Source organism: Pseudomonas sp. (assembly GCF_035277045.1).
In the GTDB taxonomy this organism is placed as follows: Bacteria; Pseudomonadota; Gammaproteobacteria; order Pseudomonadales; family Pseudomonadaceae; genus Aquipseudomonas.
Map to the genome: position 1 here is coordinate 1 of NZ_DATELE010000325.1, position 56,021 is coordinate 56,021.

The 56,021-nt window shown below is 63.5% G+C and carries 52 protein-coding genes and 5 tRNA genes (1 of these 57 running past the window's edge); 36 read left to right on the forward strand and 21 right to left on the reverse strand.

Annotation, left to right across the window (positions count from 1 at the left end; all coding sequences use genetic code 11):
• On the reverse strand, positions 1-178 hold a 178-nt coding region (locus VJS90_RS21285; RefSeq protein ID WP_324123658.1), incomplete at its 3' end, for a YbaN family protein.
• Between the two features lie 9 nt (positions 179-187).
• Entirely contained in the window at positions 188-775 is a 588-nt protein-coding gene (locus tag VJS90_RS21290; protein ID WP_324123604.1) for a YecA family protein, read from the reverse strand.
• Positions 776-1,020: 245 nt separating this feature from the next.
• Here VJS90_RS21290 and recQ point away from each other — a divergent pair, with 245 nt between their 5' ends.
• Positions 1,021-3,156 (forward strand): DNA helicase RecQ, encoded by a 2,136-nt coding sequence (gene recQ, locus VJS90_RS21295; protein ID WP_324123605.1) that lies wholly within the window; start codon positions 1,021-1,023, stop codon positions 3,154-3,156.
• A gap of 72 nt (positions 3,157-3,228) precedes the next feature.
• On the forward strand, positions 3,229-3,666 hold the full coding sequence (locus VJS90_RS21300; protein WP_324123606.1) for a MarR family transcriptional regulator: 438 nt from the start codon (positions 3,229-3,231) through the stop codon (positions 3,664-3,666).
• A gap of 16 nt (positions 3,667-3,682) precedes the next feature.
• Here the strand turns inward: VJS90_RS21300 and VJS90_RS21305 are convergent, their stop codons facing one another.
• Positions 3,683-5,869 carry a patatin-like phospholipase family protein gene (locus tag VJS90_RS21305; protein ID WP_324123607.1) on the reverse strand — a complete coding sequence of 729 codons (2,187 nt, stop codon included), beginning with the start codon at positions 5,867-5,869 and terminating at the stop codon, positions 3,683-3,685.
• 68 nt (positions 5,870-5,937) lie between these two features.
• Here VJS90_RS21305 and VJS90_RS21310 point away from each other — a divergent pair, with 68 nt between their 5' ends.
• A complete protein-coding gene (locus tag VJS90_RS21310) occupies positions 5,938-6,219 on the forward strand; it encodes a SelT/SelW/SelH family protein (RefSeq protein WP_324123608.1) in 282 nt (93 codons plus the stop codon).
• Here VJS90_RS21310 and VJS90_RS21315 read toward each other — a convergent pair.
• The 3 genes from VJS90_RS21315 to VJS90_RS21325 form a co-directional block, all read right to left on the reverse strand.
• Positions 6,216-7,103, reverse strand: a complete 888-nt coding sequence (locus tag VJS90_RS21315; RefSeq protein WP_324123609.1) for a DMT family transporter — start codon at positions 7,101-7,103, stop codon at positions 6,216-6,218. The genes VJS90_RS21310 and VJS90_RS21315 overlap by 4 nt on opposite strands.
• Positions 7,104-7,181: 78 nt before the next feature.
• Positions 7,182-7,943 carry an AraC family transcriptional regulator gene (locus VJS90_RS21320; RefSeq protein ID WP_324123610.1) on the reverse strand — a complete coding sequence of 254 codons (762 nt, stop codon included), beginning with the start codon at positions 7,941-7,943 and terminating at the stop codon, positions 7,182-7,184.
• Positions 7,944-8,017: 74 nt separating this feature from the next.
• Entirely contained in the window at positions 8,018-8,329 is a 312-nt protein-coding gene (locus VJS90_RS21325) for a DUF962 domain-containing protein (RefSeq protein ID WP_324123611.1), read from the reverse strand.
• Between the two features lie 149 nt (positions 8,330-8,478).
• Between VJS90_RS21325 and VJS90_RS21330 the strand changes: the two genes are divergently transcribed.
• The gene (locus VJS90_RS21330) at positions 8,479-9,552 is read left to right on the forward strand and encodes an AraC family transcriptional regulator (RefSeq protein ID WP_324123612.1); all 1,074 of its coding nucleotides are present in this window, start codon (positions 8,479-8,481) and stop codon (positions 9,550-9,552) included.
• On the opposite strand, the gene VJS90_RS21335 is transcribed toward VJS90_RS21330, so the two are convergent.
• Positions 9,509-10,963, reverse strand: coding sequence for a TrkH family potassium uptake protein (locus VJS90_RS21335; RefSeq protein WP_324123613.1), 1,455 nt, complete (start codon positions 10,961-10,963; stop codon positions 9,509-9,511). The genes VJS90_RS21330 and VJS90_RS21335 overlap by 44 nt on opposite strands.
• A gap of 172 nt (positions 10,964-11,135) precedes the next feature.
• On the opposite strand from VJS90_RS21335, the gene VJS90_RS21340 reads away from it, so the two are divergent.
• A complete protein-coding gene (locus tag VJS90_RS21340; RefSeq protein ID WP_324123614.1) occupies positions 11,136-11,699 on the forward strand; it encodes an NAD(P)H nitroreductase in 564 nt (187 codons plus the stop codon).
• 183 nt (positions 11,700-11,882) lie between these two features.
• Here the strand turns inward: VJS90_RS21340 and VJS90_RS21345 are convergent, their stop codons facing one another.
• From VJS90_RS21345 to VJS90_RS21365, 5 genes are all read right to left on the reverse strand, one after another.
• Positions 11,883-13,211, reverse strand: coding sequence for a HAMP domain-containing sensor histidine kinase (locus VJS90_RS21345; RefSeq protein WP_324123615.1), 1,329 nt, complete (start codon positions 13,209-13,211; stop codon positions 11,883-11,885).
• 69 nt (positions 13,212-13,280) lie between these two features.
• Positions 13,281-13,697, reverse strand: a complete 417-nt coding sequence (locus VJS90_RS21350; RefSeq protein ID WP_324123616.1) for a Spy/CpxP family protein refolding chaperone — start codon at positions 13,695-13,697, stop codon at positions 13,281-13,283.
• Positions 13,698-13,863: 166 nt separating this feature from the next.
• Positions 13,864-14,541, reverse strand: coding sequence for a response regulator transcription factor (locus tag VJS90_RS21355; RefSeq protein ID WP_324123617.1), 678 nt, complete (start codon positions 14,539-14,541; stop codon positions 13,864-13,866).
• 61 nt (positions 14,542-14,602) lie between these two features.
• Positions 14,603-14,902, reverse strand: a complete 300-nt coding sequence (locus tag VJS90_RS21360) for a YciI family protein (protein WP_324123618.1) — start codon at positions 14,900-14,902, stop codon at positions 14,603-14,605.
• 1 nt (position 14,903) lies between these two features.
• Complete coding sequence (locus VJS90_RS21365; protein WP_324123619.1) at positions 14,904-15,512, reverse strand: septation protein A; 609 nt, start codon at positions 15,510-15,512, stop codon at positions 14,904-14,906.
• Positions 15,513-15,579: 67 nt separating this feature from the next.
• Between VJS90_RS21365 and VJS90_RS21370 the strand changes: the two genes are divergently transcribed.
• The 6 genes from VJS90_RS21370 (at position 15,580) to VJS90_RS21395 (ending at position 21,976) form a co-directional block, all read left to right on the forward strand.
• Positions 15,580-16,440 (forward strand): PHP domain-containing protein, encoded by an 861-nt coding sequence (locus tag VJS90_RS21370; RefSeq protein WP_324123620.1) that lies wholly within the window; start codon positions 15,580-15,582, stop codon positions 16,438-16,440.
• 13 nt (positions 16,441-16,453) lie between these two features.
• Positions 16,454-17,083, forward strand: coding sequence for an L-threonylcarbamoyladenylate synthase (locus tag VJS90_RS21375; protein ID WP_324123621.1), 630 nt, complete (start codon positions 16,454-16,456; stop codon positions 17,081-17,083).
• Positions 17,084-17,202: 119 nt separating this feature from the next.
• On the forward strand, positions 17,203-17,901 hold the full coding sequence (locus VJS90_RS21380) for a ScpA family protein (protein WP_324123659.1): 699 nt from the start codon (positions 17,203-17,205) through the stop codon (positions 17,899-17,901).
• Positions 17,902-17,924: 23 nt separating this feature from the next.
• A complete protein-coding gene (gene scpB, locus VJS90_RS21385) occupies positions 17,925-18,695 on the forward strand; it encodes an SMC-Scp complex subunit ScpB (RefSeq protein WP_324123622.1) in 771 nt (256 codons plus the stop codon).
• A 188-nt stretch (positions 18,696-18,883) separates the two neighbouring features.
• On the forward strand, positions 18,884-19,972 hold the full coding sequence (gene rluB, locus VJS90_RS21390) for a 23S rRNA pseudouridine(2605) synthase RluB (protein WP_324123623.1): 1,089 nt from the start codon (positions 18,884-18,886) through the stop codon (positions 19,970-19,972).
• Positions 19,973-20,557: 585 nt separating this feature from the next.
• Positions 20,558-21,976 (forward strand): amino acid permease, encoded by a 1,419-nt coding sequence (locus VJS90_RS21395; protein ID WP_324123624.1) that lies wholly within the window; start codon positions 20,558-20,560, stop codon positions 21,974-21,976.
• A gap of 6 nt (positions 21,977-21,982) precedes the next feature.
• Here VJS90_RS21395 and VJS90_RS21400 read toward each other — a convergent pair whose 3' ends face one another.
• Positions 21,983-22,867 (reverse strand): LysR substrate-binding domain-containing protein, encoded by an 885-nt coding sequence (locus VJS90_RS21400; protein WP_324123625.1) that lies wholly within the window; start codon positions 22,865-22,867, stop codon positions 21,983-21,985.
• A 149-nt stretch (positions 22,868-23,016) separates the two neighbouring features.
• On the opposite strand from VJS90_RS21400, the gene ydiJ reads away from it, so the two are divergent.
• Positions 23,017-26,037, forward strand: coding sequence for a D-2-hydroxyglutarate dehydrogenase YdiJ (gene ydiJ / locus VJS90_RS21405; RefSeq protein WP_324123626.1), 3,021 nt, complete (start codon positions 23,017-23,019; stop codon positions 26,035-26,037).
• A gap of 108 nt (positions 26,038-26,145) precedes the next feature.
• Here ydiJ and VJS90_RS21410 read toward each other — a convergent pair whose 3' ends face one another.
• The 3 genes from VJS90_RS21410 to phhA form a co-directional block, all read right to left on the reverse strand.
• Entirely contained in the window at positions 26,146-26,277 is a 132-nt protein-coding gene (locus VJS90_RS21410) for a hypothetical protein (RefSeq protein ID WP_324123627.1), read from the reverse strand.
• Positions 26,278-26,417: 140 nt separating this feature from the next.
• Positions 26,418-26,774, reverse strand: a complete 357-nt coding sequence (locus VJS90_RS21415; RefSeq protein WP_324123628.1) for a 4a-hydroxytetrahydrobiopterin dehydratase — start codon at positions 26,772-26,774, stop codon at positions 26,418-26,420.
• A 40-nt stretch (positions 26,775-26,814) separates the two neighbouring features.
• Complete coding sequence (phhA, locus tag VJS90_RS21420) at positions 26,815-27,603, reverse strand: phenylalanine 4-monooxygenase (protein ID WP_324123629.1); 789 nt, start codon at positions 27,601-27,603, stop codon at positions 26,815-26,817.
• Between the two features lie 259 nt (positions 27,604-27,862).
• On the opposite strand from phhA, the gene VJS90_RS21425 reads away from it, so the two are divergent.
• The gene (locus VJS90_RS21425) at positions 27,863-29,422 is read left to right on the forward strand and encodes a sigma-54-dependent transcriptional regulator (protein WP_324123630.1); all 1,560 of its coding nucleotides are present in this window, start codon (positions 27,863-27,865) and stop codon (positions 29,420-29,422) included.
• Between the two features lie 79 nt (positions 29,423-29,501).
• Here VJS90_RS21425 and VJS90_RS21430 read toward each other — a convergent pair whose 3' ends face one another.
• The gene (locus tag VJS90_RS21430; protein ID WP_324123631.1) at positions 29,502-29,759 is read right to left on the reverse strand and encodes a DUF2790 domain-containing protein; all 258 of its coding nucleotides are present in this window, start codon (positions 29,757-29,759) and stop codon (positions 29,502-29,504) included.
• 415 nt (positions 29,760-30,174) lie between these two features.
• Here VJS90_RS21430 and acs point away from each other — a divergent pair, with 415 nt between their 5' ends.
• From acs to mgtE, 21 genes are all read left to right on the forward strand, one after another.
• Entirely contained in the window at positions 30,175-32,136 is a 1,962-nt protein-coding gene (gene acs, locus VJS90_RS21435; RefSeq protein WP_324123632.1) for an acetate--CoA ligase, read from the forward strand.
• 548 nt (positions 32,137-32,684) lie between these two features.
• Positions 32,685-33,470: an ABC transporter substrate-binding protein gene (locus VJS90_RS21440; protein ID WP_324123633.1), complete on the forward strand. Its 786-nt coding sequence runs from the start codon at positions 32,685-32,687 to the stop codon at positions 33,468-33,470.
• A gap of 90 nt (positions 33,471-33,560) precedes the next feature.
• Positions 33,561-34,250 carry an ABC transporter permease gene (locus tag VJS90_RS21445; RefSeq protein WP_324123634.1) on the forward strand — a complete coding sequence of 230 codons (690 nt, stop codon included), beginning with the start codon at positions 33,561-33,563 and terminating at the stop codon, positions 34,248-34,250.
• On the forward strand, positions 34,247-34,945 hold the full coding sequence (locus VJS90_RS21450; RefSeq protein ID WP_324123635.1) for an ABC transporter permease: 699 nt from the start codon (positions 34,247-34,249) through the stop codon (positions 34,943-34,945). Before VJS90_RS21445 ends, VJS90_RS21450 begins: the two co-directional genes overlap by 4 nt.
• 66 nt (positions 34,946-35,011) lie before the next feature.
• Positions 35,012-35,776, forward strand: coding sequence for an ABC transporter ATP-binding protein (locus VJS90_RS21455; RefSeq protein ID WP_324123636.1), 765 nt, complete (start codon positions 35,012-35,014; stop codon positions 35,774-35,776).
• 120 nt (positions 35,777-35,896) lie between these two features.
• Complete coding sequence (gene argR, locus VJS90_RS21460) at positions 35,897-36,877, forward strand: transcriptional regulator ArgR (protein WP_324123637.1); 981 nt, start codon at positions 35,897-35,899, stop codon at positions 36,875-36,877.
• Between the two features lie 247 nt (positions 36,878-37,124).
• The gene (locus tag VJS90_RS21465) at positions 37,125-38,345 is read left to right on the forward strand and encodes an aspartate aminotransferase family protein (RefSeq protein WP_324123638.1); all 1,221 of its coding nucleotides are present in this window, start codon (positions 37,125-37,127) and stop codon (positions 38,343-38,345) included.
• A gap of 127 nt (positions 38,346-38,472) precedes the next feature.
• Positions 38,473-39,492, forward strand: coding sequence for an arginine/ornithine succinyltransferase subunit alpha (aruF, locus tag VJS90_RS21470; RefSeq protein WP_324123639.1), 1,020 nt, complete (start codon positions 38,473-38,475; stop codon positions 39,490-39,492).
• An 83-nt stretch (positions 39,493-39,575) separates the two neighbouring features.
• Positions 39,576-40,607, forward strand: a complete 1,032-nt coding sequence (gene astA, locus VJS90_RS21475) for an arginine N-succinyltransferase (protein ID WP_324123640.1) — start codon at positions 39,576-39,578, stop codon at positions 40,605-40,607.
• Complete coding sequence (gene astD, locus VJS90_RS21480) at positions 40,604-42,067, forward strand: succinylglutamate-semialdehyde dehydrogenase (protein ID WP_324123641.1); 1,464 nt, start codon at positions 40,604-40,606, stop codon at positions 42,065-42,067. Before astA ends, astD begins: the two co-directional genes overlap by 4 nt.
• 35 nt (positions 42,068-42,102) lie before the next feature.
• Positions 42,103-43,452: an N-succinylarginine dihydrolase gene (gene astB, locus VJS90_RS21485; RefSeq protein ID WP_324123642.1), complete on the forward strand. Its 1,350-nt coding sequence runs from the start codon at positions 42,103-42,105 to the stop codon at positions 43,450-43,452.
• Between the two features lie 14 nt (positions 43,453-43,466).
• Complete coding sequence (locus tag VJS90_RS21490) at positions 43,467-43,754, forward strand: topoisomerase II (RefSeq protein ID WP_324123643.1); 288 nt, start codon at positions 43,467-43,469, stop codon at positions 43,752-43,754.
• A gap of 9 nt (positions 43,755-43,763) precedes the next feature.
• Positions 43,764-44,771: a succinylglutamate desuccinylase gene (gene astE / locus VJS90_RS21495; protein ID WP_324123644.1), complete on the forward strand. Its 1,008-nt coding sequence runs from the start codon at positions 43,764-43,766 to the stop codon at positions 44,769-44,771.
• 177 nt (positions 44,772-44,948) lie between these two features.
• A complete protein-coding gene (alaS, locus tag VJS90_RS21500) occupies positions 44,949-47,573 on the forward strand; it encodes an alanine--tRNA ligase (RefSeq protein ID WP_324123645.1) in 2,625 nt (874 codons plus the stop codon).
• An 87-nt stretch (positions 47,574-47,660) separates the two neighbouring features.
• On the forward strand, positions 47,661-48,896 hold the full coding sequence (locus VJS90_RS21505) for an aspartate kinase (protein ID WP_324123646.1): 1,236 nt from the start codon (positions 47,661-47,663) through the stop codon (positions 48,894-48,896).
• Positions 48,897-49,076: 180 nt separating this feature from the next.
• Positions 49,077-49,265, forward strand: coding sequence for a carbon storage regulator CsrA (gene csrA / locus VJS90_RS21510; RefSeq protein ID WP_023533771.1), 189 nt, complete (start codon positions 49,077-49,079; stop codon positions 49,263-49,265).
• Positions 49,266-49,337: 72 nt separating this feature from the next.
• Positions 49,338-49,428, forward strand: a tRNA-Ser gene (locus tag VJS90_RS21515).
• A 104-nt stretch (positions 49,429-49,532) separates the two neighbouring features.
• A tRNA-Arg gene (locus tag VJS90_RS21520) sits at positions 49,533-49,609 on the forward strand.
• 74 nt (positions 49,610-49,683) lie between these two features.
• Positions 49,684-49,760: transfer RNA gene (locus VJS90_RS21525), tRNA-Arg, on the forward strand.
• A 74-nt stretch (positions 49,761-49,834) separates the two neighbouring features.
• A tRNA-Arg gene (locus VJS90_RS21530) sits at positions 49,835-49,911 on the forward strand.
• Between the two features lie 350 nt (positions 49,912-50,261).
• Entirely contained in the window at positions 50,262-51,704 is a 1,443-nt protein-coding gene (mgtE, locus tag VJS90_RS21535) for a magnesium transporter (protein WP_324123647.1), read from the forward strand.
• A gap of 66 nt (positions 51,705-51,770) precedes the next feature.
• Here mgtE and VJS90_RS21540 read toward each other — a convergent pair whose 3' ends face one another.
• Positions 51,771-52,097, reverse strand: a complete 327-nt coding sequence (locus VJS90_RS21540) for an Arc family DNA-binding protein (RefSeq protein WP_003254499.1) — start codon at positions 52,095-52,097, stop codon at positions 51,771-51,773.
• A 347-nt stretch (positions 52,098-52,444) separates the two neighbouring features.
• On the opposite strand from VJS90_RS21540, the gene phnN reads away from it, so the two are divergent.
• A complete protein-coding gene (gene phnN / locus VJS90_RS21545) occupies positions 52,445-53,041 on the forward strand; it encodes a phosphonate metabolism protein/1,5-bisphosphokinase (PRPP-forming) PhnN (protein WP_324123648.1) in 597 nt (198 codons plus the stop codon).
• Between the two features lie 9 nt (positions 53,042-53,050).
• On the opposite strand, the gene VJS90_RS21550 is transcribed toward phnN, so the two are convergent.
• Positions 53,051-53,239, reverse strand: a complete 189-nt coding sequence (locus VJS90_RS21550; RefSeq protein ID WP_324123649.1) for a hypothetical protein — start codon at positions 53,237-53,239, stop codon at positions 53,051-53,053.
• A 304-nt stretch (positions 53,240-53,543) separates the two neighbouring features.
• Between VJS90_RS21550 and VJS90_RS21555 the strand changes: the two genes are divergently transcribed.
• Positions 53,544-53,620, forward strand: a tRNA-Arg gene (locus VJS90_RS21555).
• A 271-nt stretch (positions 53,621-53,891) separates the two neighbouring features.
• Here the strand turns inward: VJS90_RS21555 and VJS90_RS21560 are convergent.
• Complete coding sequence (locus tag VJS90_RS21560; RefSeq protein ID WP_324123650.1) at positions 53,892-55,217, reverse strand: cytochrome c; 1,326 nt, start codon at positions 55,215-55,217, stop codon at positions 53,892-53,894.
• A gap of 7 nt (positions 55,218-55,224) precedes the next feature.
• On the reverse strand, positions 55,225-56,021 hold the 3' portion of the coding sequence (locus VJS90_RS21565; protein WP_324123651.1) for a GMC family oxidoreductase. Its footprint extends 973 nt past the window's final position; 797 of the gene's 1,770 nt are visible here — the last part of the coding sequence; the start codon falls outside the window, past its right edge — the gene reads right to left on this strand; its stop codon occupies positions 55,225-55,227.

Genomic DNA, 56,021 nt, shown 5'->3' on the forward strand with positions numbered 1-56,021 from the left:
GGATCCACGGCCCCAACCGGGGATGGGTGACCAGCCAGTGGTGAAAACGCGGGGAGCTGCGGGCAAAGCAGGCGGCAGCCAGCAGCAGGAACGGGGTGGTCGGCAGCACCGGAAGGAAGATCCCGATCACCCCCAGCGCAACGCTGAGCCAGCCGGCGGCCAGCAGCAGGTAGCGCACCGGCGACACTCAGTGGTGGCGTGGCTTGAGCAGTGCTGGCTTTTCGTCCGGCGCATGCAGCAGCAGGTACAAGGCGGTCAGTGCCTCGGGGATCTGCACGATCATGTCGTCCTGCAGGTTGGCGTTGCTGGCGATATCGGCGAACTCGGGCTGTTCGTCGAACAGGCCCGAGCCGACCATGATCGGCAGCAGCATTTCGCTGACTTCTTCCTCGGCGTTCTCGAACCAGGCTTCCTCACGCAGGAAGACGCCTTCCATGAAGCCGATGCACCAGCCGCGCAGGTCGGAGTCGTCGGCTTCCTCGCCCAGGTCGAGGTCGCAGGGCAGCTCGAATTCCTCGTCGCTGGCCAGCTGGCGGGCGATGTGGGCCTTGAGGGCGATCAGGGTCGATTCGATCTCCTGGCGCTCGGCCTCGTCCTTGTAATGGGGCTCTTCGGCGAAGAGGGCGTCGATCCATTCGCGTTCCGGAACGTCTTCGGAACAGATCGACAGCGCGGTCAGGTAGCCGTGGGCGGCAACGTAGTCCAGCGCTTCTTCGTGCAGCTCATCGGCGTCGAGGAAGGCTTGCAGGCGGGTCAATTGCTCGGCGAAGGACATTACAGGGCTACCTTGGGGAATAAACGATAGTGAATTCTAGCACCTTGCAGCCGGTTCGATGCAAAGAAGACGCCTATCGCCAAGCGTCCTGCGCCAGGCCTGGGTGGGGTATACTTCGCGATTTTCATCCAGGGGCAGCCTTGCCCAGGGCCCCGGTAAAAACCGCTTACGCATTTGTCAGGGCGCCAGAGCGGTTTTTCGTCCAGCCTGTGTTCAGGATGGCACGGCGATTTTTTGGAGTTTCTATGCTCGAACAGGCTCAGCGCGTTCTCAAGGATGTCTTCGGTTACGACAGTTTCCGTGGGCGCCAGGGGGCGATCATCGAATGCGTGGCCAATGGCGGCGATGCCCTGGTGCTGATGCCCACCGGCGGCGGCAAGTCGCTCTGCTTCCAGGTCCCAGGCCTGCTGCGCCCGGGCCTGACGGTGGTGGTGTCGCCGCTGATCGCGCTGATGGACGACCAGGTGGCCACCCTCGATGAACTGGGCGTGGCCGCGGCTTCCCTCAATTCGACGCTCAACAGCGACCAGCAGCGCGAGCTGGCCGACCGCCTGCGCCGTGGCGAGATAAAGATGCTCTACCTGGCCCCCGAGCGCCTGGTGCAGCCGCGCATGCTGGAGTTCCTGCGCAACCTCGACATCGCCCTGTTCGCCATCGACGAGGCGCACTGCGTATCGCAATGGGGGCACGACTTCCGTCCCGAGTACCTGCAACTGGGCCAGCTCGCCGAGCTGTTCCCGCATGTGCCGCGCATCGCCCTGACCGCCACGGCCGACATGCGTACCCGCGAGGAGATCGTCAGCCGCCTGCACCTGCAAGGCGCCGAGCGGTTCCTCTCGAGCTTCGACCGGCCCAATATCTTCTATCGCATCGTGCCCAAGGAGCAGCCCCGCAAGCAGTTGCTGGCGTTTCTCGGCGAGCGCCGGGGCAACGCGGGCATCGTCTACTGCCTGTCGCGCAAGAAGGTCGACGAGACCGCCAGCTTCCTCTGCGACCAGGGTTTCCCCGCGTTGCCCTATCACGCGGGCCTGCCAGCCGAGACGCGCGCGGCGAACCAGCGGCGCTTCCTCAACGAGGAAGGCCTGATCATGGTGGCCACGATCGCCTTCGGCATGGGCATCGACAAGCCAAACGTGCGTTTCGTCGCCCACCTCGATCTGCCCAAGTCGCTGGAAGCCTACTACCAGGAAACCGGCCGTGCCGGCCGTGACGGCCTGCCCGCCGACGCCTGGATGGCCTACGGCCTGCAAGACATGGTGATGCTCAAGCAGATGCTGCAGAACTCCGAGGGCGACGAGCGGCACAAGCGGGTCGAGCAGCACAAGCTCGACGCCATGCTGGCCCTGTGCGAGGAAACCCGCTGCCGCCGCCAGGCGCTGCTGGCCTACTTCGACGAGATCCTCGAGCAGCCTTGCGGGCATTGCGACAACTGCGTCGACCAGGTGCAGACCTGGGATGCCACCGAGCCGGCGCGCCAGGGCCTGTCCGCGGTGTTCCGCACCGGCCAGCGCTATGGTGTCGGTCACCTGGTGGATGTGCTGATGGGCCGCGATACCGAAAAGGTGCGCAATTTTGGCCACGAGAAGCTGGCGGTGTTCGGCGTCGGCAAGGCCATGGCCGAAAACGAATGGCGCTCGCTGTTCCGCCAGCTGGTGGCGCGCGGGCTGGTGGACATCGACCTGGAGGGCTATGGCGGCCTGAGGCTTTCCGACAGCTGCCGGCCACTGCTGCGCGGCGAGGTGAACCTGCAGCTGCGTCGCGACCTCAAGCCGCAGACCTCGGCCAAGACCGGCTCGTCCGGCGGCAGTCCTGCCAGCCAGCTGGTGCGGGGCGAGGAGCGCGAGCAGTGGGAAGCCCTGCGGGCCCTGCGTCGCAAGCTGGCCGAGGAGCACAGCGTGCCACCCTATGTCATCTTCCCCGACTCGACCCTGCTCGAAATGCTGCGCAGCCAGCCGACCAGCCTCAGCGAGATGGGCCGGGTCAGCGGCGTGGGCGCGCGCAAGCTGGAGCGCTACGGCCAGGCCTTCCTCGAAGTGCTGGGCGGTGGCGGCGACACGCCCAAGGTGGTGGTCGACCTGCGCCACGAGCTCATCAGCCTGGCCCGCGCCGGCATGACCCCGGCGCAGATCGCCGGCCAGCTCAACTGCAGCGAGAAGAACGTCTACAGCCTGCTGGCCGAGTCCCTCGGCCGCCAGGAACTGAGCCTGGACCAGGCACTGGACCTGCCCGAAGACCTGCTGTCGGAAATCCAGGACGCTTTCCTGGATGGGGAGGGCGAGTTGCCGCCGGTTTCGGCGATTGCCGAGCAATTCAGCAAACGCGTCCCCGAAGGGGTGCTGTATTGCGTGCGCGCGGCCTTGGCCGCGGAGTTCGAACTTTGATCGGCAAGCCTTGCCTGATGGCCCGGGGCATGATTAGCTGACTAATAATTAGTTTCGTTGATTGAGTTGCTTATGCCCCTTACCGACAACCAACACCGCTTCGGCATGCAGCTGGCGCAGATGTCCCGCGGCTGGCGCGCCGAGCTTGACCGCCGCCTGGCCGGCCTCAACCTGTCCCAGGCACGCTGGCTGGTGCTGCTGCACCTGGCCCGTTTCCAGGACGCGCCGACCCAGCGCGAGCTTGCCCAGAGTGTTGGCGTCGAAGGCCCGACCCTGGCGCGGCTGCTCGACAGTCTCGAAGCCCAGGGTCTGGTCCGGCGCCAGGCGGTGGTGGAGGATCGGCGGGCGAAGAAGATCCTGCTGTGTCCCCCGGCCAAGCCGCTGATCGACCAGATCGAGACCATTGCCAACCAGCTGCGCCAGGAACTGTTCATGGGCGTCGACGAGGCTGATCTTGAAGTCTGCATGCGGGTGCACGCCAAGATTCTGGGTAATCTCGAGAAGTCCTGACGGTCCGCCGGGGCTGCTAGAACGTATGCCCCAGATTCAGGTACAGCGCCTTCTGGTTCTCGCTGTTGGCCCCGTAACTCAGGTTCAAGGGCCCCAGCGGTGTCTCGATGCCCAGGAAAATACTCGCGGCGTTGATATACCCACTGTCGAACTCGTTGTCGTTGTTCCAGGCGCGTCCGCGTTCCAGCGAGCCCCCCAGGTACAGCGGGAAATCCAAGGGCAGGTAGGCCCTTGGGGTGAGCCGGCGGTAGTACACCATCCGCAACAGGCTGACGTTCTGTCCCGACACCGAGTCCTGGCGAAAGCCCGACAATTGCCGGGCGCCGCCCATCACGAAGCTTGAGGTGACCACCGGCGCCTCGTCCAGCGTGCGGCCATATCGCCCGCCCAGCACCCAGGTGTCGGCGCCACTGCTGACGGCCTTGTCCAGGTTGAATTCCCACTGCCGGTAACGCTGATCCGAGTCCAGCGCCTCATCGTACTGGCGCAAGGTCAGGCTGATGTCTTCCCCACTGTGCGGGAAGTAGACGTTGTCCAGCGTGTCGAACGAATACTTCAGGTCATAGAACCCTTCATTGAAGCTGACCTTGGGCAGGTCCTGGGCGCCAATGCGCACATTGGCCTCGCCCCACGCCTTGCCTATACCCACGCGTACCTCACCGTAGGTACCGATCTGCCGTCCCAGGTTGAGCCCGAACCCGTAGCGCTCCAGCCGGTACTCGGCCACCGGGTCGTTGTCCAGCGTGGCTTCGATGTTCTGCGAGCCCAGGTCCAGATAGGGCGCGATGAAATAGCGCGAGCCGGTGTCCAGCGGCTGGTAGAACTCGCTGTAGAGCTCTTGCTGGTCGCCGATCTGCGCGCGGGTCAGCCATTCGGCGCCGAGCCGGTTGATGCCGTTGACCCGGTAGCTGGCGCCGAGGTTGAAGGCGCTGTCGCCACGCATGTCATCGGACAGGTTCAGCCCCAGGCGCAGGTAGTCGGTGCCGCCGCGCTTGCCACGGGCATTGATGACCAGGGTGTGGTCATCGCCCTTGTGCACCACGCGGTATTGCACCCGGTCGAAATAGTCCAGCCCGTACAAGGTGCCCATGTCGGTCTGCAGGCGCTCGAGCGCCAGCGGCTCGCCCACCGGCTGGCGGATGTAGTAGCGGATTACCTCGTCGCTCACCTTCGAGTCGTTTTCGATCCTGATCGCGGTGATCACGGGCGTGCGCTGGCGCGGCGAGCGGGCCACCGCCAGGTCGCTGTCGCCCTCCGGCTGGCGCAAGGCGGCGAGGCGCGTATCAAGAAGGCGAGTAGCCCGGTAGCCTGCCTCAATCATCTCCCGCGCGCTGCCGAAGTCGGTCGAGCCGTAGCGTGCGAGCGGGGGCTGGATGAGCACGTCGTCGCTGCGCACGGCGGCCAGCTGCTCTTCGGAGTTGCGCCGGGTCATGAGCGTGATCGACTGGTTGAGCACATCGACCACGGTCGCCAGTTGCTTGCGGTTGCGCAGCGGCGTACCGATGTCCACGACGATGGCCACGTCCACGCCCATCCCGCGCACCACGTCCAGCGGGATGTTGTCGACCATGCCGCCGTCGACCAGCAGGCGCCCGTCCAGCTCGACCGGGGCGAACACCGCCGGGATCGACATGCTGGCGCGGATCACCTGGGGCAGGTGGCCACGGCGAAACACCACCTTCTCGCCGCTGGCGATGTCGGTGGCCACGGCGCGAAACGGGATCGGCAACTGATCGAAGTCGCGGGTGTCGGCGGTGTGGGCCAGCTTGCTTTCCAGCAGCAGGGCTAGGTTCTGGCCCTGGATCACCCCCAGCGGTAGCCCAAGGCTGCCATCGTCGCGAAAGCTCAGCTTCTGCTTGACCAGAAAATCGCGGTCATCCTGTTTGCGTCGAAACGGCACGTCGCGGCGCGGCGGAGCATCCGAGAGTGCCTGTTGCCAGTCGATGCCCAGCGCCAGCTTTTCCAGCTCCTCCACCTTATAGCCCGAGGCATACAGGCCGCCCACCACCGCACCCATGCTGGTGCCAGCGATGGCGTCGATGCGCACGCCCTGTTCTTCCAGGGCCTTGAGCACGCCGATATGCGCCAGGCCGCGCGCGGCCCCCCCAGAAAGCACCAGGCCCACCTTGGGGCGGGCCTGCTCGGCGGCCAGCAGTGGGCCACAACAGATCGACAGCAACAGACAGAACAGCAGGCGGCGCATCAGCAGTCTCGGAGCAATGGGCAAAGACGGCTAGTATAAGCGCGCCCACCTTATGTAGGACGTTTCCCATGAGTCAGACCAAGCCTGAAATCGTCATCATGTATTGCACTCAGTGCCAATGGTTGCTGCGCGCCGCCTGGCTGGCGCAGGAGTTGCTCAGTACCTTTGCCGACGATCTCGCCCGGGTGGCGCTGGAGCCTGCCACCGGCGGGGCGTTCCATATCACCTGTGATGGCGTGCAGATCTGGGAGCGCAAGGCCGATGGCGGCTTTCCCGAGGCCAAGGTGCTCAAACAGCGTGTGCGCGACCAGATCGACCCGCAGCGCGACCTGGGGCACAACGACCGTTAAGTGTCCTCGGCCAGGACCTTGGCATTGCTGGCATGACTCGCGGCCATGCGGCTGGAGATCACGATGGCGAAGATGATCAGCGCGCCGCCAATCAGCATGCGCGGGGTTGGGGTTTCGGCGAAGATCAGCCACGCCATGGCGATGCCGTAGATCGGCTCCATGGCGAACACCACCGCCGCGGTACGCGCCTTGATCACCGCCAGGCTGGCGACAAACAGGCTGTGGGCGACGCCTGTGCAGAACACGCCAAGCAAGCCGATCCACAGCCAGTCCATGGCCGGCACGCTGGGCAGGGCGGGGCCTGCCAGCGGCAACATGCACCCGGCGACCACCGCGTTCTGGCACAGCGCTGCCTGTACGGCGCGAATCCGCCCGGAGCCTGCGCGGTTGGCCAGCGACAGCAAGGCGAACAGCAAGCCGGACAACAGCGCCCAGAGCAGGCCAGCCGTGGCCTCGCTGGCCAGGTCAAAGGCTGGAGTGACCAGCACCAGGCCCACACTCACCAGCACCACCAGCAAGGCCTCGTTGCGGCGGATGCGCTCGCGGAACAACACCCCTTCAAGGATCACCGTGAAAGCCGGAAAGCTGGCAAAGCCCAGCGTCGCGATCGCAACTCCGCCCACCTTGACCGCGATGAAGAAGCTCACCCAGTGCCCCGCCAAGAGCACGCCACCCAGTACCAGCCGACCCACGTCCGCGCCCCGCAGCGCACCCCAGGACTGGCGGGCGACTCCGACGAACAGGCCCAGCGCGAGCACCGCGAAGGCGGCACGGCCAAACACGATGACCGACGGCCCCGCGCTGGCCAGCTTGCCAAAAACGCCAGTCAGGCCAAAGAACAGCGCGCCGATGTGCAGGGCGCCGAGAGCGGTACGGTGATTCATGGTGATCCTTGTGGACAGCTAGGAGTGCCTGGCCAGTGTAGGGCTGGCAGTTGCCCCCTGTCTGTCGCGATCCTTGCGTCAGTTGTCGCCGGACTCGCGCCGCAGCGTGAGAGGAGACCGGCCATAGACTCGCAGCATGGCGGCCGAGAAGGCGCTCTGGGAGCTATAACCCACGCGGCTGGCGATCTCGCCAATGGCTAGACGGGTGTCCTTGAGCAGGTCGCGAGCCAGCCGCAGGCGACGCTCGCGGATGTAGTCCATCGGCGTGGTATTGCACTCGCTGGCGAACCGCGCATGCAGGCGCGCGCAGGACAAACCCGCCAGGCGAGCCAGGTCGGCGACCTGCAGCGGGTAGGCGGCATGCCTGTCGATATGAGCGTCGAACGCGGCATAAGGCAGGCGCCCGGGCGAGGATGCAACTGCCGCGGCATCAAGGCTTGCCAGAAGCAGGACAGCCCCCTGGCGCGCGATCAGTGAATCGCTTACCGGGCTTGCCGCCAGCCAGTCCACCAATTGCTGCTGGCGATGGTCCAGGCTCAGTCTCCTGGCGCGATCGACAAGACGCTCACTGGCCTCGGCGTGCTCGCCTAGCTGTTTGCTCAGCCAAGGCATGTCCGGGATGTCGAGCACCAGGCAATGGCTGCCGGCAGTGCTGCCGCACGTGTGATGAGCGCCGGCCGGCACCACCATCAGGTCTTGCCGGTCGACCCGCGTGCCGCGCCCGTCCACCTCTAACTCCAGGCAACCGCGCAGGCCGAACACCAGTTGCGCGTGTTCATGACTATGGGCGATCACCTCTTCGCGATAGTGACGCAGGGAGAAGAACGGGGCGGTCGTCATGCAGCTTCCTCACGGGCAGGCCTGTAGTCTAGCGCGACGGATTGCCTGTGGGTAACGCCTTCCCGCCGGGGGGATCAAAGGCTGACCTTGCCCCGCAGGATATCGCGAAACATCGCGAAGTCGCCGATCAGGCTGTAAAAGGGATGGGTGAAGGTGGCCGGTCTGTTCTTTTCGAAACAGAAGTGGCCAACCCAGGCGAAGCCGTAGCCGAACACCGGCAGCGCCAGCAGCAGCGACCAGCTGGCGCTGGCTATGCTGTAGGCAAGCACGGCGATGACCAGGCTGGTGCCAACGAAATGCAGGCGCCGACAGGTAGGGTTGCTATGCTCGCCAAGGTAATAGGGGTAGAACTCGGCGAAACTGCGGTATTGCGCGGTGCGGTTCATGGCGGTGCTTCCCGAAGCGCTGGTCATTGATGAGGATACACGGCGTGGAGCCTGATTCGAGTCTAGAGTGACTAACTGGCCAGGCCAGTGACAATAAGCGCCATTTGAGTATCCTTTGGATTCACCGCAGGAAGCACAAGAAGCCTGTCATGAGCGAAAGAACCACGTCAGCAAGCTGGGCATCAGGGATCGTAAAAGCGCTCGAGCTCGAGGGGCTCGACTGCCGTGCCATGTTCAGGCAACTCGGGCTGGACTTTGCCGCGCTCGACGACCCCGACGCACGTTTCCCCCAGGATTCCATGACCCGGCTCTGGCAGCTGGCCGTGGAGCTGTCCGGCAACCCTGCCATCGGCCTGAACATGGCCCGGGTGGTGCGGCCGGCCTCGTTCCACGTGGTGGGTTATGCGCTGATGTCCAGCCGTACCCTGGCCGAAGGGTTCCAGCGGCTGGTGCGCTACCAGCGCATCATCGCCGAGAGCTCCGACCTGAGCTTTCGCCTGGAGCCGGATGGCTACGCCCTGGTGCTGACCGTCCACGGCGATCACCTGCCGCCCACCCGGCACAGCGCCGAGGCGTCGCTGGCCTGTGCGCTGGCGTTGTGCAGCTGGCTCAGCGGGCGGTCGATCCAGCCGCGGCGGGTGTTGATCCAGGGACCGCAACCCAAGGACATGGAGCCCTACAAGGCGGCGTTTCACTCACCGTTGGAGTTTGGCGCGCCCCATGACGCGCTGGTGCTGGAGAGGGCCGACATGGAGGCGCCGCTGCCGACGGCCAACGAAGCCATGGCGACCCTGCATGATCGTTTCGCCGGCGAGTACCTGGCGCGCTTTTCGGAAAGCCGGGTGACGCATCGCGCGCGGCAGGTGTTGTGCCGGATCCTGCCGCTGGGCGAGCCCAAGCGCGACACGATTGCCAAAGCATTGCACCTGTCCCAGCGCACCCTGCAACGGCGGCTGCAGGAGGAGGGCACCAGTTTCCAGACCCTGCTCGATGACACCCGCCGGGAACTGGCCGAGCAGTACCTGGCGCAGCCGGGCATGACCCTGCTTGAAACCGCCTACCTGCTCGGGTTCGCCGACCCCAGCAACTTCTACCGGGCGTTCCGGCGCTGGTTCGATGTCACCCCAAGCGAATACCGGGCGCGCCTGGGCGGCGCCAGCGAAGAGGCCAGCGAGCCTGTCAGTGACGCCAGAACGCAGGCATGCACAGCACCAGGACCGTGATGATCTCCAGGCGGCCGAGCAACATGCCGCCCGCGAGGATCCACTTGGCGGCATCGGGCAGGGTGGAGAAGTTGCCGGCCGGCCCGATCACCTCGCCCAGGCCAGGGCCTACACCGGACACCGTGGCCGCCGCGCCTGTCAGGGCGGTCATCCAGTCGACCCCGAGCAGCGACAGCAGCAGGGCGATGATGCAGATGGTGAAGGCAAAGAAGAAAGAGAACGTCAGGATCGAGCGCACGATTTCTTCGTCGAGGCGGTGACCGTTGTACTTCTGCTTGATCACCGCCCGTGGGTGGATCAGCTGGTTGAGGTTGGCCTTGAGCAGGATGTAGGCGACCTGGAAACGGAAGATCTTGATCCCGCCCGCGGTCGATCCGGAACAGCCGCCGATGAAGCCCAGGTAGAAGAACAGCATCAGCGAGAAGTTGCCCCACAGGCTGTAGTCTCCGAGCGCGAAGCCCGTGGTGGTGACCACCGAGGTCACGTTCAGCGCGACATGGCGCAGGGCGTCGAACCAGGGCAGGTCGGTGGTCGCCCAGTACCAGGTCCCGAGCACGATCCACGTCGCCACCAGCAGCCCGAGCAGGCCCTGCACCTGCTGGTCCCTGATCAGCGCGCCGCGATTGCCGCGCAGGGTCGACACATACAGGGTGAAGGGCACGCTGCCCAGGATCATGACCACCACCGCCACCCAATGGACCGCCGGAGCGTCCCATTTGGCCAGTGACTGGTCGGACGTGGAGAACCCGCCCGTGGAAATCGCTGACATGGCGTGGTTGATCGCATCGAACAGGCTCATGCCCGCCCACCAGAACGCCAGACTGCCCAGCACGGTAAAACCGATGTACACCAGCACGATCGACTTGGCGACCATGTGCGAGCGCGGCATGACCTTTTCGGAGCGGTCCGAGGATTCGGTCTGGAACAGGCGCATGCCACCGATGCGCAGCAGTGGCAGGATCGCCACCGCCATCGCGATGAAGCCGATCCCGCCGAGCCAGTGCAGCATCGAGCGCCACATCAGGATGCCCGGCGACATGGTGTCCAGGCCGCTGAGCACGGTGGCCCCGGTGGCGGTGATGCCTGACATGCTCTCGAAGAAGGCATTGGTGTAGCTGATGTGCTGGGTGAGCAGGAAGGGCAGCGCGGCGAACACGCACACCACCACCCAGCTGCACACCGTCAGCAGGTACATGTCACGCGGGCGCAGGTGCACGTGCTCTGGGCGCCCCGGGATGATCATCGCCAGGCCGGCGAGGAAGGTGATGAGGCTGGACCAGAGGAATGACGGCAGGTCCCCCGTGCGCTCGAAGATCATCAGGGTCGCCATGGGCACGACCATGCTCACCGCCAGGGTGATCAGGAAGATCCCTATGATGAAACCCAGGATCCTTAAGGTCGGCAACGCCATGTGATCTGCTCTGACTCGAAACGGAAGGGCGCCATTCTACTCGCGGGGCTTCAGGCTGCAAGCTGCAAGCGAGATTGGCCGAGGCGCGCCTGGTGGTCTTGCTGCTCGCTGCTTGAAGCTTGCGGCTCAGAGCCTGAGAATAGCCGCACATTTACTTGCCTGGGGGTAGCCGATGGAGGCTCTCGATGCATTGCTCAACCGCGTATCCGTTGCACGCCTGACCGAACCCGCGCCCAACGCCGCCCAGCGTGAAGCCCTGTTCCAGGCGGCGTTACGGGCGCCGGACCACGGTCAGCTTCGTCCCTGGCGTTTTCTCACCATCGAGGGCGAGGGGCGCGAGAAGCTCGGTGAGCTGTTCGCCGAAGCGGTGGAGCGCAAGGGCGGCGCCAGCCAGGGCGCGCTGGACAAGGCCCGCGCCATGCCGCTGCGGGCGCCCTTGCTGATCGTGGTGATCGCTCGCCTGCAGGATCATTACAAGGTGCCCAAGGACGAGCAGCGCCTGGCGGCCGGATGCGCCGCCCATGGCATTCTCATCGCCGCGCATGCCCAGGGCATCGGCGCGGTCTGGCGGACCGGCGACATGGCGCATGACGCTCATGTGCTCGAAGGTCTGGGCCTGGCCGAGAATGAGGAGCTGCTGGGTTACCTGTACGTTGGCACGCCGCAGAACGAACCGCGTACGGCGCCGGTGCTGGAAACCGCTGACTTCGTCGCCGGGTGGGGCGGGGCTGACTGATGCCTGTGGGAACTGTCTCTGTACCCTGCCGGCATCGCATAACCTCGTAATCCTGTGCCCCGGCGAGGGCGTAGCCCTCGCCGGGGCACATCACTAATGCGTTGTGCGATGCTGGCAGGGAACAAAGACAGTTGCTCCCCCAAGGGCGTGATCCGCACTCAGAAATCCCCCCAGCCCAGTCCGTCAGACCACCATCCCCACCAACGGCAACTCGAGCCTTGCCACAAACCCTCCCTGGGGATGGTTCTCCAGCACCAGGCTCCCGCCATGCCGCTCCGCCGCTCGCCGTGCGATGGCCAGTCCCAAACCATGCCCGGCGGCCGCCTGCCCGGGCGCGCGGAAAAATGGCTCGCCCAGTTTCTCCAGATGCTCTGCGGCCGCGCCTGGCCCGTGATCGCGCACGCTGATCACCACGCGTTCAAGATCCACGCCCGCACTCAGCTCGATCGCCTGCCCCGGCGGATTGAACCGCAAGGCATTGCGCAGCAGGTTGTCCACGGCCCGCTCGAGCAATGTCGGCCAGCCCTGCAGGGTCAGGCCGGGCGTGGCTTCGAGGCGGATATCCTGCTCCGGCGCGCTGAGCAGCGCGTCCTTGCGCACGCTGCCCAGCAGGGCGTTGAGATCGACGGTCTCGGCATGGGATTGTTCGGCGTCGACCCGGGCCAGGGCCAGAATTTCGCTGATCAGGTCTTCAAGGCGATCGCATTCGCGGGTCAGGCGCGGCCACAACGCCTGGCGCTGCTCCGGCTCGGCGCGCTCCGCCAGGGCCAAGGCAATGCGCAGCCGCGCGAGCGGCGAGCGCAGTTCGTGGGACACATCGCGCAGTAGCTGGCGCTGGCTGCCGATCAGGCTCTGCAGGCGGGCGCCCATGCGGTTGAAATCATTGGCCAGCACGCCGAACTCGTCACGCCGCCCGGCCAGTCGTGCCAGGCTGTTCTGCTGGTAGGTGGTCTGGCCCAGGTCATGGACGGCGCTGCGCAGGCGGCTCAGCGGACGGGTGATGGACAGCGTCACCAGCAGACTGAAGAGGGTCAGGACCACCAGCGCGATGCCCAGCGCGCTCAGCGGCCATAGCAGGCTCTCACGGTGCCATGCGTCCAGTTCCGGGTGCGGAATCCGGTAGATCAGCAGATAGGTTTCGCCGCTCGTGGGGCTGGTGTATTCCTCGGTCAGGCGCCGCCAGGGCAGGCTGCGGTCATTGTGCTGGCGCGCCTCGAACGCTGCGGCGCGACGTGGGAAGGTACCGGGGACCACGGCCTCGCCGCTGTCGTTGAGTACCTGCACGTCGATCTTGAAGCGCTGCCGGCGCCGTTCGAGAAAGTGCTGGGCCGATTCGATGCCCTGCTGTTCGTAGTGTTGGGTCCAGCGGCTGGCCAAGGTGTTGAGCCCAGGATGGCGGCTAAGAATCCAGGCGTCCTGGTTGAGCATGTGGCCAAGCAGGATCGACAACCCGGCGACCAGGGCGATGGCCAGCCAGAAGCTGGCCAGGATGCGCCAGAACAGTGAACGCAAGGCAGTTACCTCCAGACAGGAAAAGCCCGGCCTGCGGGTAGCAGGCCGGGCGGGCAGCGGTGGGACAGCTTACTGGGCCTTGCCGGCCTTTGCAGCTTTCCAGGCCTGGAACTCTTTCCATTCAGCCTGGCGCTCGGCGCGTTTCTTTTCCATCTCGTCGAACTGCTTCTGCTGTTCTGGCTTGAGCACGCCGCGGATTTCGCTATGAGTCTTGTCGTGGCGCGCCTTGATCTCGTCCTTCATGGCTTTCTGGTCGGCGGCGGGCAGCTTTTCCAGGTAGCGCTTGGTGATGTCGCGCTGGGCTTTCATCTGCTCGCCCATCAGCTTGTCGACCTGCTGGCGCTGCTCGCGGCTCAGGTCCAGCTGGGCGAAGGGTGCGCCACCGCGGTGGTGCGGGCCGTCGTGGCGTGGGCCACCTTCTGGCATGGCCATGGCGACGGTTGGCAGGGCAGCGGCGAACATCAGGGCGATAAGGGTCTTGCGCATGGTGTTTCTCCTGTCATGGACCGGTCGTTGCCGGATGTGCCCAGTTTAGGGAGATCAAGGTCAAGGGCGGTCAGGCGAGGGTAAAGGCAGGGTAAAGATAGTGGGGTTGCGGTGCGGCTATCGCGGGCAGGCTTGCTCCCGCAGGGGCGATGGCCGCACGGCACACTCAAAGGCTGTAGTAGTACCCCCGGCTGCGCAGCGCCACGATGCGTGGCCGGCCATCCGGGTGCGGGCCGATCTTCTTGCGCAGGTTGCTGACGTGCATGTCCAGGCTGCGGTCATACAGCGTCAGCTTTCGCCCGAGGGCGATCTGCGCCAGTTCCTGCTTGTCCAGCGGGTCGCCAGGCTGGCGCAGCAGCGCTTCGAGAATGCGGCTCTCGGACAGGGTGAGGCTCAGCTCGCGCTCCTCGATGCTGGCCACACCCCGCGCCGGGCTGAACGTCAGGTCGCCGATTTCCATTTGCGTGGTGGCCGCCGTCGGGTGGCTGCGCCGCAGCACCGCGCGCAGGCGTGCCGTCAGCTCGCGTGGATCACAGGGCTTGGCCAGGTAATCGTCGGCGCCCAGCTCCAGGCCCAGAATACGGTCCAGTGGCTCGCCGCGTGCCGACAGCATCAGCACAGGCAGCTCGGCATGCTCGCTGCGCAACTGCTTGAGCAGCTCAAGGCCGCTGCCATCGGGCAGCATCACGTCCAGCACCACGGCTGCCGGCGCCTGGGTGGCCAGGGCCTGACGCGCGCTCTGGCCATCGTGGCACGCGCGCACTACAAAGCCCTCCTGGGCCAGCCAGCTGCCTAGCAGCTCGCAGAGTTCCTGGTCATCGTCAATCAGTAACAGCTCGCTCATGACTCACTCGATTAAACCATTGATGAGCGGTGCGGCACGCAGGCGTGCCGCCAGGGGTAGCTCAGGGCAGGACTTGCTTGAACGGCTTGACCACGACCTTGTCGTACACGCCCGCGGCGATGTACGGGTCGGCATCGGCCCAGGCCTGGGCGGCGGTCAGCGAGTCGAACTCGGCGACGATCAGGCTGCCGCTGAAACCGGCAGCGCCCGGGTCGTTGCTGTCGATGGCGGGATGCGGGCCGGCGAGAACCACGCGGCCCTCGGCCTTGAGCTGCTGCAGGCGCTCGATGTGCGCCGGGCGCGCCGCCAGGCGTTTCTCCAGGGAATCGGCTACATCGCTGGCAATGATTGCGTAGAGCATGTCAATCCTCGGTCTTCGAAATGGAGGGCGGGGTTGCCGCGTCGCCGTCATGCAGGTGCCGCGACAGGTAGACGCCCTGGGCCACCAGGAATATCACGGTCATGCCCAGACTGCCGAATACTTTGAAGTCCACCCAGAATTCCTCGAAGGTGAAGGCCACGAACAGGTTGGCGGCGCCGCAGACCAGGAAAAACACGATCCAGGCCAGGTTCAGGCGCGCCCAGACGGGCTCCGGCAGGGTCAGCGCGTGGCCCATGATGCGCTTGATCAGCACCCGGTCGCCGATGAAATGGCTGGCGGTGAAGGCCAGGGCGAAGAGCCAGTTCACCACCGGCGCTTTCCACTTCAGGAAGGTTTCGCTGTGGAACGCCAGGGTCAACCCGCCGAAGACCAGGCAGGCGACGAGCGTCAGCCACTGGCCTTTCTCAAGCTTGCGCTGGCGGATGAACAGCGCGCCGTAGACCACCACGGAGGCGATGATCAGCACCTTGGTCGCGCTGTAGATGCCGCCCAGTTCGAAATCATGGCCTGCAAGGTCGACCACGCGCGGGTCGAGCTTGTAGACCAGGAAGAACAGCAGCAGCGGGATGAAATCGATGAATTGTTTCACAATGGCAGCCAGATTCGGGATGTCACGGCATAATAACAAACATCAATCCCGGCGAAAGCGCTCCTCCATGAATGTTGATCTGCACTGTCACAGCACGGCCTCCGATGGCGCCCTGTCGCCTTCGGTACTGGTCGCGCGCGCCCACGAGCACGGCGTGCAGACGCTTGCCCTGACCGACCACGATACCCTTGAAGGGCTGGACGAGGCCCGCCAGGCCTGCCAGGCGCGGGGCATGCAGTGGGTCAGCGGCGTGGAGCTGTCGTGCACCTGGGGCGGCTCGACCATCCACATACTGGGTTACAACTTCCCTCTCGATGCCCCCCCGCTGCTGGCGGCGATCGAGTCCCTGCACCGGGGACGCTGGCTGCGCGCGGAAGAAATCGACCGACGGCTGGCGCTCAAGGGCATGCCCGGCACCCTGGACGGCGCACGCGCCGTGCAAATGGAGCTGGGTGACAGTGGCAACGCCCCGGCGCGGCCGCATTTCGCCGAATACCTGGTGCGCGCAGGCTTGGTCAAGGACCGTGGCGAGGCGTTCCGCAAGTGGCTGGGCGCCGGCAAGCTGGGCGACGTCAAGTTGCATTGGCCGACCCTCGAGGAAACTGTCGCGACCCTGCGCGAGTCGAAGGCCTGGGTGAGCCTGGCGCATCCGATGCACTACGATCTGACTCGCAGCAAGCGCCGCCGGCTGATTGCCGACTATATTCAAGCAGGCGGGCAGGCGCTGGAAGTGGTCAATGGAATGATGCCGGCCGAGCAGGTGGGCACGATGTCCATCCTCACCCGTGAGTTCGGTCTGCTGGCAAGCGCTGGCAGTGACTTCCATGGCCCCGGCACCTGGGGCGAGATCGGTGCCTATCGGCCATTGCCCGAGGACCTGCCACCTCTGTGGCGCCGATTCAGCCATGAGCAGCCCACCGCGCTTTGAACAGGATGACAATGTGAGCCAATTTTTCCAGATTCATGCGGAAAACCCCCAGGCGCGCCTGATCAAACAGGCCGTGGAGATTATCCGCAAGGGCGGGGTGGTGGTGTATCCCACAGACTCCTCCTACGCAATGGGTTGCCAGATTGGTGACAAGAACGCCATCGAACGGGTCCGGCGCCTGCGCCAGCTCGACAAGAACCACAATTTCACCCTGATTTGCTGCGACCTGTCGCAGATGGGCCTGTTCGCCAAGATCGACACGGCCAACTTTCGCCTGCTCAAAGCGCATGTGCCGGGGCCCTACACCTTTATTCTCAACGCCACCCGTGAGGTGCCGCGCCTGTTGATGCACGACAAGCGCCGCACCATCGGACTGCGCGTGCCTTCGAACCCGATCCTCCTGGCGCTGCTGGCCGAGCTGGGCGAGCCGCTGATGAGCGTCAGCCTGATCCTGCCGGGGGATGACGAGCCGATGACCGATCCCTATGAAATCCGCCAGCGTCTGGAGCACCATGTCGACCTGATCATCGATGGCGGCTTTGGTGACCTGAAGGCGTCCACCGTGATCAACCTGGCCGACGGCGAGCCAGAGGTGGTGAGGGTCGGCTGCGGCGATCCTGCGCCTTTCCTGGTCAACGCGTGAGTATCCAGGAACAACCTGTCGAGCCCCCTGTCGAGGCCCCACAGCAGCTTTCGCTGGCGCTGGTGTATGGCGAGGCGTTCACCGAGCTGCCGGTCGACCTGTATATCCCGCCGGATGCCCTGGAGGTCTTTCTCGAGGCCTTCGAGGGCCCGCTCGACCTGTTGCTGTACCTGATCCGCAAGCAGAACATCGATATTCTCGACATCCCGGTGGCGGAAATCACCCGCCAGTACATGGGCTATGTCGAGTTGATGAAGACGGTACGCCTGGAGCTGGCGGCTGAATATCTGGTCATGGCCGCCATGCTCGCCGAGATCAAGTCGCGCATGCTGTTGCCACGCACCGTGACGGTCGAGGAGGAGGAGGGCGACCCGCGTGCCGAGCTGATCCGCCGGCTGCAGGAGTACGAGCGCTTCAAGGCCGCGGCCGAGGGCATCGACCAGCTCAGCCGGGTGGGTCGCGATGTCGTGGTGCCGCGCCTGGAGGCGCCGCACTCCAAGGTGCGCAAGCTGCATCCGCAGGTCAGCCTGGAAGAGATCCTGATGTCGATGGCCGAGGTGATGCGCCGGGGTGATCTGTTCGAGAGCCACCAGATCAGCCGCGAAACGCTGTCGACCCGCGAGCGCATGAGCGACGTGCTCGAACGCCTCAAAGGCGGCGGCTTCGTGCCTTTCGCCGAGCTGTTCACGGCCGAGGAGGGCAAGCTTGGCGTGGTGGTGACCTTCATGGCGATTCTCGAACTGGTCAAGGAATCGCTGATCGAACTGGTGCAGAATGAGCCCTTCGCCCCGATCCATGTCCGCGCCCGGGCAGAGTGACGCAGAGAGTAACCGACACACTCATGAACCTGAATGAACCCCGCGACCTGGCGTCGCTGATCGAGGCCTTCCTGCTGGCGTCGGGCAAGCCGCAATCGCTTGAGCGCCTGTATGAACTCTTCGAGGAGCCCGAGCGCCCTGAACCCAAGGTGTTCAGAAAGGCCCTGGAGGTGCTGGGCAAGTCCTGCGCGGGCCGTGCTTTCGAACTCAAGGAGGTCGCCACCGGCTATCGCCTGCAGATCCGCGAGACGTACGCGCCTTGGGTCGGCAGGCTATGGGAGGAGCGCCCGCAACGTTATTCCCGCGCGCTGCTGGAGACCATCGCCCTGATCGCCTATCGCCAGCCCGTGACCCGTGGCGAGATCGAGGATGTGCGCGGTGTCGCCGTCAACAGCAACATCATCAAGACGCTGATGGAGCGCGAGTGGATCCGCGTGGTCGGCTACCGCGAGGTGCCCGGGCGGCCGGCGATGTTCGCCACGACCAAGGCGTTCCTTGATCACTTCAACCTCAAGAGCCTTGAAGACCTGCCCGCGCTGGCCGAGCTGCGCGACCTGGAGCCGGCGCCCTTGCACGACGATGACGAGGACGCCCCGGTGCCCGCGCATTTGCAGGCCCTGGCCGACGCCAGCCTCGAAGAAGGCGACGAGCCGGAAGCGCCCGCGGAGGAAACCAGTTTCCGTACCCTGCTGGTGGAGCTCGATGCCATGGAAGAAGGCCTCAAGACCGATTTCGAGGACTTGCGTGAGGAGCTTGCAGGGGATGACGCAACGGCTGAATCGCCGCGCGAATGAGGGTCTTTCCCGGCACGTGTCGCGCCGGAATTTACGCGCTGGATAACCGTTGGGCGCAAAGCTTCGGCGCGGCTGCCTGAAGCCGCTACTCTCACGTGCGCGCGCTCTGCGTTCAGCGTATGATGCGCGGCCTTTTGGCGCTTCCGTCGCCAGAAACAGACTACAGTCCTACACCGGGAGGTGCCCAGATGAACGATCAAGACCTGCAAGAACCCCAGACCCTGCCGCCGCCAGCGGGCGAAAAGCTCCAGAAAGTCCTCGCACGTATCGGCGTGGGCTCGCGCCGTGACGTGGAAGCCTGGATCAGCCAGGGCCGCATCAAGGTCAATGGCGTTGCCGCCACCCTTGGCCAGCGCGTCGACCTGCACGACGCAATCGCCGTCGATGGCAAGCTGATCAAGCGCGAAGAAGCCGCGGAAACCGTGCGCCGCGTGATCATGTACAACAAGCCCGATGGCGAGATCTGCACCCGTGACGACCCAGAGGGCCGCCAGACCGTGTTCGATCGCCTGCCGCGCCCGAAGGAAGGCCGCTGGATCAACATCGGCCGCCTCGACATCAACACCACCGGTCTGTTGATGTTCACCACCGACGGCGAACTGGCCAACCGCCTGATGCACCCTTCCTACGAGATGGACCGCGAATACGCCGTGCGCGTGCGCGGTGAAGTCGACGAGGACATGATCACCCGCCTGAAAAACGGCGTGATGCTCGAAGACGGTCCGGCGCGCTTCACCGACATCCAGGAAGCCCCGGGCGGTGAAGGTTTCAACCACTGGTACCACTGCGTGGTGATGGAAGGCCGCAACCGCGAAGTCCGTCGCCTGTGGGAATCCCAGGGGCTGGTCGTCAGCCGCCTGAAACGCGTGCGTTTTGGTCCGGTGTTCCTGAACTCCGACCTGCCGATGGGCCGCTGGCGTGAAATGAGCCAGGGCGAGATCGACATCCTTGCCGCTGAAGTCGGTCTCAAGCCGGTGGCTCTGCCGTCGTTGAACCTCAAGTCCAAGGACAAGCTCGAGCGCCTGCAGCGCAAGTCGACCCGCCCGATGGGGCGTAACGAGCGCGTGCGCAGCCTGCGTCCTGCGGCCGAAGGTGCTGGCGGTGAGCGTCCTGCGCGTCAGCCGCGTGAAGAAGCTCCACGCAAAGGCAACCGTGGCAGCGCGGTGGCCGAGCGTCCGGCTGACATGAAGAAGCGTCCCGGCAAGCCGGCACCTGCTGGCAAGCCAGCGGGTGGTGGTCGCCAGCCAAGCGGCGGCCGCGGCAAGCCACGTCCTTGATGTAGCGAGCCGGTAAATCCCGAAAGGATTTACCGGCCTCTTCGCGGCGAACCGCCGCGAAGAGGCCTACACAAACGGGCGTAAACTTTCTGAACCACGCTGTAAATTTTCCGTTACGCGATGTTGGCTTTTCCGTTCCAAGACTGCGATTTTTTCCCTGCCTGTAAATAAAGCCTTCCGAATCTCCCCTGTGCGCTCTCTCCGCGCCCACCCGCCTGTATTGCCCCAAGCCCGCATTCACGGTGTGATACCCCCGATAACAAGAATCGGAGGCGCAATGTACGCCATTCATTCCCCCAGGCTTTGCCCATTCCCCAGGACCGGTGCGTCTCGTCGTCAGACAAATACGCAACGCGTTGACTCCTGCGCGTGCGCAGGGGTATACAATGCGCCGCGTTTTACCTGTGACCCCAATGCGTACCGCGCACTCTTGCTGACTCCCGGTTGATCCGCCCCGCGCTCGCGCACGGCTGAACCCCACCCGTCCAAGAATCCAAGGTAACCCTTACCTTGCTCATTCCGCTGCGCCACGAGCGCGGTGGGTCCGATCCCGTCACAGATCAAAACAAGCAGGTGACTTCGTTCATGAGTGGACAAAACACGCAGTCAGGCGAGCTCAAGCGCGGCCTGAAAAATCGTCATATCCAGTTGATCGCCCTCGGCGGGGCCATCGGTACCGGCCTGTTCCTGGGTTCGGCCGGTGTGATGAAGTCCGCCGGGCCGTCGATGATCCTGGGGTATGCCATCTGCGGCTTCATCGCCTTCATGATCATGCGCCAGCTCGGCGAAATGATTGTCGAGGAGCCGGTAGCCGGCTCCTTCAGTCATTTCGCCCACAAGTACTGGGGTGGTTTCGCGGGCTTTCTGTCCGGCTGGAACTGCTGGATGCTGTACATCCTGGTGGGCATGTCGGAACTGTCGGCGGTCGGCAAGTACATCCACTACTGGTGGCCAGAGATCCCGACCTGGGTGACAGCCGCGGTGTTCTTCGTGCTGATCAACGCGGTCAACCTGATGAACGTCAAGGTGTTCGGCGAAACCGAGTTCTGGTTCGCGATCATCAAGGTGGTCGCCATCGTCGGCATGATCGGCCTGGGCAGCTACCTGCTGGTCAGCGGCAGCGGCGGTCCCGAGGCCTCGGTCAGCAACCTGTGGGAACACGGCGGGTTCTTCCCCAATGGCGTCAGCGGGCTGGTCATGGCCCTGGCGATCATCATGTTCTCGTTTGGCGGCCTTGAGATGCTCGGCTTTACCGCGGCCGAGGCCGACCAGCCGAAAACCGTGATCCCGAAGGCGATCAACCAGGTCATCTACCGCATCCTGATCTTCTACATCGGTGCCCTGGTGGTCCTGCTGTCGCTGACCCCGTGGGACGCCCTGGTGGCCAGCATCGATGGCGCGGGTGGCAGCTACGGCAGCAGCCCGTTCGTGCAAGTGTTCTCGCTGCTGGGCAGTGACGTCGCGGCGCACCTGCTCAACTTCGTGGTATTGACCGCGGCGCTGTCGGTGTACAACAGCGGCACCTACTGCAATGCCCGCATGCTCTACGGCATGGCCGAGCAGGGCGACGCTCCCGCGGGCCTGGCGAAGATCGACAAGCGTGGCGTGCCGGTGCGCTCGATCCTGGCCTCGGCCGTGGTCACGCTGGTGGCCGTGCTGCTCAACTACTTCATGCCCAAGCAGGCGCTGGAGCTGCTGATGTCGCTGGTGGTTGCCGCGCTGGTGATCAACTGGGCGATGATCAGCTACTCGCACCTCAAGTTCCGCCAGCACCTTGACCGCACAGGCCAGAAGCCGCTGTTCAAGGCGCTGTGGTATCCCTATGGCAACTACCTGTGCCTGGGCTTCGTGGTGCTGATCCTGGGCATCATGCTGCTGATCCCGGGGATCAATGTGTCGGTGTATGCGATTCCGGTGTGGCTGGTGGTGATGTATGGGTTCTACCTGTTGAAGAACAGGCGTGCTGCGCGGGGTAATGGGGTGGTGAAGCCGGTGGCCGAGTAACTCCCCTCAAATCTGATCCAGCAACCACCCCCGAAACGCCCGCAACGATGGTAACGCCTCGTTGCGCGGCGGATACATCAGGTAATAGCTGCGCTGGCTGGCGAACGGCACGCCGGCGCTGAACAAGTCGCCGTTCGCCAGTTCCTCCGCCACCAGGATCCTGGGCACCAGCCCGATCCCGATTCCGGCACGCACCGCCTGGATCAGGTGCGAGGTCAGCTCGAAGCTCGGCCCCAGCCGCATTGAGCGGTGCGCCAGGCCATGATGGGAAAACCACTCACCCCACGCATGCGGATTGTTGGCCACGTTGAGCAGCACCTGCTCGCTGATCCGCGCCGGGCTCCAGTCCTCGCCCGCCCGCGCCGCCGCCGGTGGCAGGATCACCACCAGCTCCTCGGCATGCAGGCGATGGCAGACCAGCCCTGGCAGGTCCCCGCTCGCCACGCCGATGGCGGCGTCGATCTCGCTGGTGGCGAAATTGATGGCTTCAATGCGCGAATGAATATGCACGAGCATGCCTGGGTGCGCGGCGTAGAAATCATGCAGACGCGGCAACAGCCATTTCGAGCCAAAGGTCGGGAGGGTTGCAAGGCGCAGCGTGCCGACGCCGGACTGGTAGGCCAGCGCTTGCAGGGTAGCGCTGCGGATGCGTCCCAGGGCTTCGCTCATCTCGCGTTGGTACAGGCGGCCAACGTCGGTCAGTTGCACCTGGCGCCCCTCGCGGCGGAACAGGGTCAGGCCGAGCTGTTGCTCCAGCGCCTGCACCTGGCGGCTGACCGCGCTCTGGGTCAGTGACAGTTCGACGGCGGCGCGGGTGTAGCTTTCGTGCCGGGCAGCTGCTTCGAAGGCCAGCAGCAGCGACATCGATGGGGTCAGGTGGCGGTAATTCATTCACAAAAGTCATCAATAGCGGCAGGATTATCCGTTTGCCCTCGTACGCAAACTACAGGAACATTGACTCATTCGTCATCCGCGCCTGACAGATTCATGCCGCGTTGACAGGTTTTCCGTGAATTAGCCGATAAAAGAGGCATCCCTTGATGATCGCCCAGCTGCCGACCACCGCACCTGCCGCCCACTACCCCGATTTTCTCGAAGCCCTGCGTGCCAGCGGCTTCAAGGGCCAGCTCAGTGCCGACTATGGCACCCGGACCGTGCTCGCCACCGACAACTCCATCTACCAGCGCATGCCGCAGGCTGCGGTGTTTCCGCTGGATGCCGACGACGTGGCGCGGATCGCCACGCTGATGGGCGAACCACGCTTTCGCGAGGTCAGGCTGACCCCGCGTGGCGGCGGTACCGGCACCAACGGCCAGTCGCTGACCGACGGTATCGTTGTCGACCTCTCGCGGCACATGAACAAGATCCTCGAGATCAACGTCGAAGAACGCTGGGTGCGGGTCCAGGCGGGGGTGGTCAAGGACCAGCTCAATGCCGCGCTCAAGCCCCATGGGCTGTTCTTCGCCCCGGAGCTGTCCACCTCCAACCGCGCCACCGTCGGCGGCATGATCAATACCGATGCCAGCGGGCAGGGCAGTTGCACCTATGGCAAGACCCGAGACCACGTCCTCGAGCTGCACAGCGTGCTGCTTGGGGGCGAGCGCCTGCACAGCCTGCCCATCGATGATGAGGCGCTGGAGCAGGCCTGCGCCGCGCCGGGCCGCGTGGGCGAGGTGTACCGCACTGCCCGTGACATCCAGCAGACCCAGGCCGATCTGATCGAAAGCACCTTTCCCAAGCTCAATCGCTGTCTGACGGGCTACGACCTGGCGCATCTGCGCGACGAGCAGGACCGCTTCAACCTCAACAGCGTGCTGTGCGGTGCCGAGGGCTCGCTGGGCTACGTGGTCGAGGCCAAGCTCAATGTCCTGCCGATCCCGAAATACGCGGTGCTGGTCAACGTGCGTTACAGCAGTTTCATGGATGCCCTGCGCGACGCCAATGCCTTGATGGCGCACAAGCCGCTGTCGATCGAGACCGTGGATTCCAAGGTGCTGATGCTGGCCATGAAGGACATCGTCTGGCACAGCGTTGCCGAGTATTTCCCCGCTGACGCCGACCGGCCGACCCTGGGCATCAACCTGGTGGAGTTCTGCGGCGATGAGCCCGAGGAGGTGAATGCGCGGGTGCAGGCGTTTGTCGCGCATCTGCAGGCGGACACCAGCGTCGAGCGCCTGGGCCATACCCTGGCGCAAGGGTCCGAAGCGGTGACCCGTGTCTATGTCATGCGCAAGCGCTCTGTCGGCCTGCTCGGCAACGTCGAAGGCGAGGTGCGGCCTCAGCCTTTCGTGGAAGACACCGCGGTGCCGCCCGAGCAACTGGCGGACTACATCGCCGAGTTCCGTGCGTTGCTGGACGGTCATGGCCTGGCCTACGGCATGTTCGGCCACGTCGACGCCGGCGTGCTGCACGTACGCCCGGCGCTGGACATGAAGGACCCCGCGCAGGCCGCGCTGGTCAAGCCGATTTCCGATGCGGTCGCGGCGCTGACCAAGCGCTACGGCGGCCTGCTCTGGGGTGAGCACGGCAAAGGCCTGCGATCGGAATACGTGCCTGAGTACTTCGGCGCGCTGTACCCGGCGTTGCAGCGCCTGAAAGGCGCCTTCGACCCGCACAACCAGCTCAATCCGGGCAAGATCTGCACCCCGCCAGGCAACGTCGAGGGCCTGATCAAGGTCAACGAAGTAACCCTGCGCGGCGACCTTGACCGCACCATTGACGAGCGCGTCTGGCAGAGCTTTGGCAGCGCGGTGCACTGCAATGGCAATGGCGCCTGCTACAACTACGACCCCAACGATGCCATGTGCCCTTCGTGGAAGGCGACCCGTGAGCGCCAGCATTCGCCGAAAGGACGCGCGTCGCTGATTCGCGAGTGGCTGCGGCTGCAGGGCGCGGCCAACATCGATGTGCTGGCCGCGGCGCGCAAGCGCACCTCCTGGCTCAAGGGGTTGCCTGCGCGCCTGCGTAACAACCGTGGCCGCGAGCAAGGTCAGGAGGACTTTTCCCACGAGGTGTACGACGCCATGGCCGGCTGCCTGGCGTGCAAGTCCTGCGCGGGGCAGTGCCCGATCAAGGTCAATGTGCCTGAATTCCGTTCACGCTTCCTCGAGCTTTACCACGGCCGCTACCAGCGCCCGATGCGTGATTATCTGATCGGCTCGCTGGAGTTCACCATCCCCTACATGGCCCATGCGCCTGGCCTGTACAACGCGGTGATGGGCTCGAAGTGGGTCAGCAAGCTGCTGGCCGACCAGGTCGGCATGGTCGACAGCCCGCTGATCAGCCGCTTCAACCTGCAGTCGACCCTGACCCGCTGCCGCGTCGGCGTGGCCAGCGTGCCGGCGCTGCGCGAACTCAGCGCCGCCCAGCGCGAGCGCAGCATCGTGCTGGTGCAGGATGCCTTCACCCGCTACTTCGAGACGCCGCTGCTGGCCGCGTTCATCGAGCTGGCGCACCGCCTGGGCCATCGCGTGTTCCTGGCGCCCTACAGCGCCAACGGCAAACCGCTGCATGTGCAGGGCTTCCTCGGCGCATTCGCCAAGGCCGCGGTGCGCAATGCCAGCCAGCTCAAGGCCCTGGCCGACTGCGGCGTGCCGCTGGTGGGCCTGGACCCGGCGATGACCCTGGTCTACCGCCAGGAGTACCAGAAGGTCGACGGGCTCGAGGGCTGCCCGAAGGTGCTGCTTCCCCAGGAGTGGCTGGTCGACGTGCTGCCCGAGCAGGCCGCGGCCGCTTCGGGCAGCTTCCGCCTGATGGCCCACTGCACCGAGAAGACCAACGTGCCGACCAGTACCCGTCAGTGGGAGCAGGTATTCGGTCGCCTGGGCCTGACACTGGTCACCGAAGCCACCGGCTGCTGCGGCATGTCGGGCACCTACGGCCACGAAGCGCGCAACCAGGACAGTTCCCGGACCATCTTCGAGCAGTCATGGGCGACCAAGCTGGACAAGCAGGGCGAAGCGCTGGCCACGGGCTATTCGTGCCGCAGTCAGGTCAAGCGCCTGGCGGATCGTCAGTTGCGTCATCCGTTGGAGGTGGTGTTGCAGTATGCCCAGCGCTGAAGTGCGTGGAGGAGGGGTGTCGCGGCGGTGATTCTGGACGGTGTGAAAACGTGTTGACGGCGGTGTTCCGCAGGTCAGCCGTTTTCACACAATCGCTGGGGTGCGCGGTTATTCCTGTTCGGCGCTGGGTTTGTCGTCGCCAGTCTGCTCGACGGATGGAGCGGTTTCGGCGTGGTGAGCGGCAACGGACTGCTCTTCAGGTTTCAGGCTTGGGAAGGGAAGATTCGGGATCTCATGCATCTCGTCGTTCCTCGCAAGTGTGAGAAATGGTAAGGCTGCGCCAGGCGCGTGAAGGCTTCGAAAAGCTGGGGCAGGATACAGCAGTCAGAATGACAGTATGAATTTTTTCCCCGTCGCCGGTCGGGCCCACCTGTGGCAGCTCACTTGCGCCCTTCGGCGTTTGTCGCGACCTCGTCGGTGCGCGCCGCCATGATGAAGTCATTGCGGTGCAACCCTTTGATCGAATGGCTCCACCAGGTCACCGTCACCTTGCCCCACTCGGTCAACAGCCCGGGATGATGACCCTCGGCCTCGGCTATCTCGCCGACGGCATTGGTAAACGCCAAGGCGTGCTTGAAGTTCTTGAAGAGGTAGACCCGCTCGAGCTCCATGTGCCCGTCGCGGACCTCGATGTTCCAGTCCGGGATCTCGCGGATCAACACCGCCAGCTCGTCATCGGTCACTTTCGGGGCGTCGGCGCGGCAGGCTTCGCAGTGGGCTTGATTCAAGGCAGTCATGGTGTTTTTCCAGTTGGGGGTTGTTGTCAGGCAGAACGGCTCAGGCGGCTACCTTGGGTGGAAACTTCGGTGTGTGCAAACCCATCTGCATGGCCTGGCGAACCATGCCCATGATGTCCTCGTGGGCCAGGTCGAACAGGCGCTTGAGGTTTGGCAGCACGAAGTACAGAGGCTGCAGGATGTCGATCCGGTAAGGCGTGCGCATGGCTTCGAGCGGGTCGAAGGCCTGGTGCTCGGGCTCGCTGGACAGGCTGTACACCGTCTCCTTTGGCGAGGAGAGAATGCCGCCACCATAGATTCTCTGGCCCTCCGGCGTTTCCATCAGCCCGAATTCGATGGTCATCCAGTACAGCCGCGCCAGGTAGACGCGCTCCTCTTTGCTCGCCTTGAGGCCGAGCTTGCCGTAGGTGTGGGTGAATTCGGCGAACCAGGGGTTGGTCAGCAGTGGGCAGTGCCCGAAGATCTCGTGGAAGATGTCCGGCTCCTGCAGGTAGTCGAGCTCCTGGGCCGTACGAATGAACGTCGCCACCGGAAAGCGTTTGCTGGCCAGCAATTCGAAGAAGGTCTGGAAAGGGATGAGCGCCGGCACACGGGCAACCTGCCAGCCGGTGGTGGCGCCCAGCACCTTGTTGATCTCGCCCAGCTGCGGGATGCGGTCATGGGGCAGGCCTAGCTGCTCGATGCCATCCATGTACTCCCGGCACGCCCGGCCTTCGAGCACCTTCAGCTGACGGGTGATCAAGGTGTTCCACACCGCATGGTCCTGCTGCGGGTAGTCGATAAAACCCTGCGCATCGGGCTCCAGAGCCACGTATTGCGTGTGTTTCATGCTGCTCTCCTGGGTGAAGGCTTTGTTGTTATAGGTTCACGCCGATAACTCCAGTGTTGATCACGATTTGGCGGATTGGCATGGCCTCGCAGGCAGGAATGGCGCCCGGACCAGCGCGTTTTCGTAACGATATTTTTACAGATTTGCTCGGTATCCAGAAATTCTCACTGAAGGGGCGATAATCTGTCATGGATTCTTTACGACTTTTCGGCGCGAGAGTGAAATAATCAGGCCTTCCTTCTCCTTTCCGAGACCTTGCATGCGTATCAAAGTGCACTGTCAGAACCGCATCGGCATTCTGCGCGACATCCTCAACCTGCTGGTGGAGTACGGCATCAACGTGGCGCGTGGCGAGGTCGGCGGCGAGCACGGCAATGCCATCTACCTTCACTGCCCGAACCTCATCAACCTGCAGTTCCAGGCGCTGCGGCCCAAGTTCGAGTCGATCGGTGGCGTGTTTGGCGTCAAGCGCGTGGGGCTGATGCCCAGCGAGCGTCGGCACATGGAGCTCAATGCCCTGCTGGGCGCGCTGGAGTTTCCGGTGCTGTCGATCGACATGAGTGGCAGCATCGTCGCGGCCAACCGTGCGGCGGCGCAGTTGCTGGGGGTGAGGGTCGACGAAGTGCCAGGGCTGCCGTTGTCGCGCTATGCCGAAGACTTCGACCTGCCGGAGCTGGTGCGGGCCAACAAGTCGCGAATCAATGGCCTGCGGGTCAAGGTCAGGGGCGACGTGTTCCTGGCCGACATCGCGCCCCTGCAGTCCGAGCATGACGAAAGCGAAGCACTGGCCGGCGCGGTGCTCACTCTGCACCGTGCCGACCGGATCGGCGAGCGCATCTACCACGTGCGCAAGCAGGAGCTGCGCGGGTTCGACAGCATTTTCCAGAGTTCACGGGTGATGGCCGCGGTGGTCCGCGAGGCACGGCGCATGGCGCCGCTGGATGCCCCGTTGCTGATCGAAGGCGAGACCGGCACCGGCAAAGAGCTGCTGGCACGCGCCTGTCACCTTGCCAGTCCGCGTGGACAGGCACCGCTGATGGCGCTCAACTGCGCGGGGCTGCCGGAGTCCATGGCCGAGACCGAGCTGTTCGGCTACGGCCCGGGGGCGTTCGAGGGCGCGCGGGCCGAGGGCAAGCTTGGGTTGCTGGAACTCACGGCGGGCGGGACGCTGTTTCTGGACGGCGTGGACGAAATGAGCCCGCGCCTGCAGGTGAAGTTGTTGCGGTTCCTGCAGGACGGATGCTTCCGTCGCGTAGGCAGCGACGAGGAGGTCTACCTCGATGTGCGCGTCATCTGCGCGACCCAGGTCGACCTGTCGGAGCTGTGCGCCCGGGGCGAGTTTCGGCAAGACCTCTACCACCGCCTGAATGTGCTTTCACTGAACATCCCGCCGCTTCGCGAGTGCCTCGACGGGCTGGGTCCACTGGTGGAGCATTTCCTCGACCAGGCGAGCCGGCAGATCGGCTGCGCGCTGCCGCGGTTGGCGCCCGCAGCGATGGAGCGGCTGAGTCATTACCACTGGCCAGGCAACGTTCGCCAGCTGGAAAACGTGCTGTTCCAGGCTGTGTCGCTGTGCGAAGGAGGTGTAGTGAAAGTCGAGCATGTCCGGCTGCCCGACTACGGTGTTCGCCAGCCTTTGGGGGAATTCTCGCTTGAGGGAAACTTGGCAGACATTGTCGGGCGCTTCGAAAAAGCCGTGCTTGAACAATTGATGGCCGAATTTCCGACCAGCCGGGCATTGGGTAAGCGCCTGGGCGTATCGCATACGACCATTGCCAACAAGTTGCGCGATCACGCGCTGAACAAGTCGGTGGAATAGTAAGGTATTTCGAGGTCGCGGAAGTTGCGTGCGATATTAACGCTGCAACTTCCGGCAGAATAGCGATGCAACTCGACGATCAGCCGTTGGAGCAGCCGTTACCCATCACGCGATACTCGAGAACGTGCTTCTGTCCCTTGGAGTCTTCGTAGGTCATGCGGGCAGGCACCACTTCGCACACGTTTGGCACTTCGCTCATGGAGAGGACGCGGGCGATGTCCAGGTGCTGCGAGTAGTTGTACTGTTCAACCGGAATCTGCCCGGCCGCTTGTGCAGCTTCGTCGGCCATCGCCGCGCTGCAAAGACCGCCAAGTACCAGTACCAGTAACGCTTTCATGTTCAATTTACCTGTCTAAGGTCGTGAGAAAGTGCGCGGCGCTTGTGGCGCCGCAGCGTGCATCAGAGTGGATGTTCACGGTTATCCGGAGATTAACGTGCCGTCGTGGGGAGTATTACCGGAAGTTAATTGCTGTGCCGTGTTGGCGAGATGAAGTTTATGCCTCGCCTTGAAGATGAAACAGATGGCCTTTTGATAAAGTTTTTTTGCCTTTTGACAAAATCCGTAACAATCGCCTTGGGCTATTTCCCGCAACACCGCTTGGCGCGTGGGCTGGCCCGCTCTGGAGTGACCGCGGTCGTGGTGTTGCCGGAGGTGAATGTGCCGCTACTACCATCGTCGAATGGCTTTTGCCGCGCTGGTACAGTTACAAACGGTTCCATACAAAAACAACTATTACACCGAGGTATCACAGATGAGTGCGGCTCCACTGTATCCCGTTCGTCCCGAGGTCGCGGCAACCACCCTGACCGACGAGGCCACCTACAAGGCCATGTACCAGCAATCGGTGATCAACCCCGACGGCTTCTGGCGTGAGCAGGCTCAGCGCCTGGACTGGATCAAGCCGTTCACCAAGGTCAAGCAGACCTCCTTCGACGACCACCACGTCGACATCAAGTGGTTCGCCGACGGCACGCTCAACGTTTCCTACAACTGCCTGGACCGCCACCTCGAAGAGCGCGGCGACCAGCTGGCGATCATCTGGGAAGGCGACGACCCTTCCGAACATCGCAACATCACCTACCGCGAGCTGCACGAGCAAGTGTGCAAGTTCGCCAACGCCCTGCGCGGCCAGGACGTGCATCGGGGCGACGTGGTGACGATCTACATGCCCATGATCCCCGAGGCCGTGGTCGCCATGCTGGCTTGCGCGCGCATCGGCGCGATCCACTCGGTGGTGTTTGGCGGCTTCTCGCCCGAAGCCCTGGCCGGGCGCATCATCGACTGCAAGTCCAAAGTGGTGATCACCGCCGACGAAGGGCTGCGGGGCGGCCGCCGCACGGCGCTCAAGGCCAACGTCGACCTGGCGCTGACCAACCCTGAAACCAGCAGCGTGCAGAAGATCATCGTGTGCAGGCGCACTGGCGGCGACATCGCCTGGCACCAGCATCGCGACATCTGGTACGAAGACCTCATGAAGGTCGCCTCCAGCCACTGCGCGCCGAAGGAAATGGGCGCCGAGGAGGCGCTGTTCATCCTTTACACCTCCGGTTCCACCGGCAAGCCGAAGGGCGTGCTGCACACCACCGGCGGCTACCTGGTGTACGCCGCGCTGACCCACGAGCGCGTGTTCGACTACCGCCCGGGCGATGTCTACTGGTGCACGGCGGACGTGGGTTGGGTCACTGGCCACAGCTATATCGTCTACGGGCCGCTGGCCAACGGCGCCACCACCTTGCTGTTCGAGGGCGTGCCGAACTACCCGGACATCACCCGCGTGTCGAAGATCGTCGACAAGCACAAGGTGAACATCCTCTACACCGCGCCGACCGCGATCCGCGCCATGATGGCCGAAGGGCAGGCTGCCGTGGCCGGCGCCGACGGCTCCAGCCTGCGCCTGCTAGGGTCAGTGGGCGAACCGATCAACCCGGAAGCCTGGAACTGGTACCACCAGACCGTGGGCAAGGCGCGTTGCCCGATCGTCGATACCTGGTGGCAGACCGAGACGGGCGGCATCCTGATCAGCCCGTTGCCGGGCGCGACCGCGCTCAAGCCAGGTTCGGCGACCCGTCCGTTCTTCGGCGTGGTGCCTGCGCTGGTGGACAACCTGGGCAACCTGATCGAGGGCGCCGCCGAAGGCAACCTGGTGATCCTCGATTCGTGGCCAGGCCAGTCGCGCTCGCTGTACGGTGACCACGACCGCTTCGTCGACACCTACTTCAAGACCTTCCGCGGCATGTACTTCACCGGTGACGGCGCGCGTCGCGACGAAGATGGCTATTTCTGGATCACCGGCCGGGTCGACGACGTGCTCAACGTCTCGGGCCACCGCATGGGAACCGCGGAGATCGAGAGCGCCATGGTTGCCCACCCCAAGGTTGCCGAAGCCGCGGTGGTCGGCGTGCCGCATGACCTGAAGGGGCAGGGTATCTATGTCTACGTCACCCTTAATGCCGGCCAGGAGCCGAACGAAGCCCTGCGGATCGAGCTGAAGAACTGGGTGCGCAAGGAGATCGGCCCGATCGCCTCGCCGGATGTCATCCAGTGGGCGCCCGGGCTGCCCAAGACCCGCTCGGGCAAGATCATGCGGCGCATCCTGCGCAAGATCGCCACCGCGGAGTATGACGCGCTGGGTGATATCTCGACGCTGGCCGATCCTGGGGTGGTGCAGCACTTGATTGATACCCACAAGGAGATGAGCCGGGTTTCGGCATAGGATTTGCGGTGCCCCCTTCGCTGGCAAGCCAGCTCCCACAGGTACAGCGCTGAGCCCAGGCACGGCGCCGTACCTGTGGGAGCTGGCTTGCCAGCGAAGGGGGCACCGCCGAAACCTGAGACCTACCGAGAAACCCGCCCCTTCTGGCGGGTTTCTTGCTGTGGAAAAACCTTGTTACCTCGATATTCAGCGATGTCACCCCCCATCGCCCTCACTCGGGGCATAGGGAAACACTCCCGCCTCATCCCGGTGCGAACCTGCAGCAATTTGCCGCTGCTGGCACACCAGACTTGCCGGATTACAAGGCTTTGCGAATAATAGGCGCAGTTATTGCTTCGGTATCAGGTTGTTTTCCTTTTGCTCTTGCATATCACGCTGGAGCTGTCAATATCGCCCGCCGCGGTTTCAAGCGCTTCTATACATAGTTGTCGCTTTGAAGAAATATCGACGTCCGGGGTGTCGCTAAAATGCCACTCTCTCGTTCGTGGTCCAGGACCTTGGTCTTGACCCTGCGGCTCGCGTTGTACCCATTTCCATGGAGTTACCAGATGAAGAAACTCGCACTGCTTGGCGCACTGGCGCTGTCTGTGTTTTCCCTGGCATCGCTGGCCGATGAGAAACCGCTGAAAATCGGTATCGAAGCGGCCTATCCTCCCTTTGCCTTCAAGCAGCCTGATGGCAGCATCGCGGGCTTCGACTACGACATCGGCAACGCCCTGTGCGAAGAGATGAAGGCCAAGTGCACCTGGGTCGAGCAGGAATTCGACGGTCTGATCCCCGCGCTGAAGGTGCGCAAGATCGACGCGATCCTGTCCTCGATGTCGATCACCGAAGACCGCAAGAAGTCGGTCGACTTCACCAAGCGCTACTACCTGACCCCGGCGCGCCTGGTGATGAAGCAGGGCGCGACCGTGAGCGACAGCCTGGCCGAGCTCAAGGGCAAGAAGATCGGCGTGCAGCGCGGCTCGATCCACGACCGCTTCGCCAAGGAAGTCTTCGGGGCCCAGGGCGCCACCGTGGTGCCTTACGGCACCCAGAACGAAATCTATCTGGATGTCGCGGCAGGCCGCCTCGACGGCACCGTGGCCGACGCCACCCTGCTTGAAGACGGCTTCCTGAAGACCGACGCCGGCAAGGGCTTCGCGTTCGTGGGTCCGGCCTTCACCGACGCCAAGTACTTCGGCGACGGCATCGGCATCGCCGTGCGCAAGGGCGACACGGCCAACGTCGAGCGCCTCAACGCCGCCATCGACGCGATCCGCGCCAACGGCAAGTACAAGGCCATCCAGGACAAGTATTTCAACTTCGACATCTACGGGCCTGACGCCCAGTAAGACCGTCGGATAAAATCTGTGCAATGGTGCAAACAGCAGAGAATCTGCGGTTTGCACCATTTTTTCATTTCCAAGGTCGAGGACCTCATCATGTTGAAAGGCTACGGGGCAGTCATCCTCGACGGGGCGTGGCTGACGCTGCAACTTGCCCTGTCGTCCATGGCCCTGGCCGTCGTTCTCGGTCTGATCGGTGTCGCGCTGCGCTTGTCGCCAGTGCGCTGGCTGGCCTGGCTGGGCGATATGTACGCCACGGTAATCCGTGGTATTCCGGATCTGGTGCTCATCCTGCTGATCTTCTATGGCGGCCAGGATGTGCTCAACCGCGTCGCGCCGCTGCTGGGCCACGACGACTATATCGATCTCAATCCGCTCATGGCCGGTATCGGTACCCTGGGCTTCATTTTCGGTGCGTACCTGTCGGAGACCTTCCGCGGCGCGTTCATGGCCATCCCCAAGGGCCAGGCCGAGGCCGGCCTGGCCTATGGCATGAGCGGCGTGCAGGTGTTCTTCCGGGTGATGGTGCCGCAGATGATCCGCCTGGCGATTCCGGGCTTCACCAACAACTGGCTGGTCCTGACCAAGGCCACGGCGCTGATCTCGGTGGTCGGCCTGCAGGACATGATGTTCAAGGCCAAGCAGGCGGCGGATGCTACCCGCGAGCCTTTCACCTTCTTCCTGGCGGTGGCGGCGATGTACCTGGTGATCACCAGTGTCTCGCTGCTCGCCCTGCGTTACCTCGAGAAACGCTATTCGGCAGGCGTAAGGGTGGCTGAACTATGATGTTCGATTACAACGTGGTCTGGGAGGCAATGCCGCTGTACCTCGGCGGGCTGCTCACCACCCTCAAGCTGTTGGCGCTGTCGCTGTTCTTCGGCCTGTTGGTGGCCATTCCGCTGGGGCTGATGCGGGTGTCGAAGCGGCCCTTGGTCAATCTCCCGGCCTGGCTGTACACCTACGTGATCCGTGGCACCCCGATGCTGGTGCAGCTGTTCCTGATCTACTACGGGCTGGCCCAGTTCGAAGTCGTGCGCGAGAGCATCTTCTGGCCCTGGCTGTCGAGCGCCACGTTCTGCGCGTGTCTGGCGTTTGCCGTCAACACAAGCGCCTACACCGCCGAAATCATCGCCGGCAGCCTGAAGGCCACGCCGCATGGCGAGATCGAGGCCGCCAAGGCAATGGGCATGTCGCGCGTCAAGATGTACCGGCGCATCCTGCTGCCTTCGGCCATGCGCCGTGCGCTGCCGCAGTACAGCAACGAAGTGATCATGATGCTCCAGACCACCAGCCTGGCGTCGATCGTCACCCTGATCGACATCACGGGCGCGGCGCGCACGGTCAATGCCCAGTACTACCTGCCGTTCGAGGCCTACATCACGGCGGGCGCGTTCTACCTGTGCCTGACCTTCATCCTGGTGCGCCTGTTCAAGCTGGCCGAACGCCGCTGGCTCGGCTACCTGGCGCCGCGCAAGTCGTGAAGACCGCGCCTTTCATTACGCTCTGGGCCAAGGCCCGGGACTGATCGCTTTGTGAGAACCGACAGCATGTACAAACTCGAAGTCCAAGACCTGCATAAGCGCTACGGCAGTCACGAAGTGCTCAAGGGCGTTTCCCTGGCGGCCAAGGCGGGCGATGTGATCAGCATCATCGGCTCCAGTGGCTCGGGCAAATCGACCTTCCTGCGCTGCATCAACCTGCTCGAGCAGCCGCACGCGGGCAAGATCCTGCTTAACAACGAAGAGCTCAAGCTGGTCGCGGGAAAGGAAGGCGCGCTCAAGGCCGCCGACCCCCGTCAGCTGCAGCGCATGCGCTCGCGCCTGTCGATGGTGTTCCAGCACTTCAACCTGTGGTCACACATGACCGCGCTGGAAAACGTCATCGAGGCGCCCGTGCATGTGCTCGGGGTCAACAGGAAGGAAGCCCTGGAAAAGGCCGAGCACTACCTGGCCAAGGTCGGCGTGTCGCACCGCAAGGATGCCTTCCCGGGGCATATGTCCGGTGGCGAGCAGCAGCGCGTGGCGATCGCCCGCGCGCTGGCGATGGAGCCCGAGGTCATGCTCTTCGACGAGCCGACCTCGGCGCTCGACCCTGAGCTGGTGGGCGATGTGCTCAAGGTCATGCAGTCGCTGGCGCAAGAAGGCCGTACCATGGTCGTGGTCACCCACGAAATGGGCTTTGCCCGCGAGGTGTCCAACCAGCTAGTGTTCCTGCACAAGGGCCTGGTCGAGGAGCGAGGCAACCCGCGCGAGGTGCTGGTCAACCCGCAATCGGAACGCCTCAAGCAGTTTCTTTCCGGTAGTCTCAAGTAAAAGGGGGCTGCCCCTTTGCACCATAACAGGGCATGCTGCGTGACTGGCGCAGCCCCTCTTTGCGCTCTGGTTCCCGCCCGCGCGGCTTGTTGAATGACTTCAGGTTTCGGATCGCACCCTATGACCACCCAGCGAATCGGTTTTCTCATCTGGCCAGGCACCAAGGCGTTGACCCTGGCGCTGGCCGAGGACGTGTTGCGGGTTGCGCAGAAGGTGCATCCGGAGGTGGAGTACGAGCTGGTCTTTCTGCAGGCCGATGTGCCGCAGGAAAGTGCCTGGCGCTTGCCGGGCGAGCCCTGGAACGGGCGTCTCGAGGGCTGCCAGAAGCTGTTTCTGCTGGCTGATGAGCCACCACTGGCGGTTGCTCCCGCGCTGGCCGCGGCGCTCAAGCAACTGGCGCGCGGCGGCTGCATGATCGGCGGTCTGTCGGCCGGCGTGTACCCGCTGGCCCAGCTGGGCCTGCTCGACGGCTACCGGGCAGCGGTGCACTGGCGCTGGCAGGACGACTTCGCCGAACGTTATCCGAAGGTTATCGCCACCAGCCACCTGTTCGACTGGGACCGTGATCGCCTGACGGCCTGTGGCGGCATGTCGGTGGCCGACCTGCTGCTGGCGGTGCTGGCCCGCGACCACGGCGCTGAACTGGCGGGCGCGGTGTCCGAGGAGCTGGTGGTCGAGCGCATACGCGAAGGCGGCGAGCGCCAGCGCATCCCGCTGCAGAACCGCCTGGGCTCCAGCCATCCGAAGCTCACCCAGGCGGTGCTGCTGATGGAGGCCAACATCGAAGAGCCGCTGACCACCGACGAAATCGCCCAGCATGTCTGCGTCTCGCGCCGTCAGCTGGAGCGCATCTTCAAGCAGTACCTGAACCGCGTGCCAAGCCAGTATTACCTGGAACTGCGCCTGAACAAGGCGCGGCAGATGCTGATGCAGACCAGCAAGTCGATCATCCAGATCGGGTTGTCGTGTGGATTCTCCTCGGGCCCGCATTTCTCCAGCGCCTACCGCAACTTCTTTGGCGCCACCCCGCGCGAGGACCGCAACCAGCGGCGCAGCAGCAGCCCGTTCGAGCTCAGCTCCGCGCCGGCCGAACGCGGCTGACTGCTCCCACAGGTTGAAGTAGCAGCGTGTCCGCGACATCAAGTGTCTGGCCATTCCCCGCTTGCCCTCACACCGCGTAAACTGCGCGATTGCGACAAAGTTTGTCGCATTGCCGAAAGCCCTGCTGAAACAGGGTTTAGCGCTGTAACAAGTTGTCGCTTGGCGACAAGGACAGGCGCCTTTCAGTCCTTACAATCCCCCCATCGCTCGCCCTTTCCTGGCCAGCGTTCCTCTTCAGGAGACTCCGATGTCCGTTGAGCAAGCCCCGGTGCAACGTGCCGATTTCGACCAGGTCATGGTCCCCAACTACTCCCCGGCGGCGTTCATTCCAGTGCGCGGCGAGGGTTCGCGAGTATGGGACCAGTCGGGCCGCGAGCTCATCGACTTCGCTGGCGGTATCGCGGTGAATGCCCTGGGTCATGCGCACCCGGCCCTGGTCGCGGCCCTGACCGAGCAGGCCAACACCCTCTGGCATGTGTCCAACGTCTTCACCAACGAGCCGGCCCTGCGCCTGGCCCACAAGCTGGTGGACGCGACCTTCGCCGACCGCGCCTTCTTCTGCAACTCCGGCGCCGAGGCCAACGAGGCGGCGTTCAAGCTCGCCCGCCGGGTAGGCCATGATCGCTTCGGTCCCGAGAAGCACGAGATCATCGCCACCGTTAACAGCTTCCACGGCCGTACCCTGTTCACCGTAAGTGTCGGCGGCCAGCCGAAGTACTCCGATGGCTTCGGTCCGAAAATCACCGGTATCAGTCACGTTCCGTACAACGACCTTGAAGCGCTGAAGGCGCAGATCTCGGACAAGACCTGCGCGGTGGTCATCGAGCCGATCCAGGGCGAGAGCGGCGTGGTCCCGGCCGACCTTGCCTACCTCGAAGGCGCGCGCAAGCTGTGCGACGAGCACAACGCGCTGCTGATCTTCGACGAAGTGCAGACCGGCGTGGGCCGTACCGGCGAGCTGTATGCCTACATGCACTACGGCGTCACCCCGGACATTCTCACCAGCGCCAAGAGCCTGGGCGGCGGCTTCCCGATCGGCGCCATGCTGACCACCGCCGAGCTGGCCTCGCACCTGGCCGTGGGCACCCACGGCACCACCTACGGCGGCAACCCGCTGGCCTGCGCGGTGGCTGGCGCGGTACTGGACGTGGTCAACACCCCTGAAGTGCTGGCGGGCGTCAAGGCCAAGCACGAGCGCTTCAAGGCACGCCTCGAGCAGATCGGCCAGCAGTACGGCATCTTCACCCAGGTGCGCGGCGTCGGGCTGCTGATCGGCTGCGTGCTGTCCGACGCCTGGAAGGGCAAGGCCAAGGACGTGCTCAACGCCGCCGAGCAGGAAAACGTCATGGTGCTGCAGGCTGGTCCCGATGTGGTGCGCTTCGCCCCGAGCCTGGTCGTCGAGGATGCTGATATCGACGAGGGCCTGGCCCGTTTCGAGCGTGCGGTGGCCAAGCTGACCCAGGCCTGATAGGCCTGTGCGTTCGTCACCGGCCTGTCAGCAGGCCGGTGACGAAAGAATTCCCCGCGGGTGCCCCGGCATCCGCCGTTTTTCCGTGCCGACTGCGTTGGCCTGCTTTCCCGAAAGGAGTGACACCATGCTGGTGATGCGCCCCGCGCAAATGGCCGACCTGAACGAAGTGCAACGTCTGGCTGCGGACAGCCCGATCGGTGTCACCTCGCTGCCGGACGACGCTGGCCGGCTGGGCGACAAGATCGCCGCCTCGGAGACCTCGTTTGCCGCCGAGGTCAGCTTCAACGGTGAAGAAAGCTACTTCTTCGTCCTTGAAGACAGCAGTACCGGCCGCCTGGCTGGTTGCTCGGCCATTGTCGCGTCGGCCGGCTACTCCGAGCCGTTCTACAGCTTTCGTAACGAGACCTTCGTGCATGCCTCGCGCGAGCTGAAGATCCACAACAAGATCCATGTCCTGTCCCAGTGCCACGACCTGACCGGCAACAGCCTGCTGACCAGCTTCTACGTGCTGCCAGAGCTGGTGGACAGCGTCTGGGCCGAGCTCAACTCCCGTGGACGCCTGCTGTTCATGGCCGCGCACCCCGAGCGCTTCGCCGATTCGGTGGTCACCGAGATCGTCGGCTACAGCGACGACCAGGGCGACTCGCCGTTCTGGGATGCCATCGGCCGCAATTTCTTCGACATCAACTACGCCGAGGCCGAGCGCCTTTGCGGCCTGAAGAGCCGCACCTTCCTCGCCGAGCTGATGCCGCATTACCCCATCTACGTGCCGCTGCTGCCCGATGCCGCCCAGGAAGCCATGGGCCAGGTGCACCCGCGAGCGCAGATCACCTTCGACATCCTGATGCGCGAAGGCTTCGAGACCGATCATTACATCGACATCTTCGACGGCGGCCCGACCCTGCACGCGCGGGTGTCCAGCATCCGTTCCATCGCCCAGAGCCGTGTGGTGCCGGTCAAGGTCGACGCCGCGGCGGTCAAGGGTGGGCGTCCGTACCTGGTCTGCAACGGCCAGCTGCAGGACTACCGCGCCGTGCTGCTGGAGCTCGACTGGGTGCCGGGCAAGCCGGTCAGTCTCAGCGCTGAAGCCGCCGAGGCCCTGGGGGTCGGTGAAGGTGGCAGCGTGCGCCTGGTCGCCGCTTGAAGCCTGTGGCCGGATAGCCCAGGCAAAGGCACTCGAAACGATGGGTTTCGCGGCAGGCCGAAGCCGCCGCTCAAGGAGATAGCATGATCGTTCGTCCTGTACGCAGCAGCGATTTACCTGCGCTGATCGAATTGGCACGCAGCACCGGTACCACCGGGCTGACCACCTTGCCAGCCAACGAGGAACGCCTTGAGCAGCGCGTTGCCTGGGCCGAGAAGACCTTTCGCGGTGAAGCCGAGCGCGGCGACACCGACTACCTGTTCGTGCTCGAGAACGACGAGGGCCTGGTGGTCGGCATTTCAGCCATCGCCGGCGCGGTCGGCCTGCGCGAGCCTTGGTACAACTACCGGGTTGGCCTGACGGTCAGCGCCTCCCAGGAGTTGAACATCTACCGTGAGATTCCCACGCTGTTCCTGGCCAATGACCTGACCGGAAATTCCGAACTGTGCTCGCTGTTCCTGCGCAGCGACCACCGCACCGGCCTCAACGGGCGGCTCCTGGCGAAGGCGCGCTTGCTGTTCATCGCCGAGTTTCCCGAGCTGTTCGGCAACAAGGTCATCGCCGAGATGCGTGGCATGTCCGACGGCGCGGGCCGCTCGCCGTTCTGGGAGAGCCTGGGCCGGCACTTCTTCAAGATGGAGTTCAGTCAGGCGGATTACCTCACCGGCGTGGGCAACAAGGCGTTCATCGCCGAGCTGATGCCCAAGTTTCCCTTGTACACCTGTTTTCTGGCGGAACCGGCGCGCAACGTCATTGGCCGCGTGCACCCGGATACCGAGCCCGCGCTGGCGATGCTCAAGAGCGAAGGGTTCAACTACCAGGGGTATGTCGACATCTTCGACGCGGGCCCGGCGATCGAGTGCGAGACCGCCCGCATTCGCGCGGTGCGCGACAGCCAGCACCTGGTGCTGGCGGTCGGCACGCCGGGTGACGACGCGACGCCTTACCTGATTCACAACCGCAAGCGCGATGACTGCCGCATCACTGTCGCCCCTGCGCGTCTGGCCGCTGGCACCCTGGTGGTCGATCCCGTGGCCGCCAAGCGCTTGCGCCTGGGGGCGGGCGACCATGTTCGCGCCGTGCCGCTGTCCGCTGAACGGGAGGTAAAAAGATGACCACGCATTACATCGCCGGCCAGTGGCAGGCCGGGCAGGGCGACGCGCTGCAGTCGTTGAACCCGGTCACTCAGCAGGTGGTCTGGCAGGGCCAGGGCGCCAGTGCCGCGCAGGTCGAGGCGGGGGTCCAGGCCGCGCGCCAGGCTTTTCCAGCCTGGGCCCAGCTGAGCCTTGATGCACGCATCAGCGTGCTCGAAGCCTTCGCGGCGAAGCTGAAGGCCAAGGCCGACGCCTTGGCCAATTGCATCGGCGAAGAAACCGGCAAGCCGTTGTGGGAGTCGGTCACCGAAGTGACCAGCATGGTCAACAAGGTTGCGATCTCGGTGCAGAGCTACCGTGAGCGCACCGGGGAGAAGAGCGGCCCGCTGGCCGATGCCACCGCGGTGCTGCGGCACAAGCCGCATGGCGTGGTCGCGGTATTCGGCCCCTACAACTTCCCAGGCCACCTGCCCAACGGGCATATCGTCCCGGCGCTGCTGGCCGGCAACTGCGTGGTGTTCAAGCCCAGCGAGCTGACGCCAAAAGTCGCCGAGCTGACCGTGCAGTGCTGGATTGAGGCGGGCTTGCCCAGTGGTGTGCTCAACCTGGTGCAGGGCGCACGCGACACTGGCGTTGCCCTGGCCGCGAATCCTGGCATCGATGGGCTGTTCTTCACCGGTTCCAGCCGTACCGGCAACCTTCTGCACCAGCAGTTCGCCGGGCGCCCGGACAAGATCCTGGCCCTGGAAATGGGCGGCAACAACCCGCTGCTGGTCGATCAGGTCCAGGACCTGGACGCGGCGGTCTACACCATCATCCAGTCGGCGTTCATCTCCGCCGGCCAGCGTTGCACCTGCGCGCGCCGCCTGCTGGTGCCTGAAGGTGCCTGGGGCGATACGCTGCTGCGGCGACTGGTCGAGGTGTGCAAGGGCATCACTGTCGGTCCTTTCGACCAGCAGCCGCCGCCCTTCATGGGTGCGGTGATTTCACTGGACGCCGCGCGCGCCTTGCTTGACGCCCAGGATGAATTGCTCGGCAAGGGTGGCGTGGCGTTGCTGCCGATGACCCAGCCACAAGCCGGCGCGGCACTGCTGACCCCGGGCATTCTCGACGTCAGTGCCGTGGCCGAGCGCCGTGACGAGGAGTTCTTCGGCCCACTGCTGCAGGTGATTCGCTACCGCGACTTCGACCAGGCGATCGCCGAGGCCAACAACACCCAGTACGGCCTGGCCGCGGGCTTGCTGTCCGACTCCCACGCGCGTTACCAGTATTTCTGGCTGCGCAGCCGCGCCGGCATCGTCAACTGGAACAAGCAACTGACCGGCGCCGCCAGCAGCGCGCCGTTCGGCGGTGTCGGCGCCAGCGGCAACCACCGCGCCAGCGCGTACTACGCCGCCGACTACTGTGCCTACCCCGTGGCTTCGCTGGAGACCGCCAGCCTTGTCCTGCCGGCGTCGCTGACGCCGGGCGTCACCCTATAACAACGATCTGTAAAAACGGTCCCGGAGCCTAGCCGATGAAATCCTACGAAGTGAATTTTGATGGTCTGGTAGGACCCACGCACAACTACGGCGGGCTGTCCTACGGCAATGTCGCCTCGCAGAGCAACAGCCAGCAGTCCTCCAACCCGCGCGAAGCGGCGCGCCAGGGCCTGGCGAAAATGAAGGCGCTGGTCGACATGGGCTTCCAGCAGGGTGTGCTCGCACCGCAGGAACGCCCGGACGTGGCGGCGCTGCGGCGTCTGGGCTTCAGTGGCAGCGACGGCGACGTCATCCAGCGCGCGGCCAAGGAATCCATGCCGCTGCTGGTGGCCAGCTGCTCGGCATCGAGCATGTGGGTGGCCAACGCCGCCACCGTCAGCCCCAGCGCCGACACCGCCGATGGCCGCGTGCATTTCACCGCCGCCAACCTCAATTGCAAATACCACCGCAGCATCGAGCACCCGACCACCAGCCGGGTGCTCGGCGCCATGTTCGCCGATGAGCGTCACTTCGCCCATCACGCCGCCTTGCCCGCGGTCGCCCAGTTCGGCGACGAAGGCGCGGCGAATCACACGCGCTTTTGCCGCGACTACGGCGAGGCGGGCGTCGAGTTCTTCGTCTATGGCCGCAGCGCCTTCGACACCCGTTACCCGGCGCCGCAGAAGTATCCCGCGCGCCAGACCCTCGAAGCCTCCCGTGCCGTGGCCCGGCTGCATGGCCTGCACGATGATGGCGTGGTCTACGCGCAGCAGAATCCCGCCGTCATCGATCAGGGCGTGTTCCATAACGATGTGATCGCGGTAGGCAATGGCGAGGTGCTGTTCCACCATGAAGACGCGTTTCTGAACAGCGACGCGGTGCTTGCCGAGTTGCGGGCTAAACTGGCCAGCAAGGGCGGTCGTTTCCAGTCCATCCGCGTGCCACGCGCGGCCGTGACGGTGGAGGACGCGGTGCGCTCCTACCTTTTCAACAGCCAGCTGCTGACACGCGCCGACGGCTCGATGCTGCTGGTGGTGCCAGAAGAATGCCGCAACAACGAGCGGGTCTGGCATTACCTGACACAGCTCACCGGCCAGAACGGGCCGGTCGCCGAGGTCAAGGTGTTCGACCTCAAGCAGAGCATGCAGAACGGCGGCGGGCCGGCGTGCCTGCGTTTGCGCGTCGCCCTGAATGAAACTGAACTGGCGGCGGTCAACCCAGGCGTTATCATGACCGCGCCGCTGTACGACACGCTGCTCCATTGGGTCGACAGGCATTACCGCGACCGCATGAGCGACGCGGACCTCGCCGACCCGCAGTTGCTGGTCGAGTGCCGAGCGGCACTGGATGAACTGACCCAGATCCTCAAGCTGGGCTCGGTCTATCCTTTCCAACGCCAACCTTGAAGAGAGAATTCGATATGTCCGACGCCCTGCAGCTGATCCTTGAAGACGACGACGGTACCCAGCTGGAAACGTCCTGCACGCGCTTTGCCGTGGTCTGGCAAGGCAAGGAGGTGTGGATCCAGCAGGACGGTCGCGGCCAGCTGCTGATCGGTGTCGATGTCGACGAAGACGACACCGAGTACGCCAACCTGCTGCTGCGCCCGATGGCCACCAACCTGGTCAGCCTGCAGCTGGAAATGGAGCCGGCCGAAGCGGGTGACGATGATCACGTGCACGGCCCTGACTGCGGTCATCAACACTAAGGAGCCGCCATGCTCGCCCTCGGCAAATTGCTTGACCTGACCCTCGCCGACCATGAGCCGGCCGAGAAGACCCAAGTGACAGTCGAAGGCGTACGCTTGCGCTGGCTGGGCGAGGGGGCACTGGAAATACGGCCCCCAGAGGCGCGGGACAACGGCATGGACCTGCTTCTGTCGGCGGGTATCCACGGCAACGAAACCGCGCCGATCGAGCTGCTCGACGCCTTGCTGCATGGGGTGGCCCGCGGTGATATCAAGCCGCGGGCGCGGGTGCTGTTCCTGTTTGGCAACCCCCAGGCGATCCGCCGGGGCGAACGGTTCATCGAGCAGGACATCAACCGCCTGTTCAATGGCCGGCACGAGCTGTCCAGCGGTTTCGAGGCGCTGCGCGCCGGCGAGCTGGAACAGTTTGCCCGGGTGTTCTTCAGCCTTCCGGGCCGCACCCGCCTGCACTACGACCTGCACACCGCCCTTCGCGGCTCGAAGATCGAGCAGTTCGCCCTCTATCCCTACAAGGATGGCCGCCAGCATTCCCGCCGGGAACTGGCGCGCCTGCACGCGGCGGGCATGGAGGCGGTGCTGCTGCAGAGCAAGCCCTCGATCACCTTCAGCGCCTTTACCTACGAGCAGCTGGAGGCCGAGGCCTTTACCCTGGAACTGGGCAAGGCGCGTCCCTTCGGGCAGAACGAACAGGTCAACCTCGACCTGCTGCACGTGCGGATCAGGCAGTTGATCGAAGGCAACGAGCCCGAGACCGACCAGCGACTCGACGGCTTGCAGCTGTTCAGTGTCGCTCGCGAGATCATCAAGCACAGCGACAGCTTCCACCTGCACCTGCCGGCCGACATCGAAAACTTCTCGGAGTTGAGCAAAGGCTACCTGCTGGCCGAAGACCTGGCCGAGACGCGCTGGATAGTCGAGGAGGAGGGCGCGCGCATCATCTTCCCCAATCCCAAGGTCCGCAACGGCCTGCGCGCGGGACTTCTCGTGGTGCCCGACTCCGGGCAGCACCTGGCCTGACCGCCGCCACAGGATCGTGCAGCAGCACGGCGTGTGAGATGGTACTGTGACAAACCGTCCGATCGGCGGTTTCGATCGCATAAACACACTGCACCGAGATTGCAGGACCGATATAATGCGGCCCTTTGCCGTCGTTTCGTCAATTTGACGCAGGCCGCCGTTTCCGTGGAAGAACCTATGAAAAGCGCAGAAATCCGTGAAGCCTTCCTTCGCTTCTTCGAAGAGCAGGGACATACCCGAGTTGCCTCCAGCTCCTTGATTCCGGGCAATGACCCGACCCTGCTGTTTACCAACGCGGGCATGAACCAGTTCAAGGACTGCTTCCTCGGCCAGGAAAAACGCGCCTACACCCGTGCCGCCAGCAGCCAGAAGTGCGTGCGTGCCGGTGGCAAGCACAACGACCTGGAAAACGTCGGCTACACCGCCCGTCACCACACTTTCTTCGAAATGCTGGGCAACTTCAGCTTCGGCGACTACTTCAAGCGTGACGCGATCACCTTCGCCTGGACCTTCCTGACCTCCGACAAGTGGCTCAACCTGCCCAAGGAGAAGCTCTGGGTAACGGTCTACGCGAGCGACGACGAAGCCTACGACATCTGGACCAAGGAAGTCGGCGTGCCCGCCGAGCGCATGGTGCGCATCGGTGACAACAAGGGCGCCCCGTACGCCTCCGACAACTTCTGGACCATGGGCGACACCGGCCCGTGCGGCCCGTGCACGGAGATCTTCTACGACCACGGCGCCGACATCTGGGGCGGTCCGCCCGGCTCGCCTGAAGAAGACGGCGACCGCTACATCGAGATCTGGAACAACGTCTTCATGCAGTTCAACCGCACCGCCGATGGCGTGCTGCACCCGCTGCCCGCCCCGTCGGTGGACACCGGCATGGGCCTGGAGCGCATCAGCGCGGTCATGCAGCATGTGCATTCGAACTACGAGATTGACCTGTTCCAGAACCTGCTCGCCGCCGCCGCCAAGGCCATTGGCTGCAGCAACGATGCCCAGCCGTCGCTCAAGGTGGTCGCCGACCACATCCGTTCGTGCGGTTTCCTGATCGCCGATGGCGTGCTGCCATCCAACGAAGGCCGTGGCTACGTGCTGCGCCGCATCATTCGCCGCGCCTGCCGCCACGGCAACAAGCTGGGCGCCAAGGGCAGCTTCTTCCACCAGATCGTTGCCGCCCTGGCCGCCGAGATGGGCGAAGCCTTCCCTGAGCTCAAGACCCAGCAGGCGCACATCGAGCGCGTCCTCAAGACCGAGGAAGAGCAGTTCGCCAAGACCCTGGAGCAGGGCCTGAAGATCCTCGAGCAGGACCTGGCCCAGCTGCAAGGCGAAGTGGTTCCGGGCGACGTGGTGTTCAAGCTGTACGACACCTACGGCTTCCCGATGGACCTGACCGCGGACATCGCCCGCGAGCGCAGCCTGACCATCGACGAAGCGGGCTTCGAGCGCGAAATGGACGCCCAGCGTGAGCGCGCCCGTTCCGCCAGCGCCTTCGGCATGGACTACAACAGCCTGGTCAAGGTCGACGTGGCCACAGAATTCCTGGGTTACGCCGCGACCGAAGCCCAGGCCAAGGTCGTTGCGCTGTACCGCGAAGGCCGGCAGGTCGAGCAGCTGGCTGAAGGCGAGGAGGGTGTCGTGGTCCTCGACCGCACCCCGTTCTACGCCGAATCCGGCGGCCAGATCGGCGACAACGGCTACCTGCAGGCAAACGGCGTGCGCTTCGACGTGCGTGACACCACCAAGACCGGTGGCGCGTTCCTGCACCACGGCGTGGTCGCCAGCGGTGCCCTGAGCGTCGGTGCGCAGATCGAAGCCCGCGTCGATGCCGACGTGCAGAAGGCCACCTCGCTGAACCACTCGGCCACCCACTTGCTGCACGCCGCGCTGCGCCAGGTGCTGGGCGACCACGTGCAACAGAAAGGCTCGCTGGTCGACAGCCAGCGCCTGCGTTTCGACTTCAGCCACTTCGAGTCGATCAAGCCAGAGCAGATCAAGGCCCTGGAAGACATCGTCAACCGCGAAGTGCGCAAGAACACCGATGTAGAGACCGAAGAAACCGATATCGACACCGCCAAGGCCAAAGGCGCCATGGCGCTGTTCGGCGAGAAATACGGCGACAGCGTGCGCGTGCTGAGCATGGGCGGCGACTTCTCGGTCGAGCTGTGCGGCGGCATTCACGTCAAGCGCACCGGTGACATCGGCCTGTTCAAGATCATCAGCGAAGGTGGCGTGGCTTCCGGCGTGCGCCGTATCGAGGCGATCACTGGCGCCGCGGCACTGGCTTACCTCAATGGTGCCGAAGAGCAGCTCAAGGAAGCCGCGCAGCTGGTCAAGGGCAGCCGCGACAATCTGATCGACAAGCTCTCGGCGGTGATCGAGCGCAACCGCCAGCTGGAAAAACAGCTGGAGCAACTGCAGGCCAAGGCCGCCAGCGCCGCCGGAGACGATCTCTCCAATGGCGCGGTCGAGGTCAAGGACGCCAAGGTGCTCGCCGCCCGCCTGGACGGGCAGGACGGCAAGGCGCTGCTGGCGCTGGTCGACCAGTTGAAGAACAAGCTCGGCCGCGCAGTGATCCTGCTCGGCAGTGTGCATGAGGACAAGGTCGTGCTGGTTGCCGGCGTGACCAAGGACCTGACCGGCCAACTCAAAGCCGGTGATCTGATGAAGCAAGCCGCTGCTGCGGTGGGAGGCAAGGGCGGTGGCCGTCCGGACATGGCCCAGGGTGGTGGTGTCGACGCCGCGGCCCTGGACAGCGCTCTGGCCCTGGCCGTGCCTTTCGTCGAGCAGGGTCTTTAAGATGCCCGCGGCCGGTGGTCTAGTCACCGGCCGCGGCATGTTGGATTGTTTATTGGGTGCCCATTCATGGGCTGAGGCGGCATTGAAATGGCGTTGATCGTACAGAAATTTGGCGGCACCTCTGTCGGCTCCATCGAGCGGATCGAGCAGGTTGCCGACAAGATCAAGAAATTCCGTGAAGGCGGCGATGACCTGGTGGTTGTGCTGTCGGCCATGAGCGGCGAAACCAACCGCCTGATCGACCTGGCCAGGCAGATCACCGACCAGCCGGTTCCTCGTGAACTGGACGTGATCGTCTCGACCGGCGAGCAGGTGACCATCGCGCTGCTGGCCATGGCCTTGATGAAGCGTGGCGTGCCGGCGGTGTCCTACACCGGCAACCAGGTGCGGATCCTCACCGACAGCGCGCACAACAAGGCGCGCATCCTGCAGATCGACGACCAGAAGATCCGCGCCGACCTGAACGCCGGGCGCGTGGTGGTCGTGGCAGGCTTCCAGGGTGTCGACGAGCACGGCAACATCACCACCCTGGGCCGCGGCGGTTCCGACACCACGGGTGTGGCGCTGGCCGCCGCGCTCAAGGCTGACGAGTGCCAGATCTACACCGACGTCGATGGCGTCTACACCACCGATCCACGCGTGGTGGCCCAGGCTCGCCGCCTGGAGAAGATCACCTTCGAGGAGATGCTGGAAATGGCCAGCCTCGGCTCCAAGGTGCTGCAGATCCGTTCGGTCGAGTTCGCCGGCAAGTACAACGTCCCGCTGCGCGTGCTGCACAGCTTCAAGGAGGGTCCGGGTACCCTCATTACCATTGATGAAGAGGAATCCATGGAACAGCCGATCATTTCCGGCATCGCCTTCAACCGCGATGAGGCCAAGCTGACCATCCGCGGCGTACCGGATACCCCGGGCGTTGCCTTCAAGATCCTCGGCCCGATCAGTGCCGCGAACATTGAAGTCGATATGATCGTGCAAAATGTTTCGCACGATAACACCACCGACTTCACCTTCACCGTGCACCGCAACGAGTACGAGAAGGCCCAGGCCGTCCTCGAAAACACCGCTCGCGAAATCGGCGCGCGCGTGGTGAGCGGCGACACCAAGATCGCCAAGGTCTCGATCGTCGGCGTCGGCATGCGTTCGCACGCAGGCGTCGCCAGCCGCATGTTCGAAGCCCTGGCCAAGGAGAGCATCAATATCCAGATGATCTCCACCTCCGAGATCAAGGTCTCGGTGGTGATCGAGGAGAAGTACCTGGAGCTGGCCGTGCGAGCCTTGCACACCGCCTTCGAACTTGACGCCCCCGCTCGACAGAGCGAGTAAGGCGCTGCCTGGAAGGGCGCGGCTTGCCGCGCCCTTCGCGTTTCTGGCTTGTGCCGGCAATCCTGTCCTTTTGCCTGCGCGAGTTGCTTCACAGGCCTGGTCGCCGCCTCCGGTAGGGGAGTGGAGGTCCGGGCCTTCTACAGACTGTTGTCCCTGAATGAATTGCTTGGAGAGAAAACTATGCTGATTCTGACTCGTCGGTGCGCCGAGAGCTTGATCATTGGCGATGGCGAGATCACCGTGACGGTGCTTGGCGTCAAAGGAAACCAGGTGCGTATTGGCGTCAGCGCCCCTAAGGAAGTGGCCGTTCACCGCGAGGAAATCTACCTGCGGATCAAGAACGAGAAAGACGAAGAACCAAGCCTTTAATTTTTATCGAGTTTTTTTTAAAAAAGGGTTTGCAAACGGGGAAGCCTCTGGTTATTATACGCCCCGTGTTGCGGAGAGGTGGCCGAGTGGCCGAAGGCGCTCCCCTGCTAAGGGAGTATACCTCACAAGGGTATCGGGGGTTCGAATCCCCCCTTCTCCGCCATTATTCAAATGTAGGGCGCTGTACACTGGCTTAACCGCTAAGTCGTTGAAATTAAACGAAAAAATGGTTGCAAAGCTGAAATAGCGAACTATAATGCGCAACATGGACTCATAGCTCAGCTGGATAGAGTACTCGGCTACGAACCGAGCGGTCGCAGGTTCGAATCCTGCTGAGTCCACCATATAATGAAGTTGCCTGGCAAGGCCGGTCGATTTCGTTAAAACCAGTGGTAATCTGGTCTAAAACTACCACTCTGGACTCATAGCTCAGCTGGATAGAGTACTCGGCTACGAACCGAGCGGTCGCAGGTTCGAATCCTGCTGAGTCCACCATACAATAGAGCTGGCTGGTCACCCAGGCAGCTTTGTTTCAACCAGTGGTAATCTGGTCTAAAACTACCCACTCTGGACTCATAGCTCAGCTGGATAGAGTACTCGGCTACGAACCGAGCGGTCGCAGGTTCGAATCCTGCTGAGTCCACCATACAGCAGAAAGCCCGCTCTCGTAGCGGGCTTTCTGCTTTCCGGCATTCCAGTTCTGGCTGCCTTCCGCGCCCCTCAATCCGCACCTCGTGTGTTCTTCTGCCTGTGCATGCCGTCGCACTCATGGTCGTGAGCATTGTCATAGCTTCACACCGTAAACGCTTGTTATCGCCAAAAATTTAAGCGCTGCGACAGATGAGGCAGTGTATGATTGCGCCCGTCAGCCCCGCCGGGGCTTGTGGAATACCACCATGGACTTACCCAGTAGTTACTCAATAGCCCGATTTGCCAATCATGATCTGATCGATTGATTCTCCCGGCGTGCTCCGCTGCTGGGAGTGGAGTTCGCCTATGACCGAAGTCGAAGTAAAAAAATCTCAAGACAGCTTGCAGGACCGCCTTGCTCAGGTGGTCGATCTTCTGCAGCGTCAACGCGTGATCGAAGATCTCACTCACCGTCAGGAAGGGCACCACCAGGACCTGGTCGAGAACCTCGTTCACCGGCAGAACCTGGTAGAGCTGCAACGCAAGCTCGACGACCTGCACTCCGCAGACGTCGCCTATATCCTCGAAGCCTTGCCCCTCGATGACCGTCTGACGGTATGGCAGCTGGTCAAGGCCGAGCGCGACGGCGACATCCTGCTCGAAGTGTCCGACGCCGTGCGGGAAAACCTGATCGCCGACATGGACGATCACGAGCTTCTGGCTGCCGCCAAGGAAATGGACGCCGACGAACTCGCCGACCTCGCCCCCGAGCTGCCGCGCGACGTTGTCCACGAGCTGATGGAAACCCTCGATGCCCAGCAGCGCGAGCGTGTGCGTTCAGCCCTGAGCTACGACGAGGACCAGGTCGGCGCGCTGATGGACTTCGAGATGGTCACCATCCGCGAAGACGTCAGCCTTGAAGTGGTGCTGCGCTACCTGCGCAGGCTCAAGGAGCTGCCCGGGCATACCGACAAGCTGTTCGTGGTCGACAGCGATGGCATCCTCAAGGGCGTGTTGCCGATCAAGCGCCTGCTGGTGAACGATCCGGAAAAGATGGTCACCGAGGTCATGGCCAGCGACCCTGTCAGCTTCCACCCTGATGAGGACGCCTACGATGCCGCCCAGGCGTTCGAGCGCTACGACCTGGTATCCGCGCCGGTTGTGGACAAGAGCAACCACCTGATCGGCCGCCTGACCATCGACGAGATGGTCGACCTGATTCGTGAAGAGAGCGAAAGCGAAGTATTGAACATGGCGGGCCTGCGCGAGGAAGAAGACATCTTCGCCTCGGTATGGCGTTCGCTGCGCAACCGCTGGGCATGGCTTGCCATCAACCTGATCACCGCCTTCCTGGCATCGCGCGTCATCGGCCTGTTCGAAGGCTCGATCGAGAAGCTCGTGGCGCTGGCCGCGCTGATGCCGATTGTCGCGGGCATCGGTGGCAACTCCGGCAACCAGACCATCACCATGATCGTTCGGGCCATGGCTCTGGACCAGGTCAGCCCCGGCAACACTTCACGGCTGATGCGCAAGGAGCTTGCGGTGTCCTTGCTCAACGGCATCATCTGGGGCGGCGTCATCGGCGTCGTGGCCTATGTGCTCTACGACAGTTGGTCGCTGGGCTTGGTGATGACGGCAGCCATGACGCTGAACTTGCTGCTGGCCGCATTGATGGGCGTGCTGATCCCCATGACCCTCGCGCGTCTGGGCCGGGATCCGGCCATGGGGGCGAGCGTGATGATCACTGCCGTGACCGACAGCGGCGGTTTCTTTATCTTCCTTGGCCTGGCGACTGTCTTCCTGCTCTGATCGCCAGGTGAGCGCACACAAAAAAGCCAGCTTACGCTGGCTTTTTCATGCCTGTGTCACGGCAAATCAGGAAGCGTCGGCCGCCATTTCAACGTCATGTGCAATCAATGCAACCAGGGCGTTTTGCTGTCGATGGGACAACTGGCGGAAACGTTGCAGCAGTTCGCGTTCGTGCAGCGACAACTCGGGGCTGTCCAGGCGCATGCTCAGTTCATCACCCAGAGCACCTTCCTGGATAAGGCTTTGCTCAAGACGCGCGATGATTTCGGAGTTCATGCTGCGGTGATGGTTGCGCGCTACCTCGGCGATGCGCTCACGCATTCCGTCAGGCAGGCGGACGACAAACTTGTCAGCAGTGCGGCTCGAGTAGATAGCCTGTTTCATTGGGCGCATATAATTGACCGGTCTTGTAGTTCAGGGGAAGCGGTTCTCAAAATTGGCCGCACGATGGGATGTACGACCGTCGCGTTGACAAAATGTTCAACCCATACTGCGAATTAGGTGCCCATCATGCCTCAAGGTCGCCGTTTCCTTGGCGTCAAATCTGTGACAAATAGTGATCTGGATAAAGGCTTAGTGCCAGTACCAATTATCAGAAATGAGCACTGGTTTGAAAAGATTTGCTCGCGCTCCGGTCACTTGCATTTCAATCCTTTGTCGTGAAATCCGGATACACGACGGCAAAGGACAAGGAAAACACCTAGAATGCGCAGGTTCCCCCTCTACTGAGCATAGTGGCTATGCAGCATGACGCAAGCGCGCGGCGCAATCAGGATTCTTCCGGCCGGTTGATCTACCTCATGGGGCCTTCCGGGGCCGGCAAGGATTCCCTGATCGAGATGTCGCGGGCACGGCTACTCGCGGCCGGCGTCGGCGTGGCGCGTCGGGTGATCACCCGTTCCGCGGAGGCGAAAGGGGAAGACGCGATCGGCGTGTCGGTCGATGAGTTCGCCAGGTTGAAAGCGGCTGGCGCGCTAGCCCTCGACTGGCAGGCCAACGGGCTGGCCTATGGCATTCCGGCGAGTATCGATGCATCGCTGGAGGAGGGCATGCATGTGCTGGTCAATGGCTCTCGGGCTTACCTTGGCCATGCACGAGCCCGCTATCCCGACCTGCTGGCCATTCAGCTGGAGGTTGATCCGGCGGTTTTGCGACAGCGATTACTGGCGAGGGCGCGGGAGCCGGTCGTGCAGATCGAGCAGCGGCTCGTACGCGGGCACCAGTTGCAGCGGGTACAGGACGGCTCGGTGCGAGCATTGGACAATTCGGGCGCGCTGGAAGATGCCGCGCGGGGGCTTATGCGCATTCTGCGCGAGGAAGGCCTGGTTGCCGAGTGATTGCAGACCTCAGAACGAAACACGATCCGACGACAGTCGCTGGATGTGCGCGGGTGCGTCTCCCATCACTGCCTGGCGTGCCGAGAGGGCTGGGGTCTGCTTGAGCTGGGCAACCTGGTCCGCGGCGCCACCAAACTGGCTCAGGCCGATCACGGTGGTCAGGGCCAGAACGTTCAACAGAACCAGTGCAGTGTTCATCGGGGGTATCTCCGGCTAAGGGGTGACGGGTACCACTACGCTTCCCGATTGATGAAGCACTCGGCGTGCCAAGCTGAAATCTTTAAAAAAATCCTTTTAAATCAGTTGTTTATCACTGGTGTTACACACTGCGCGCCTTGCACTTTGCATTCTGCACGATGCCCACCGTTGCAGCTTGCACGATGGGTCAACTTGTACCTGGCAGGACTACGGGCAAAAAGCCCGATTGAACGCATGACAAATGGCACGTCGGTGGTTAACATGCTGGCCGTCGTTTCATGCAGCGCTTGCTGCCGACGCGTGTGTCTCAGTAGCTCAATTGGATAGAGCATCCCCCTCCTAAGGGGAAGGTTGCAGGTTCGAACCCTGCCTGGGACACCATATTTCTCAAGCTTTTCAGCATGTTCACCCGATAGGGGGCATTTCGACTGAATCGCAATGCCTCCAGTGCTGTGATTCTCCATGGCAGGCATTTTGAAGCTCCTTCCTTGACTGCGCCCAGGCTGATTTGGTTGACCAGGAAGTCTTTGAGTCTTTCCATCGCTTCCGTGACGCGCATCCAGGCCCTCGAACGCTGTAACGGGTTGTTGGCGTGCGAGGGCAAGCCGGGTTCGCGAGTGTTAGCGCTGATTTACCGGCTGTGCTTCTTCAGCTATGGATGGTCAGCGGCATTTGGGATGGTGAGTTTGTCTTTCGCCCCCAACGCAACTCTCATTGTTCTGACCTGTTCCGAGGTAACAGACGGTGCCTGGTTGCCCCATGAATTTCGGATGTAGTTGAGAATTTCCGAAACTTCTCTGTCGCTCATTTTCCAGGCAAAGGATGGCATCCCTGCAGCTGTCTGGCGGGCTTGCGTGTGTGGGGCTCTCGCGCCCATAAGCATAGCGTGGATCAGGTTCGTGGGGTCATTGGACGCGATACGATGGTTGCCCGCGAAGGCGGTCACCATGCCTTCGATCCCTTCACCGTCCAACCCGTGACAAGCTGAGCAGTTGACCTCATAGCCGAGCGCAGCCGCTTTTACACTGTTCGCATTCATTTCCATCGGCATACCTGGTTTTAGATCGGAAGCAGGCAGTGACTTCAGGTACTCGCCGATGGCTATGAGATCATGTTGGGTATAGTGTTGAAACGAATGCTCGACTGCTTCTGCCATCGGGCCTGCAGCTACTGCCACGCCGTCAGAGCCTGTTTGCAAATAGAGCGCTAACTGTTCGATTGACCAGTCGCCTAGTCCCGTCTGGTGGTTAGGGGTGATGTCTGGCGCATGCCAAGTGCCCAATCTTGCGCCCTGCATATAGGCGTCTGTGCGTTCACCGCCAAGCAGATTTCGCGGCGTGTGGCATGTACCGCAGTGCGCAGGGCCGTCCGTCAGGTATTTTCCTCGGTTCCAACTTTCGGTCTGCGTAACCTCGGTGATATATCGGCTGTTGTCGAAGAACAGCATGTCCCAGCCGGCCATGGCAAGGCGCATGTTGTAGGGGAAGTTCATACCCGCGTTTTCGTCTATCTCCTTTTTCACAGGAGCGATAGTGGACATGAAGGCCCAGAGGTCATGCATGTCCTGGTCATTGAGCTTGGTATAGGCGGGGTAGGGCATCGCCGGGTACAACAGGCCGTGCGAGCCAATGCCTTGGCGGACGGCATTGAAGAAGTCCCGTTCTGTCATGGCGCCGATGCCGGTCTGCTTGTCCGGGGTGATGTTCGAGGTGATCAGCGAGCCGAAAGGCGTATCGATCTTGTAGCCGCCGGCGAAGTTCGGCTTGTGACACGCCGCGCAGTCCGAGAGTCGCATTACGTACTCACCCCGGGTTATAGCGGCCTGATCGGTGCTTTGGAACTCGGCGAGTGGCACTGTGTTGTCGGCGACATCGGAGCGCGAGGTGTCAAACGTACGCCAGGCCATCCAGCCAGCACCGGCAGCGGCTATGCACCCCGCCAAGGCCGCTACCTTAATGATTTTTTTCCAGTTCATCATTGCTCAATCAAACCTTGACCAGTGCACCAGGATTCTTGAAATAGGTTTCGTGGATAGCTCTCGCGGCCCGGATGGCCAGGGCGCCCACGGTGATGGTCGGGTTGTACCCGCCATTATTCGGGAAGGCCGAAGCGCCTACGACAAACAGGTTGTGTGCATCCCAGCTCTGGAGATAAGGGTTGACGGCTGACGTCGTCGGGTCGGCGCCCATTACCGCTCCACCTATGGTGTGCGAGCTGTGCTGCGAATACGGGTTCCAGCTCTTCTCGCCCTGGTTCTCGACGATGATGTCCTTGCCGCCGGCCTCTTTCATGATTCTCACGGCACGTTCGGTCACGAAGTCGAGCATGTTGGTGTCGTTGCGGTTCCAGTCGAAGGTCAAGCGCAGCAGGGGCTGACCATGCCGGTCTTTGTAGGTCGGATCGAGATCCAGGTAGGCGTCGCGAACCGGCATGGAGGTGCCTTGGCAGAAGATGCCACCGTACTGCTGGTAATCACGGGAGTAGGCTTTCTTCCACTCAGTCCCCCAACGCTTGGTACCGGGGCGCACAGTGTTGGCGTTCTGGATTGGGCGGCCGTTTGTGGAGTAGCCCATGATCCCCGCACCACCAATGAAATCCAGGTTGGAGTGGTCGAAGTTGTCACCATTGAAATCATCGATCTGGACGGCCAAAGCGCCACCGCCGATGAAGGGGTTCATGTAGCTGTCGTCGAAGAAGCCAGTGACTGTTGAGCACGTCTGGTAGTTGTAGTTGCGGCCGATCGTCCCCCGCCCAGTGCGAGGGTCGTATTGTTCCCCTACCC

Excerpts from the sequence above, each read along its gene's own strand:
- VJS90_RS21290 (WP_324123604.1), bottom strand. The coding sequence starts at position 775 with ATGTCCTTCGCCGAGCAATTGACCCGCCTGCAAGCCTTCCTCGACGCC.
- recQ (WP_324123605.1), top strand. The coding sequence starts at position 1,021 with ATGCTCGAACAGGCTCAGCGCGTTCTCAAGGATGTCTTCGGTTACGAC.
- VJS90_RS21300 (WP_324123606.1), top strand. The coding sequence starts at position 3,229 with ATGCCCCTTACCGACAACCAACACCGCTTCGGCATGCAGCTGGCGCAG.
- VJS90_RS21305 (WP_324123607.1), bottom strand. The coding sequence starts at position 5,869 with ATGCGCCGCCTGCTGTTCTGTCTGTTGCTGTCGATCTGTTGTGGCCCA.
- VJS90_RS21310 (WP_324123608.1), top strand. The coding sequence starts at position 5,938 with ATGAGTCAGACCAAGCCTGAAATCGTCATCATGTATTGCACTCAGTGC.
- VJS90_RS21315 (WP_324123609.1), bottom strand. The coding sequence starts at position 7,103 with ATGAATCACCGTACCGCTCTCGGCGCCCTGCACATCGGCGCGCTGTTC.
- VJS90_RS21320 (WP_324123610.1), bottom strand. The coding sequence starts at position 7,943 with ATGACGACCGCCCCGTTCTTCTCCCTGCGTCACTATCGCGAAGAGGTG.
- VJS90_RS21325 (WP_324123611.1), bottom strand. The coding sequence starts at position 8,329 with ATGAACCGCACCGCGCAATACCGCAGTTTCGCCGAGTTCTACCCCTAT.
- VJS90_RS21330 (WP_324123612.1), top strand. The coding sequence starts at position 8,479 with ATGAGCGAAAGAACCACGTCAGCAAGCTGGGCATCAGGGATCGTAAAA.
- VJS90_RS21335 (WP_324123613.1), bottom strand. The coding sequence starts at position 10,963 with ATGGCGTTGCCGACCTTAAGGATCCTGGGTTTCATCATAGGGATCTTC.
- VJS90_RS21340 (WP_324123614.1), top strand. The coding sequence starts at position 11,136 with ATGGAGGCTCTCGATGCATTGCTCAACCGCGTATCCGTTGCACGCCTG.
- VJS90_RS21350 (WP_324123616.1), bottom strand. The coding sequence starts at position 13,697 with ATGCGCAAGACCCTTATCGCCCTGATGTTCGCCGCTGCCCTGCCAACC.
- VJS90_RS21355 (WP_324123617.1), bottom strand. The coding sequence starts at position 14,541 with ATGAGCGAGCTGTTACTGATTGACGATGACCAGGAACTCTGCGAGCTG.
- VJS90_RS21360 (WP_324123618.1), bottom strand. The coding sequence starts at position 14,902 with ATGCTCTACGCAATCATTGCCAGCGATGTAGCCGATTCCCTGGAGAAA.
- VJS90_RS21370 (WP_324123620.1), top strand. The coding sequence starts at position 15,580 with ATGAATGTTGATCTGCACTGTCACAGCACGGCCTCCGATGGCGCCCTG.
- scpB (WP_324123622.1), top strand. The coding sequence starts at position 17,925 with ATGAACCTGAATGAACCCCGCGACCTGGCGTCGCTGATCGAGGCCTTC.
- rluB (WP_324123623.1), top strand. The coding sequence starts at position 18,884 with ATGAACGATCAAGACCTGCAAGAACCCCAGACCCTGCCGCCGCCAGCG.
- VJS90_RS21395 (WP_324123624.1), top strand. The coding sequence starts at position 20,558 with ATGAGTGGACAAAACACGCAGTCAGGCGAGCTCAAGCGCGGCCTGAAA.
- VJS90_RS21400 (WP_324123625.1), bottom strand. The coding sequence starts at position 22,867 with ATGAATTACCGCCACCTGACCCCATCGATGTCGCTGCTGCTGGCCTTC.
- ydiJ (WP_324123626.1), top strand. The coding sequence starts at position 23,017 with ATGATCGCCCAGCTGCCGACCACCGCACCTGCCGCCCACTACCCCGAT.
- VJS90_RS21410 (WP_324123627.1), bottom strand. The coding sequence starts at position 26,277 with ATGCATGAGATCCCGAATCTTCCCTTCCCAAGCCTGAAACCTGAAGAG.
- VJS90_RS21415 (WP_324123628.1), bottom strand. The coding sequence starts at position 26,774 with ATGACTGCCTTGAATCAAGCCCACTGCGAAGCCTGCCGCGCCGACGCC.
- phhA (WP_324123629.1), bottom strand. The coding sequence starts at position 27,603 with ATGAAACACACGCAATACGTGGCTCTGGAGCCCGATGCGCAGGGTTTT.
- VJS90_RS21425 (WP_324123630.1), top strand. The coding sequence starts at position 27,863 with ATGCGTATCAAAGTGCACTGTCAGAACCGCATCGGCATTCTGCGCGAC.
- VJS90_RS21430 (WP_324123631.1), bottom strand. The coding sequence starts at position 29,759 with ATGAAAGCGTTACTGGTACTGGTACTTGGCGGTCTTTGCAGCGCGGCG.
- acs (WP_324123632.1), top strand. The coding sequence starts at position 30,175 with ATGAGTGCGGCTCCACTGTATCCCGTTCGTCCCGAGGTCGCGGCAACC.
- VJS90_RS21440 (WP_324123633.1), top strand. The coding sequence starts at position 32,685 with ATGAAGAAACTCGCACTGCTTGGCGCACTGGCGCTGTCTGTGTTTTCC.
- VJS90_RS21445 (WP_324123634.1), top strand. The coding sequence starts at position 33,561 with ATGTTGAAAGGCTACGGGGCAGTCATCCTCGACGGGGCGTGGCTGACG.
- VJS90_RS21450 (WP_324123635.1), top strand. The coding sequence starts at position 34,247 with ATGATGTTCGATTACAACGTGGTCTGGGAGGCAATGCCGCTGTACCTC.
- VJS90_RS21455 (WP_324123636.1), top strand. The coding sequence starts at position 35,012 with ATGTACAAACTCGAAGTCCAAGACCTGCATAAGCGCTACGGCAGTCAC.
- argR (WP_324123637.1), top strand. The coding sequence starts at position 35,897 with ATGACCACCCAGCGAATCGGTTTTCTCATCTGGCCAGGCACCAAGGCG.
- VJS90_RS21465 (WP_324123638.1), top strand. The coding sequence starts at position 37,125 with ATGTCCGTTGAGCAAGCCCCGGTGCAACGTGCCGATTTCGACCAGGTC.
- aruF (WP_324123639.1), top strand. The coding sequence starts at position 38,473 with ATGCTGGTGATGCGCCCCGCGCAAATGGCCGACCTGAACGAAGTGCAA.
- astA (WP_324123640.1), top strand. The coding sequence starts at position 39,576 with ATGATCGTTCGTCCTGTACGCAGCAGCGATTTACCTGCGCTGATCGAA.
- astD (WP_324123641.1), top strand. The coding sequence starts at position 40,604 with ATGACCACGCATTACATCGCCGGCCAGTGGCAGGCCGGGCAGGGCGAC.
- astB (WP_324123642.1), top strand. The coding sequence starts at position 42,103 with ATGAAATCCTACGAAGTGAATTTTGATGGTCTGGTAGGACCCACGCAC.
- VJS90_RS21490 (WP_324123643.1), top strand. The coding sequence starts at position 43,467 with ATGTCCGACGCCCTGCAGCTGATCCTTGAAGACGACGACGGTACCCAG.
- astE (WP_324123644.1), top strand. The coding sequence starts at position 43,764 with ATGCTCGCCCTCGGCAAATTGCTTGACCTGACCCTCGCCGACCATGAG.
- alaS (WP_324123645.1), top strand. The coding sequence starts at position 44,949 with ATGAAAAGCGCAGAAATCCGTGAAGCCTTCCTTCGCTTCTTCGAAGAG.
- VJS90_RS21505 (WP_324123646.1), top strand. The coding sequence starts at position 47,661 with ATGGCGTTGATCGTACAGAAATTTGGCGGCACCTCTGTCGGCTCCATC.
- csrA (WP_023533771.1), top strand. The coding sequence starts at position 49,077 with ATGCTGATTCTGACTCGTCGGTGCGCCGAGAGCTTGATCATTGGCGAT.
- mgtE (WP_324123647.1), top strand. The coding sequence starts at position 50,262 with ATGACCGAAGTCGAAGTAAAAAAATCTCAAGACAGCTTGCAGGACCGC.
- VJS90_RS21540 (WP_003254499.1), bottom strand. The coding sequence starts at position 52,097 with ATGCGCCCAATGAAACAGGCTATCTACTCGAGCCGCACTGCTGACAAG.
- phnN (WP_324123648.1), top strand. The coding sequence starts at position 52,445 with ATGCAGCATGACGCAAGCGCGCGGCGCAATCAGGATTCTTCCGGCCGG.
- VJS90_RS21550 (WP_324123649.1), bottom strand. The coding sequence starts at position 53,239 with ATGAACACTGCACTGGTTCTGTTGAACGTTCTGGCCCTGACCACCGTG.
- VJS90_RS21560 (WP_324123650.1), bottom strand. The coding sequence starts at position 55,217 with ATGATGAACTGGAAAAAAATCATTAAGGTAGCGGCCTTGGCGGGGTGC.